Origin of the sequence: uncultured Microbulbifer sp., assembly GCF_947489355.1 — a bacterium.
GTDB lineage: Bacteria > Pseudomonadota > Gammaproteobacteria > Pseudomonadales > Cellvibrionaceae > Microbulbifer.
The window spans coordinates 1-57,671 of the sequence record NZ_CANLDD010000007.1; the positions used below are offsets into that span (position 1 = coordinate 1).

Genomic DNA, 57,671 nt, shown 5'->3' on the forward strand with positions numbered 1-57,671 from the left:
ATCTTTGCCGCTGAGGTCTTTGCCCTCACGCAGCGCCTTGACAGCAGCATCCATATCGAAAGTAGGTTTGGTCATAGGTCATCTCTTTTTTGCTAATGATAAAGAAATGACACAGAATTCTGAACACTACCCTAAAAATATGGATAGGGTCAGGTTATACAGATTGAACCTCTTATAAACTCTCATCGCCGCCTGCTTGGTATTACGAGTTTGCCTTTGCGCTCTTCCTTGTGTTGTAACTTGGCGGCTTTCTTGATCAGGTTCTGGAAATTGGGGCACTCCAGCTGATTTTCCTCGGGGCAGTTGGCCACATGCCGGAGACCGTCGCGCATGGCTTGCAGGCGGTGTATGGTCTTGTCCAATACGTCCGCCTTGCTCAGCAGTTGTTCCCGGTCGATATCGGGCTTGTCGCTATAGGTAAACATGGCTGCCAACTCGCCCAGTGAAAAACCGGCGTAGCGGCCCAGGGAGATCAGTGAGAGTTGCTCTACAACACTGGCCGGAAATACCCTCGTGATTCCACGCCTGCGGATGGACTTGATCAGGCCCTTTTCCTCATAATAACGCAGTGTTGAGGCGGGCAGTCCCGAGCGTTTCGATACCTCGCCGATATCCATTTCCTGTGGACCATCCATTGATATTGACCTCAAGTTGACTTGAAGTTGTATCCTAGTTTTCCCCACAGTCAATAGCAAGGTGAATCTACAACTGATGTTTGCTGTCAAGAAGTTGATCAAAACCTCCAGTGACCCCATATCCAGGGCGCCATCCGCCGGAGGCATTCTCACGGCACTGTGCCTGGCAACGCTGCTCAATGCCCTGGCAGTCAGCAGTGTCAACATTGCTCTGCCGGAGCTGGTAGCCAGTTTTGGGACGACTTATGGCCGGGCCCAATGGATTATTATTGCCTTTGTGATGTTGCTTACGGCAACCCTGGCCATTGCCGGACAGGCCAGTGACCGGATCGGGCGAAAGACAATCTTTGTCCATGGAATGGTAATATTTACCCTGTCCACGTTCCTCTGTGCGATATCGGCGCATATCTGGATGCTGGTATTCTTTCGGGCCCTGCAAGGCATTGGAGCGGCGATGTTTGTCGCCGTCTCCATGGCGATTGCCAGTGACACTTTTTCCAAGTCCCGGGTGGGGATGGCGGTAGGCCTGCTGGGCAGTGTATCGGCAGTTGGCACAGGCATGGGGCCTGTACTGGGTGGTTTTTTGCTGGAAATCGCCAACTGGCAGGCGGTGTTTCTGGTGAAGGTGCCGTTGGGGGTTGCCATTTATTGGCTGGCAAAAAGATATCTGCCCGATGATGCAGGCACCAAGCCTGGAAAAACCACTGTGGGCCCCTTCAATATCCTGTCGGTCATTAGTATTTTTTCTGCAATTTTTTTCTATACCCTGTCGATAAAACCCCTGAATGACAGCTACGGTGTAGTCAATATACTCGCGATAGCGATCTCCGTGCTTTCTCTGGTGGCTCTGTTATTCGCAAAGCGCCGACTATCCCGCAGAGCACCATCCCCTTCTCCCAGCTTGGGTGGTCACGAGCTTTACACCAATCTGGCCAGCAATGGGCTTGTTGGCGCCTCGGTCATGAGTTCTCTGGTTGTCGGTCCTTTTTATTTGACCCTGGCTCTGGGTCTGAGCTTTTCTCAGGCCGGTTTGGTGATGTCTGCGGGGTCATTTGCCGTGGCCATATGTTCGAATATTGCGGGGCGCCTGGTAGATCGATTCAAATCCCGTAGTGTGGTTCTTATGGGGCTCGGTTTTCTGGCACTGGGGGCATTGGGAATGGCACGCCTGGATGCCAGTGAGGGCGTGCTGGGCTATCTGGCCTGTTCAATCGCCATGGCAATCGGTTACGGCACTTACCTGTCTTCAAACAATACGTTCACAATGAACAGTGCCGCTGAAGAAGTACGCGGGAGTGTTTCCGGCCTGCTAAACCTGTCGAGAAACCTGGGTCTGCTCACCGGTGCCTCCCTGATGAGTGTGGTGTTTGCCGGAGCTTCACAACTGTCTTATATGCATACTGCCGATACAGATCTGGTCGTGGCCGGACTGCATAAAGTGTATGATCTGACACTGCTATTACTGGTGACTGCACTGATTGCACAGGCGGTGGTTATCCTTTTCGGGCGCAATAAAAAAAGGGTTGGTTGAGTCTGCCCGCAGTGGTGCCTGCCTCTCTTATAATAAGCGCCCGATCGCCAATCATTCCTTTCTGGGCCGCTATAGGTTCTGCCCGGGGCTGTTAATTCCCGCTGCACAAGCAGGCAAAAAAATCTGGACCGATTCTATTGACCTCAAGTGAACTTTAAGTTGTATCTTGTTATTCCTGAGGCGGTAGAAGCCTGGTAGCACCGGAGGGTGGTATCCGGGTTGTCGCGGGGCCAGGGGTTCTGGCTCCGACGCTATCGCCTGTTTGAATGTTGATAAAGCAGGAGAAAGACGATGTCAGAAAATGCCCTCGATAGTGGTATTGCAGGTCTGTGTAAATCCTGGACCGGTTTGAATTCGGATACCATTATCCAATGTCGAGCCGTACTCGCACGGCTGGCGGCCAGCTCACGTTCCGAATCCTGGCTGGCCGAGCTGCACGAGAGAAAGGCACCTACGGCGGAGCTGTACCGGGACCCGGAGCGGGGATTTATACTACTGGCCCATGTAGAGACGCAGGGCCTGTACCGCAACCCGCACAACCACGGTGATGGCTGGGTATTTTATGCCCTGCAACACGGTGCGGTGGAAATGTCTACCTACGGCCAATTTAAGGAGCAGGTCAACGGGGAGGGTCTTGTCAGCCGCGGGGCCTATACCATGAAAGCGGGAGACTGCAGTGCTTTTCTACCGGGCGATATTCACGATACACTTTGCCTATCCGAGTACTCATTAATGTTTCGCCTGACCAGCTGTGATTTCTCAGTGGAGAAGCGCGCTGGTCGGTTACAACAATTTAAGCCGGTTACAAGAGCACACGTTTAGAAATTTCCAATCATCACCCCGGCTACCCTACGGGTAGGCGGTTTGATACCGGTAGAAGTTTGTGCTTTTGAACAGGTGTTTTTTTGACCTGAATTAGGGGTGCCATTATGCAAAAACTGCTTCTTTTGATATTTTTTATGGCGCTTGGCTCACCGGTGTGGGCAGGCGAGGTTGAACGTTCTCCATTATCAATCGGGGAGGCACTGCGTTTCTCATCCAAAATATTGAATGAAGATCGCACTTTAAATATCTATCTGCCGCCCGGTTATCGCAAGGACCAGAGTAAACGGTATCCGGTGATCTATCTCCTGGATGGCTCCATGGAAGAGGATTTCATACATATAGCGGGTTTGGTACAGTTTGGTTCTTTTTCCTGGATCAATATGTTGCCGGAGAGTATCCTCGTCGGTGTTGGCAATGTGGACCGAAAACGAGATTTTACCTTCACCTCTAAGGTGCTCAGGGATAAAAAGGAGTTTCCATCCTCTGGTGGCTCAGGCAAGTTTATAGCGTCGCTGATGAAAGAGATGCAGCCCCTTGTAGAACGCAATTACAGGGTAAGTGGACAAACAACCCTGATTGGCCAGTCGCTCGGTGGCCTGTTGGCCACAGAGATCCTTGTCAAGCATACCAATCTGTTTGATCACTATATTATTGTCAGTCCCAGCCTGTGGTGGGATGGTGAATCCCTGCTTGAGCTGATTCCTGCGGGCTGTTGTGCTGCCAAATCCATTTATGTTGGTGTGGGCAAGGAGGGGGCGGTGATGGAGCGGCTAGCCAGAGAGTTGCACGATAAGTTAGACCCGGATAACAAAACAGAGACGGTGCACTTTGGCTATTTTAAGCAACTCGATCACGGAGATACATTGCACTTGGCGGTTTATGACGCATTTGGAAAAATATTTTCCAATCAAGCCCCTCAAGAGTAAAGCAGGCAGTTTTAGATTGTATCCTTAACGGCAAAGGCTGTGGTATCAAGCACCATCCATTGGGGTGCTGGCAGGGTTCTATTGATTTTTTTGGGGGGCTTTAATCAGGCCCTCCTTTATATCCTGCGCATCCAGTGCATGGTATTTCTTTATGATTGCTTTGATATCCACCTTGGGTTTCGGAAAACGCATGTTGAGCGATTCCATAGCTTCGGTAACGATAGCGGCCACGGCCAGGTTGCGAAACCATTTGTGATTGGCAGGAATAACAAACCAGGGCGCATAGGGTGTGCTGCATTTACTCAGTGCATCCTCAAAAGCCCGCGTGTAGCTATCCCAATAAGCGGCTTCGGTGTAGTCATTTTCACTGATTTTCCACTGCTTTGTGGGGTCATCGATACGCTGTTTAAATCGTTTCAACTGCTCATCGGCATCAATGTGCAGAAAGAATTTTAGAATCAGGGTCTGGTGGTCGGATAAAAGTTTCTCAAAATGGTTGATATGGCCGTATCGCTTTGACCAGATACTTTCCGGCACCATGTCGTGAACCCTCTGAATAAGCACATCCTCATAGTGGGAGCGGTTAAAAATGGCAATGTGTCCACGGGCTGGAACAACTTTGTGGCAGCGCCACAGAAAGTCATGGGCCAGTTCCTCCTGCGAGGGTTGCTTGAAACTGGTCACCGTACAACCCTGAGGATTCATGGCCCCCAGGACATGGTTGATGGTGCCATCCTTGCCAGCAGCGTCCCGCCCCTGAAGGCATATCAGCAGAGCGCGTTTGCCCTCTGCATACATGAGATACTGCAGGGAGCGAATTTTCTCATCCAGCCTTTGGATGACCGGCATGGCCTTTTCGCGGTCACTGTAGCAGTCTGTAAAACCGGGATCAATTTTATCCAACTTAATCCTGCTGCCGGGTTTTACCCGAAAGGATTCAAAGCAGTTCATAACGTTTCCCTTTTGATGAGCGGTATGGATAAGAGGCACGGGGCGGATGGCTAAATATCCCCGAGGTGCCGGTAAATCCCTTTTTTCACCAGATCCAAAACGAACATCCACACAATCATATAGAGCCATACCAGTCCGATCACTGCCCATGGGATTGCGGGTACCAGCCAGCCAAAGCCACACATCAGTACGGTGAGGGCCTGGGTACCCACAATGGCGACAAGCAATTTTACAGCGGGCAATGGTTTCGAAAAAAAGGCGGCACGGGAGCGAACAATGAATAGCAGCAGATGTCCACCGGCAACAATCTGCAGAAAAAGGATTGTCTGGATTTGCGCTTTGTTGAGCGGTATCCAGGACTGCCAGTGACTGTTCTGCAACCACTCCATACCGATCAATAACAGCCCCAGGGTTTGTGCGATGGAAAACAAGCCGATAATGGTTGCGCCAAGCAATAAATGGTGCATATTCCAGTGCACGGGGTTTTTGGGCAGCAGGGTGTTGTCGTAGGCAATGGTCATAATGGGAATATCATCCAGCAGGGCCACCAGCACGATCATTATCGGGGTCAGTGGGGGAAAGCCGAAGAGTATTGTGGCAAAAACCACAACCACCATAATATCCAGGGTCATGGATACACGAAAAAGCACATAGTTGATAATGCGTTCAAAAATTTTTCGGGCCTCGTCGATGGCATCGATCACTGTAGAGAGGCCTGGGGCGGTCAGGATAATGGCCGCGGCGGCACGGGCCGCATCCGTGGCACCACTGACGGCAATGCCGCAGTCGGCCTGTTTTAGGGCGGGCGCGTCATTGACGCCGTCTCCTGTCATGGCCACCTGGTGACCGCGCCCCTGTAGTGCTTTGACAATGGCGTATTTATGTTCGGGGAATACCCTGCCAAAACCATCCGCGTGTTCCACACAGTCGACCACTTGCTTCGGCAGGTGATCCATATTTTTTGTGTGGGCAAAAACGGCTCCGGCAGAAAAAATATTTTGACCAATCCCCACCTGCGCTGCGATTTCTTTGCCGATGGCAACATCGTCACCAGTGATCATTTTTACCTGAAGGCCGTGATCCCGGGCGCGGCTGATGGTTTGCTTCGAGTCCTCCCGGGGTGGGTCCTCCAAGGGTAGAATGCCCAGGAAAGACCAGTGTTCGCCATCGTCACTGCTTGCCACACCCAGCGTGCGCAGGCCGCGGGAGGCGAGCTTCTGGACACAGGCCGTGGCCTTTCCGGCCCTGTCGCCACTGAGCTTACACAGGGTTATTACGGCCTGGGGCGCGCCCTTGCAAAAGAACAGGCTGTTTCCGTTTTGATCAGTTACGCGGGCTTGAGCGTATTTGGTTACCGGGTCGAAGGGGGTGAATTCCTGCAACCGGTAGTTGCTGAGCGGGCGCTTGTCTACAAGACCGGCGACAATGGCCCGGTCTATCGGGTCGGTGGAACCGGCTTCAGAGGCAATGGCAGCCGCGAGAATCAGGGAGGCCTCGTCTTTTGCGGCAAATAACTGGGGGCTGTGCAGGCTCAGTTGGTTTTTTGTCAGGGTGCCGGTTTTATCAGAGCACAGTATGTCTACCCCGGCCAGTTCCTCAATGGATTCCAGGCGCGAGACGATGGCTTTCTTGCGCGACAGCGCCAGGGCGCCCAGGGCGTTGGTGACGGTAATCACCGAGGGCATGGCCACGGGAATGGAGGCGATCAATAGCACCAACACCGTGCGCAGGATATTGATAAGGTCAGACCAGTGCCAGCCCGCCGCCAACACAACATCCCGGTACAGCAGGGTACCCACCAGTAGCAGGGCCAGCAGCAGGCACAATACGATCAGGAAGTCGCCGATACGGGTGACGGCTTTTTGCGCATGGGAAACGCCCCGGCCGGCACTGGCGACCAGCTTGGCGGTGCGCCCAAAAAATGTACTTGCACCGGTGCCGATGGCAACCGCGGTCATTTCCCCACGCTTGGCAATACTGCTGGAATAGCCGATATCGCCCACTGTCTTGTCGACCGGCAAGGACTCTCCGGTGAGGGCGGCCTGATCAATACTGATGGACTTGCCGCCGATAAAACGCACATCGGCAGGTACGATCTGCCCCAGCTTGATACGCACAATATCGCCGGGCACCACGGCGGAAGCGGGCAGGGTTTTGTACTCTCCATCGCGCAAGATCTCCGCCTCTGGTGCCATGTTGGCTTTGAGGGCGGCGAGGGCGCTGGAGGCTTTATATTCCTGCCAAAAGCCCACCGCCGCATTGTAGAGCAGGAGCCCCACAATAATGGCGAAGTCCGGCCAGTGACCGATCAGGGCAGACAGCACAGCGGCGGCCTCAATCATCCAGGGGATGGGTCCCCAGAAAAAACGCAGTAGCTTTAAAAGGGCGCTTTTTTCTTTTTCCCGGATTGTATTGGGCCCGAATCGCTGGAGTCTCGCTTCTGCGTCAGGTTGCGTCAGTCCTTTGGGGGAGGTGTTGAGCGCGGTGAAAACGGCACTGGGTTCCGCAGTCTGCAAATCCACTTGGGCACCGCCAGATAGAGCGGCAGTGGTTTTGCTGTGGATGTGGGCGGAGCCCGGTTGAGGCACGTGTAGATTCCCGCTGGTGGTTAGGTCTATGGGTGGCTGGCAGCAATGACCGTCCTGTTGATCGTCGCCGCTTCAACGCTTAAATCTAGCAGTTTGCGCCAGACGGAATGTTGTAAACAATGCCGACAAATCTGTGCCTAAGCCCATCCGGATACCCGCAAGAGAAATTGTCTGGCCGTTGTGTGAAAGCACTGCGGGAATAAAAAAAGCCGGCCCAGGGCCGGCGAGAGGGCAGACGTCGAGAGGATAAGCTGACGTTGCAGAGACAGAGAAAAATAAACACGCAATACCAGGGAACCCCGGTATCGCTTGTATAGAGGTTGAAGATCGCCACTGTCTATTGCCTGCCGGGGCAAGACCTAGGGGCTTTCAGTGTCGGTTTCCCCGCGCAGAACACAGGCCCCGGCGGGCATCAGGGTCAGGACACCCGCACTGCGGGCACTGCTGAACAGGCTGGGGGTAATATCCTCGGCGCTGGCAAATGCCACTGGCAGCATAAAGGTCTCGGGGGTTGTGCCCAGGTTCAGGGCAACCAGGTACGCCGTGTGCGCCGTGCGCCGCACGAATACCAGCAGGTCGTTGTCCGTAGGCACCACTTCCTGCTCTGCCGTGGCCAGGGCTTGCGGCAACTGGCGGTGCCACTGGATCAGGGTGCGGAATTGGTTGAGCATGGCGTGCTGGTTGTCCTGCTGCTCACTGGTCGCGCGCAGGCGATGCTCGTCGGGGATTGGCAGCCAGGGCTTGCGGGTGGAAAAGCCGGCATATTGGTCGCCCCCATCTACCCAGGGCATTGGCGTGCGGCATCCGTCACGCCCCTTGAATTCCGGCCACAGGTTGATGCCGTAGGGGTCAACCAGGTCTTCAAAGGCGATATCCGCTTCGGGCAGGCCCAGCTCTTCGCCCTGGTACAGGCACACACTGCCGCGCAGTGTCAATTGCATCAGCAAGAACAGCGGGGCCCGCGCCTGGGCCAGTTCGCTGTCCAGGCCCCGGTTCCAGCGGGACATGGAGCGGGGTACATCGTGATTGCCAACAGACCAGCAGGGCCAGCCCTTTTCGATGACCTCGCGGTTTTTTTCCAGGGTGTCGCGCAGGAATTGGGCGCTGCAGTCCTCGGTCAGCAGATCGAAGGAATAGGCCATATTCAGGCGATTGTGCGTGGTGTATTCAGCCATGATCCTATGGGTGTTGTCATCGCCCACTTCGCCCATGGTCACGGTTCCGGGGTATTGATCCATCAACTGGCGTATGCGTTGCAGGAAGACCCGGTTCTCCGGTTGAGACTTGTCATTTATGTGCCATTGGTAATCGTAGTGATTAACCGGCGGCAGCCCCTGCTCGTCGAGTTTGAGCGGGCGCGCCGGGTTGTCGTCGAGGGCCTGTTGGTGGAAGATAAAATTCACCGCGTCGAGGCGGAATCCGTCCACACCACGATCCAGCCAGAATCGCATATCGGACAGCAGTTGCTCCTGTACTGCGCGGTTGTGCACGTTGAGATCAGGTTGCTCTTTGAGAAAATTGGCCAGGTAGTATTGGCGGCGGCGGGTGCACCAGTGCCAGGAACCACCGCCGAAAACCGAGACCCAGTTATTGGGCGGGTTGCCGTCTGGTTTCGGGTCCGCCCATACGTACCAGTCGGCCCTGGGGTTGTCGCGGCTGGAACAGCTCTCCTGGAACCAGGGGTGCTGGTCTGAGGTGTGGCTCAGGATCTGGTCGATAATGATTTTCAGGCCGCGCTGGTGCGCCGCATCGATCAGTTGGTCAAAATCCTCCAGACTGCCGAAGATCGGGTCCACATCGCGGTAGTTTGCCACATCATAGCCAAAATCCACCATGGGTGACTGAAAAAAGGGGGAGATCCAGATGGCATCCACGCCGAGAGATTTCACGTAATCCAGTTTTTGCGTGATACCCGGGATATCGCCGATACCATCCCCATTGGCATCGCAAAAACTGCGTGGATAGATCTGGTAAATAACACTGTTGCGCCACCATTCGGTGCTGTTGCCGGCCATCGATTACTGCCTTGTTTCATTATTCGAAGCGTGGGACAGGCCCACCCTGATAAGGATGGCATGAGTATGGGGGAGCGGGTGGTGGGCTTCCTCCTCCCCGTGGAGGGGGGAGAGGGGATGGCGGCGGACCCCTCGCTGTGCGGGGAACCGCTTCCTTGGCTAGAGGCGATCCTGTACCGAGCGCAGCATTCGCTCAGCCAGGGCGATGGCTTCCTGGCGGTCTTTTACATCCAGCTTCTGGTAGAGGCTGCGAATATGGGTCTTGATGGTGCTGGGGGCCACCTTGAAATGGCGTGCGATACGCTCATTGGACAGGCCCGAGTGAATGGCGTTGAGTACCTGCCACTCTCGCGGTGTCAGTGGCGAGTGGCGCAGAAAATCCGGCACCGCATCGCTGGCAAGAATCTCGCGAATAATGGTGTCGTCGAGCTCGATTCGAATCCCGCCATCCAGTTCCGGTTGTTGCTGGGCTAGACGAATCAACGCCTGGGCCTGGTCGGTTTCCGCTTCCTCCAGACCGCTTTCCAGAGCGGTTTTGAGGATCACGATCAAGGGTTTGCCGATCTGCAGGAAGCTCGCGCGGAAGTCCCGTCCTGCCGCCAGTTGCAGCGCTTCGGTGATCGCTGTCACGGCTTCCCCACGTTGCCCGCGCAGCCACAAGAGGTGCGATTCCAGTACCCGGTTGCGCAGGCGGTCAGTCGTTAGCCCGCATGCGCCTGCCACCTGTTGCAGGCGGCCCAGAAGCCGGCAGGCATCGGACCAGCAGTGCAGTTCGATCAGGGCGCGCACATGATTGCGTCCGTGGCACTGTTCAAAATGGTTGCAGGGTTTGTCCACTACCGGTGTCGCCTGCTCCAGCCAGGCGGCGATGGCCTGCTGGTTGCCGAGGGCGCGCCAGGTACGGATGCGGGTGGCATCGGCGTTGGCTATCCAGTCCCGGTGGTAGCGCTCATCTGAGAGCAGGCCCTCAATGCGGTCGAGCCACTCCAGGGATTCCTCTTTCTCCCCGCGCGCCTGGGCGATTTTCAGCAATAGGGTGTACTCCGGCAGCAGCCAGTGCTCACCCACTTTACGATTGATCTGCATACCGCGACGAGCGGACTGCTCGGCCCCTTCCAGGTCGCCGCGCTCCCACTGCAGCTGGCCGCGCAGGCGGCAGACAAACTCGGAGATGGGCAGGGTGGACAAGTGATTTTTCTGCACCAGGTGATGCACCTTCTTCTGCAGGGAAGCAGCCTTGTTCAACAGCCCCTGGGCGAAAGCGATCTCGGCTTGCTGACAGATGGCCCAAGCGGCACTGGGGATATCCCGCTCGGCGATGGCAAGGGCCTCGACTTCCTGCATATGGGTGTTGGCCTGATCCAGGGCGCCCAGGCAAAAGCTGGTTTCGCCGGTAACCAGCAATGCCGAGATGCGTTCACCGGATTGCTCACGATGCAGCAGCGCCAGGGCTGCCTCGGCGTACTCCTTGGCTTGCAGTGTCTGACCCCGGGCAATGGCAACCTGGGCGCGCATGGTGGCAAAAGCGCCTTCGTACTGGTGCCACTGCTGCGGGTCCTGACGCTGCAGCCGGCTCTCTGCGGCGGCCAGTTTCTTTTCGCACAAGTCGTATTCAAAGTTTTCCCACGCCATTTTCGCAGAGAGCAGGGTGAAGCGGGCGTTCTGTTCAAGCACCCCGGTCCCCAGCCATTCCAGGCACTCGCGCAGGAGCGGGGACTGGCCACTGCGCAGCAGCTGCTCACCTTGCGCGCCGAGTAGCTGGAGCAGCCGCTCCCGGTGCTCGCCGGCGAGGGCGTGGCGCAGGGCCTCCACCGGTTGGCCCAGCGCCTGCCAGGTGTCACAGGCGGTACTGTGCAGCTGCAGCAGCAGGTCGCGGTCGCTGAGCTGGCGCTGTAAAAAGCGCGCGAATACCGGATGAAAGCGAAACCATTGGCGGCTGGAATCCTGGGCCTGCAGGAATAGGCCGCGCTGTGCTGCCGCCTCCAGCAGTTGCTGGCCGTCAGCGCGGCCGCTCAGGCGCTCTGCCAAGCGGGCATTGACGCGGGTGAGAATCGAGGTGCGGGCGAGCAGGTCGCGCATCCGTGGCTCCAGGCGCTCCAGCACCTCCTCGGCGAGGTAGTCGAGGATATGGCTGTGGCCCCGTTCCAGCTCCCCCAGGTAGCGCTCCACTTCGGCGCGGTTGCGCACCGAAAGGGTGAACAGCTGTACCGCCGGTGGCCAGCCTTCGCTCAGTTGGTGCAATTGGGCAGCGCAGTCGGCCTCGAGCGTAAACGGCAGGCGCTGCTCCAGCAGGCGCGCAATCTCCTCAGTGTTGAGGGCCAGTTCATTGCTGCCCAACTCCAGTAACCGCCCCTGCACGCGCAGAGTGGCGAGACCCAGGGGCGGTTGGCTGCGACTGGCGAGCACTATGCCAACGCCGGCGGGAGCGTGGCGCAGTAAAAACCGGGTTGTGTCGTGTATCGCCTGGTTGTCGATCTGGTGATAGTCGTCCAGCACAATACGCAGCTCGCTGGGGAGGCCGCGCAGTTCCGCGAGCAGGTGACTGACAATGGCAGCCGGGTCCGGGCACTGGGGGGCCTGTAGTAGGCGGTGGGTCCGGGGTACGCCATTGCCGGTGGCGCGGTGCACACTCTCCACCAGGTAGCGGCAGAACTGGTTCGGTGCATTGTCGCTGGTATCCAGGGCGTACCAGGCTACCGGGTTGTCCTGGGTCGAGGCCCAGGCAGTGATCAGGGTGGTCTTGCCATAGCCTGCAGGCGCGGTTACCAGCAGCAGCTGGTCGCTGTGGCAGCCCTTGAGTAACGACAGCAGGCGCGGGCGGGCCAGGGTGTGCTCGGGGCAGTCCGGCAGGCTGTACTTGGAGGTTAATAACATCGCTGCAGGCAGGATTGTTGAGAATGTCTGATTTTTATACAGGGGTATTATGCACCAGTAGAGCGCTATTGTGACAGCGTTGAAATAAACGCAAGAATTCCATGGGATTGGCGAACTCAGTTCGAATAAGGGTGGCGTGGGCTTTGCTTTGGGCAGTATATTACCCGTGGGATCGGATCAGTCACACGGACCCCTGGCTCGCGGCTGCAGGAGGCACCGACCTCCGCCGCCACAGCCCTGCGAGTAAACGGACCCCATGGATTGCCTTTGGGCACTGCCGCTGATACACACGTAACAAAGCGTATGGGGCGGATCCCGATTGGATCGTGGGGTAAGGGCGCAAGGTGGTTTTGACACCACGTCAATAACAATAATAAAAAGAGGCAAAAATGGCCGAAATTGTTGTCCTGGCCGCCGCCGGTATGGGGGCTGTCCGCAGGGACTTTGCAAAGCCGCTTTTCTCCGCGCTCCAGAGTGCGCTCGGTGATGACTGGCTGCGCCTGCACTGCGACTCACTGCCTGGTGTGGAGGCGATTCACAACAATATCGAGCGGGTGTTCGAGAGTATGCAAAAGCGCGATTTGGACGGTCTGCGTGCACGCAAGTTTCTGCTCTATGGCATGGCCCAGAGCACGGCACAGCTGGAAGATATCCAGCAGCGCGATGGCATTTACGAGCGGGGCCAGAGCGCGATTTATGCCGCACTGCAGCGGGCTGCCGCCATCGCCGGAGACAGGGCCCCGGTGGTACTGTTGAGCCACTCGGTGGGATGTATCACCCTCTCCAACTACTTGTGGGATGCCCAACGGTCCAGTGTGAACCATGGTATCTGGCGCGATGGGGCCCCCAGCGGTGTGCGCAGAGGCTCTTCCCGCGAGCGCTTTTTACGCCTGAAGACACTCAGTCACTGGTACACCTTGGGGGCTACCAATCCCCTGTGGTGTTCGGGCAAAGCGCGCGAGCAGATTCAGGCAGTGACGTCAAATTCCCGCGGCTACCTTTTTCGCTGGAAAAATTTCTACCACCCGGACGACCTGTTTGGCTGGCCCCTGAAACCCCTTAGCCCCACCTACAAGCAGGCGGTGTACCGGGATTATGAGACGAACCCGCTCAGTGATCACCGTGCCAGCGGGGCGGGCCCCCAAGTACTGCCGCCAGAGGATTACTGGTGTAGCGAGCGGGTGCAGGAAGAGTTGATCGGGGATCTGCGCGCACTGCTCAAAAGTGGGAATCAGGGGGCTTCGGTACATACGGAGCGATCTCGCGAGGCACTCGCGGTATAATTCGGGACACCTGTAACAGCCCCCAAAAAGGTTGGGTTTTGTCTATGTCGCTGCAATTTCACTCGATTCCGGTTACCCCCTTCCAGCAGAACTGTACACTGCTCTGGTGTGAGAACAGCAAGCGCGCTGCGGTGGTGGACCCCGGTGGCGACCTCGACAAGATCCGCACCTTCGTGCACAAGCACGGTCTGAGCTTGGAGAAAATTCTCTTGACCCACGGTCACCTGGACCATGTGGGCGGCACAGCGGCCCTGTCCAGGCAACTTCAGCTTCCCATTGAGGGGCCGCACAGGGGGGACCAGTTCTGGATTGAGCAGCTACCGGTACAAGCGCAAATGTTCGGTTTTCCCCCGGTGGAGGTGTTCACCCCGGATCGCTGGCTGGCGCAGGGCGATACAGTGCAGGTCGGCGACCAGCAGTTGGAAGTGTTGCACTGCCCCGGCCACACTCCCGGCCATGTAGTATTTTTCCACCGCTCCAGTCAGCTGGCCCTGGTCGGTGATGTGTTGTTTGCCGGTTCCATTGGGCGCACCGATTTTCCTCAGGGTGACCACGACACCCTGATTCGCTCGATTACCGAGCGCCTCTGGCCCTTGGGGGACGAAGTGCGCTTTGTGCCCGGCCATGGCCCCATGTCCACCTTTGGGCAGGAGCGCCGGACCAACCCGTTTGTTGCCGACAAACGCTTCGGCTGATTGGCTGCAATGGGAGAACAATAATCACCGACGGAGGTCGGCGCCATGTCTGCAAAATTGCGTGTATCCCTGCTGTTTATCACCTGTGTCGTTAGTGGCTGTGCAGTGGTTTCCGAAGAGGCCTGCCACGCCGGGCTCTGGTATGAGCGCGGCTTACAGGACGGGGCCCGGGGGCGTACCCAGTCGCTGGTGTACGAGATCGCACGAGAATGCCAGAACTATGGGGTACACGCGGACAGCGAGGCCTGGTTGCGCGGGCACGAGGAGGGGGTGGAGCGGTTCTGTACTGCGGAGAACGGTTTTTATCAGGGGCGCCGGGGCCATCAGTATGCGGGTGTGTGTATCGGGCCCACCGCCGACCTGTTTCTGGACAATTACCAGCGCGGACTCGCTGAGTATCGTGTAGAGCAGCGGCATCGCAAGCTGCACTGGCGCCGAGATGCGCTGGTGCGGGAGCTGCACCTGGTACACCGTGCCCTGGATAGGGCGGACAGCGACAGGCAGCGGCGTGCCCTGTATTTTCAGCGCAGCCGGTTGTCATGGGCGTTGCGTTCACTGGATATGGAATTGCACCGCTACGGACTTTTCGGACCCGGTGATGTCACACCCGGTTTTTATCCCCCCGTTTTCTTTTCATCCGGACTTTTTTACTGGTAAATGCCGAGGGTAGACGGGGTGTCGAATCACGGCAGTGTCCAGCCGGGTTTTGTACGCGGTCAACAATTTTGGAGAGCGTTATTTCGATGGCAATTTGGCAGAGTAAACCCACACTGGAAGTGTTAAACCAGGGTATTGCATCCTGTATGCCCGGATACCTCGGCATACATGTCACAGAAATCGGTGATGACTATCTTGAGGGCAGGCTGCCGGTGGATCACCGTACGCGCCAGCCGTTTGGCATTTTGCACGGTGGCGCCAGTGTCGTGCTGGCAGAAACCCTGGGTTCCGTGGGGGCCAATCTGATTGTAGATACGGAGCAGTTTTACTGCGTCGGCCAGGAAATTAATGCCAACCATCTGCGCCCGGTGCCGGACGGGGAGGTGACCGGCCGTGCAAGCCCCGTGCATTTGGGGCGTACCAGCCAGGTCTGGGAAATCCTGATTCATGCGCCCAATGGCAAGCTAAGCTGTATTTCGCGTCTCACTATAGCCGTGGTAGCCCGTGGCGATCGCTAGACCCGGCGAAGTCCTGCAGGAGTGGCAGTGGTGACCGGGACAAAAGAATTTTTGTTTGAGGATATTCCCTACCGCCTGGTGCGTTCCCCGCGACGCAAACGACTGGGACTGGTGCTGGCGCAGTCCAGTATCGAGGTACGCATTCCTGAGCGCTGCGCCGCGCGCCATGGGCACCAGTTCCTGCAGGATAATATCCAGTGGGTGCGCGCCCAGTTGCTCGCCGCCAATCAGCGCGCGGCTCAGGTACCTGAATATACTTACGCTTTTGGCGGGTGCTTTCCCTGGCTGGGCAGGTCCTTGCCTCTCGAGCGGGCCGCGAATGCCCAAAATGCCGGTATCGGAGCGGAATCCATCCGCCTTTACACCCGCAAGCGTTTGCCAGACCCGGATCAACTTCAGGCTGCCCTGCAGCGCCTGTACCAGCGGGAGGCGCTGGCCCTGTTGACGGGCAAGTCCCGGTATCTGGCAGATCAATTAACATTACAGTTTTCCTCGGTGCGAGTGCGCCGCACCAGAAGCAAGTGGGGGCATTGCAGTACCCGCGGCGAACTGCAATACAACTGGCTGGTGTGCCTGGCACCGGAGCCAGTAGTGGACTATCTGGTGGCTCACGAAGTGTGTCACTTGCGCCACCACAACCACAGTCGCGCTTTCTGGCAACTGGTGCAGAGCGTGTGTCCGCGCTTCAAGGTGTTGCGCCGCTGGTTGCGCGACAATGGTCACCGTCTCACGGTATAGGCACCGCCATTGTTGGCAGTGGAAAATTCTACAGAACCACTGCCCGATCGCGCTTTGGCCCCCCGCAAAATTCACGTAGACTGCAGGCAGGTCCACGAAGCGAAGATGCTATGCAAAGCGAACCCTTAAGCGATAATTTTGACGATAACTGCGCGCGTTTTTTGCCTGAGGCCACCGATCAGGGCTGTGTCTGGGCACTGCAGGGGGGAGAGGGGTTTGCGCTCTGCGAGTCGATGAAACGCCCACAGACCGGAGTAATCCCCTTTTGGTCGCAGCGGGTTTTTGCCGAGGTGCACTGTGCGGACGACTGGGTCGACTATGAGGTAGTCGCCATTGACCTGGAGGAATTTATCGACGACTGGCTCACCGGAATGCATGAGGATGTGTTGTTGGTGGGCCTGAATTGGAACGCCGAACTGGAGGGGGTGGAGCTGGAACCACTCGACTTGCTTGAGCAGCTGGAGCAGGCGCTGCAGTAATGCAGTAAGTTGTGCCAGAGCGCCCCACCGCTGGATAAAAACCACTTGATAGGGGTCTCAGATGGGGCAGATTCTCGGCCTGCACACAGTGATCTATGGCGTTGCGGATATTGCCGAGGCCAGGGCCTGGTATTCGCAACTGTTGGGGCAGCAACCCGCTGTTGATAGCAATGGCTATGTGGGTTTTCGTGTGGGTGATTGTGAGTTGGGCCTGAACCCGGATGCGCGCAGCGCAATCAGTCGCGCGGATGGCGTTATCGCCTACTGGGCAGTTTTGGATATAGCTGCGCAGGTTGAGCTTCTCGGAGCCATGGGCGCGCGACAGCACAGCGATGTGGTGGATGTCGGTAAGGGCGTGCTGATGGCGAGTTTTCTCGATCCCTTCGGCAATATTTTTGGGTTGATTGAGCAGCCGCGGACACATCCGGAGGTGTCGGACCAGTAAATGGAGCAACCCCTTGAACAAACCGCCAGTATCCAGCTTTCGCACTTCCGACCAGTGTTTTGCCGCGGAGAGCCTCGCGCAAATCGGGCGCGGCTACGTGGTCCCGGACAGGGTCGCCCTGATTACCGGTTGCTCCAGTGGTATCGGACGCGAACTCGCCCTGGCGCTGCACCGCCGCGGCACAATTGTGATTGCCACTGCGCGGCGGCCGGAGAGTCTGCAGGAGCTTGCGGATATGGGCATCGCTACCGAGGCTTTGAATGTAAACTCCCAGGCGGATATCAACCGTGTGGTTTACGCGCTCAAGACGGCCTACGGACGCCTGGATATACTGATTAACAACGCCGGCTACGGCCAGATGGGCCCTTTGCTCGAACTGGATACCCGCGCCCTGGAAAATCAGTTTCGCACCAACGTCTTTGCACCGCTCGCGCTGGCGCGTGCCTGTGTGCCGCTGATGCGCACCGGGCGCGGTGGCATTGTGTGCAATATCGGCTCGGTTTCCGGGATTTTGGCAACCCCGTTTTCCGGTGCCTACTGTGCCTCAAAGGCAGCTCTGCACTCGCTCACAGAAGTGCTTCGCCTCGAGCTGAAACCCTTTGGTATCCACGTCATGACGGTGCAACCGGGGGCCATTGTCTCGGAGTTTGGCCGCCATGCTGAAGTATCACTGCGCGGCCTGCTGCTTCCGGATTCGCTGTATAAGCGCGAGGAGGAAACGGTGCGGGCCCGCGCCCAGGAATCACAACAGAACGCAACTTTGGCCAGCGCCCTAGCGCGCAGGCTGGTGCGTGAGCTGCTGCGCAAACGCCCGCGCGCACTGGTACGCATCGGTAACAGAAGCCGTCTGCTACCCTGGATGGCGCGCTGGCTGCCTAGCAGCTTGCGGGATCGGATATTACTGCGGCGCTTTAGGTTAAACCGGTTGTCACACAGAGCTTAAAGCCGTTCTTTTTTGGGAATATCCCTGCCAGTATACGCTTTTGAGCGGAGCAATCTGAAGCCTTATACGCGTAAAGAGGCCCCTGTATTTGCCAACCAGGCGTTCACTTCCGCGAGCGTGCCACGAAACAGAGGTGCGCTTTCGCGCTTTTTCATCAGGTAGTCGTATTGGCCGTCGTAGTACTCTTTTAGCAGTGCCATGACCAATGGAACATAGGCCGCGCTGCTACCGCTCTGTGCAAGCGCGCAGTTGGCCTCGGCCAGCTGCGCATCCAGTTGCTGATAACGAAGCCCGCCCAGGCGCTTGCGGATTTTGCCGAGACTGCTGCGCAATGCCTCTCCCAGGGCCGCGGCGGCAGAGGTCTCCATGTCACCAATGTGCGGCACTGCTTTTTGAACATAGTCACGCACAATCCGTTTAGCACGGTTTTCCAGCGGCTCCTCCACCAATACCCATGGCGCTGCTTTCATAGCGTTTTGTAACACCGGTGGCAGGGCGCAGCATCCGATCAGGCGGCTTTCGTCCTCTATAAATACCGCTCCGGGATTTTGTGCCAGTTTGAGCAAATCGATGCTGATCCGGTTTTCAAAATCGATCTGTGCCGGCTGTTTGTGTCCGGTGTGACCAAAGCTGGAACCGCGATGTCGGGCAATGCCTTCCAGGTCCAGAGCGCGGCCGGCACTTTGGATCAGCTCGGTCTTGCCACTGCCGGTGTGACCGGAGATAACGACAAAGGGCAGCCGCTTACTCTGTTTCTCAAGCTCAGCAAGCAGGTAGTTACGCATGGCCTTATAGCCGCCTTCTACCAATGGGTAGCGGATACCCTCTGCGCGCAACAGAGTCTGAGTGGTGCGCGAGCGCAGTCCACCGCGAAAACAGTACAGATAGCCCTGGGGGTGCCGCTGCACAAAATCGCTCCAGTTGGCCAGACGCGCCTGTACCACCTCCCTGGTGGCCAGTTGCCAGCCCAGGTTGATGGCGGCCTGCTGCCCGTTCAGGCTGTACTCGGTGCCGATCAGCTCGCGTTGGTGGTCGTTCAGCAGGGGGTGGTTTTCCGCGCAGGGGAAGGCACCGTGCGAGAATTCCACCGACGTGCGGACATCGAGTAATGGAACATCATTGAGGAAAAGGCATGCGTAGTGCGCGGTGTTTTGCCGCAAAAGGGTTCTCCCGATGAGTCTGCTGGGTGAACGAAACACAGACCCCCGCATCGGGGCCTGCTCGGAGCGCTATTATCAACCGGACAATCGAACAGGTCACGCAATATGGCTTTGCTTGCAGGGCCATCACCGGGGCTATTCGATGATTTCCCCCGCTTTTGTGGCCCGGTGCTGGAGAGCGCTTGTGACCGGTCACAAACTAGCAAGGCTGGAGGGAAGAATACCCCACTGCCAGGATCGTATGAGATATGGATGCCGATTACGAGCCTACAGGGATGTCTTCACAGTGCGTCCTGGGAGAGGGGTATTCTTTCCAACCGACCCGGTAGTAAGTGTCCTGCCCCGGGGATTAAAGAAGCGCTGAAGACCTTCTGGCCTCGGGCAGCGCCCTGAAGAGACCATTGCAAGTGCCGATAGCCTTTGAGGCGTGCTTACCGCAATACCAATTGTTCTGGCGTAAAACTGCTCTCCTTGGGTTTTTTTCCAGTGTACTCTGAAATGGTTACCGGGGGATATTATCCGGCTGCCGTTCGCAGGACATCCCAATCCATGACGCTTGACCAGTTGTTGATCCTCAGCATCCTCGCGGTGACCGTTGTACTGTTTATTCGTGGTCCCTGGCGGCACGATATGGTGGCACTGGCAGCGCTGTTGGCCTGTGTGTTTACCGGCCTGATTCCCCCGCAAAAAGCCTTCAGCGGTTTTGGCCACCCCGCTGTAGTCACCGTCGCCTGCGCACTGATTTTAAGCCGCGGCCTGCAAAATACCGGGGCCATGGATGCTCTGGCACAACGGGTGGTGCCAAGGAGTGGTAACACCACTGTGGCGATGGTATTGCTCACGAGTCTCGGCGCATTTCTGTCGGGATTTATGAGCAATGTGGGTGCATTGGCGCTGTTGATGCCCGTGGCCGCGGAAATGGCGGAAAAGCAAAAGCTGGCGCCGGGCAAAATATTGATGCCACTGTCATTTGCCACCATTTTGGGCGGGATGACCACATTGATCGGCACGCCACCCAATCTGATGGTAGCGGGTTTTCGCGCGAATGCCGGCGCTGGCAGCTACGGTATGTTTGATTTCACCCCGGTGGGACTGGTAGTGGCTCTGGTGGGTGTGGCATTTATCGGCCTGGTTGGTTGGCGTCTGGTGCCGGCGCGTGGCCAGACCGGTGCAGCCAGCTTTGATACCGGTACCTACCTGACCGAGGCACTGGTGGGAAAGAAGAGTGCCGCCGCCGGCAGGACCCTGGGTGAGATTGGCAGGATGCTCGGTGCCGAGGATGCCCAGGTAGTGGGCGTCGTACACAACGATGCGCGTATCTCGCCGGCAGCCCCCTGGCACCGGGTACTGAGCGGGGATATTTTGCTGATAGAGGCGGAACCCGGGTCTCTCGCCACCTGTTTGTCCAGCCTGGGTCTGAAAATGACGGGGGAGTCGGACAGTGAAAGGGAGAGCGGGGACAAACAACCGCTGCAAGAGGAGAGCCCACCTGCGGGCAATGTACGGGAAAAAGACGCGGGCAAGGGGAAATACGCCTATCACAATGAGGAGATGCAGCTGTGCGAGCTGGTTGTGATGCCCGACTCTCCCCTGGTGGGTCGCGCAATCCAGTTTTTACACCTTCCCGCCCGCTATCAGATGCACCTGTTGGCATTGTCACGCCGGGGGCGCCGCTCCGTGCGCAGGCTGCACTCCACGCCGCTGCTGGCGGGGGATGCACTGTTGATGATGGGAGCCGAAGACAACCTGATCAGCTTTGCCCGGGAGCAGAGCTGTGTCCCCCTGGCGCAGAGAGATATCAGCATCCCAAACAAGGAGAAAGCCGCCATTGCGCTGATTGCCATGGCACTGGCGGTGGCTGGTGCCGCTTTTGGACTGATCCCCGCGGCCATCTCGTTTGCCACCTGTGTGCTGGCCTTTATGGCGCTCAAGGTTGTGCCTCTGCGCAATATCTACGGAGCCCTGGACGGTTCGGTGATCGTTCTGTTGGGGACCCTGATCGCGGTGGCAGAAGTGATGGAGTCCACCGGTGCGGCAGACCTTATCGCTGAGGTGTTGCTGAATAATCTGGCCCAGGGCAGCGCGGTGCTGGCGCTGGCGCTGATTCTGATTATTACCATGACGTTGTCGGACTTTATGAACAATGTGGCTACTGCAGCGATGATGTGTTCCATAGCCCTCAGTACTGCAGAACAACTGTCGGTGAACCCGGACAGCTTTCTGATGGCGGTGGCCGTTGGCGCTTCCTGTGCTTTTCTCACCCCGGTGGGGCACCAGAACAACACCCTGATCCTGGGGCCGGGTGGTTTTGATTTCGGCGATTACTGGCGGATGGGATTGCCACTGGAGATACTGGTGGTGGCAATCGGTATTCCCATGCTGCTGTGGATCTGGCCCCTGTGAGGCGCCGGGTACTGTCAAGGGGATAGGCCCGGCGGCCAGGGGCTGGATTCAGGCAATGGAGTCGTCCACCGGCTGGGCAAGCTCCGCCAAATACTTGCTGCAGAAACGCAGCACATCCGTCACTGTGACAATGCCTACCAGCTCTCCCTCGCGCATCACCAGCACCGAACCGATACCCGTGTCGGCCATGGCCAGCAGGATCTTATCCAGGGGGTCGTGGATATCTGCAACAAAAGGTCTCCGTGCACAGAGGTCGTGGACGTAGAGCTGCTGTTCCTCCAGACGGTGTCCGGGGGCATGGGCTCTTTCGATATCCCCTTTGGAGATGACGGTTTCCAGTTCGCCCGAACGGGTTACCGGCAAGTGGCGCACTCCGTGTTCATCCATCATTGCCACGGCTTCCTCGACCGTGGCTTCCATATCGATATGGTAGGGAAAAGGGGTCATCAGTGCTGCCAGAGTGGGCATATGGTGGGAGTGGTGGGAACTGGACATGGCTAAGTGTGATTATCCAATTGTTTTTGGCAATAAGTGCTGGGTATGGCAAAGGTCAGGTTGATTATTTGCAATTGGTGACTGCTGCTACAATATAGCCAATTCAAGCACGGATGAATATCCCTTATCCAGGGAGATAAGCCCGCCTTTATTACTTTTCAGTCCCCATAGGGATGAAGATTGGTATTATATTCAGTTAGTGGGTGGTAAAGAGTTGATATTTGCCAGCGAAACATTATTATTCGCGGCCCCGACCGAAAACTATAGTAATCGTCAGCGATTCGGGCATGTTGACTGATTCGGTTGGTTTTTAATATTGATTCAACACAAACAGGTGTCGGCGGACGTTTTTGCAATACTGGTAATGCAGCCTGGTTGCACTGGTCTTTCAAGGATGGTTATTCAATGTTCGCCGGATGTCGGATATATCTAGCGCTGGGTTCCACCAGCGCTGCGGTATCTGCTTTTGGTTTGGGCCAATGCGCAAGTTGCCGAAAATAATACCGCTATATTGCCTCTAGCCTGGCAGCAGCAGTGTTGTTGAATGACTTTTATATTTCGGATACCCGGAACCCGATGTTGTGCCGTTTAACGACACAGAAATACCCTTGTTTTTAATAACCGTAGTTGAGGTTTATTGGATGTTTCAGCAATACGAACAGCTTGAACAACAAATCGCCGAACACCAGGCGAAAATTGAAGAACTGCAAGAGCAAATGGCTCAGGCAGAGCGCATAAAAGAGGGCGTTATTGCCTTTGATAAGGCGCTGGTTAACCTGGCCGCCGAATATCGGATGGAAGAAGAGGACTTTTTTGCAGCGCGTGGCGATTTGGTCGTTGAATGGCTGGTTTCCCAGTTGAATGACGAGGACGCACCGGACTATATTCAGACCTTGAAGTCCCGCGTCGCCCGTCACCTGAAGAGAGAGGGGGGCGCGCCCCGCCGCGGCCGCCGCGTGGCATCGGCAAGCAAAACTGCCGAGCCCAAACTGGAAACCGGCCACTACCGCAACCCCTACACCGGCGCCACTGTAGAAAAGAAAAAGCGCAATCCAAAAGCCCTGAATCAGTGGATTGATGAATACGAACTGGACACCGTAAGGGAATGGAAGATTTAATCCGGATGTGATTGCTGCCTCGGTACCGGTTGGCCGGTGCCGGGTATTTCTCGTCGCTTTTCTTTTTATGACATTTTTAAGTTTTGGGTAACTATTTTTGTTTTCCAAGGCGTAAAGGCTTATTTTCCCCATCATTTTCTGCAGAGCTATGTGTCGTTTTTTTGACAGGGCGTATTTTTCTGTATGTATTGCCGGGCGTACGGACTGTTAGCGCTGCTCGTTGGTGAACAGGGCGAACCGATCAGGGCGGCGAATGGGTGCGATCATCTCTGTATTGTTATCCGCGTTTGCGGGGAAAGTGATCACCCTGCTACAGTGTAACGGCGCCGAGAACGGTAGGGTGCTCGCTGATGAGCCGGAGAGCGATGCAGCGGGTAAGCAATCCTGATCGGGATCTAACCCAGCAGTTCGTGCACATAGGTGTCGACAACTTTTGATGCGGGCCCCTGGCGGTGCTCGGCAAAGGTGTCTCCCACATTGCTGCGCTCAAGATTGAGCTCCACGCTGTGCGCGCCCGCCTGGTTCGCGCATTCCACGAAACCGGCTGCGGGATAGACATTGCCGGAGGTGCCGATACTGATAAACAGGTCGCAGCGGCTCAGGGCGTCGTAGATGGTGTCCATTTGCAGGGGCATTTCCCCAAACCAGACGACGTGGGGACGCAGGGTGCCACTGCGGTTACAGCAGCGACACTTATCTGTTGTCTCCAGATCGCCGTTGATGGAAAACAGCGCGCCGCTGGTATTGCAGCGTGCTTTACGCAGCTCCCCGTGCATATGAATCAAGTGATGGCTGCCGGCCCGCTCGTGCAGGTCATCTATATTTTGCGTAACCAGTAAAAATTCACCCCCAAACGTCCTTTCCAGTTCTGCCAGTGCGTGGTGGGCGGCGTTGGGGGCAATGTGTGTGGACAGAAGCTGTTTGCGGCGCGCGTTGTAAAAGCGTTGCACTAGCTGTGGGTTGCGCGCGAATGCCTCGGGCGTTGCCACGTCCTCCAGACGGTGGTTTTCCCACAGGCCATCGGCCCCGCGAAAAGTGCGGATGCCCGACTCTGCTGAAATACCGGCCCCGGTCAATACCACAATACGTTGATACTGCATTTTGCGTTTCTCGCTGGCGCAGTCAGGAACTCCCGGAAATTTTACGGTGTTCGCGCCGAGCGGTACATCCCTGTAACTATGTCCTGTTGGATGGTCTGGGTTTAGCGCTGACTAGTGCAGTTTTAAGCGGGGGCTCACTGCCCGGTTCGCCTGGCCGACCAGGTAAAGTAACATGGCTTTGGGCCAGCCGTGTATTGCCGCCAAGTGCATTCGGTAGAGCGCGCGGTAGGCAAAGCCCGCAATGCGCCCCTCTACGGTGAGGCTGCCCTTCACCAGTGCCCCCATCAGGTTGCCCACTGCTGTGAACTTGCTCAGGGAAACCAGAGAACCGCGGTCGCGGTAGTAAAAGTGCTCCAGGGGTTTGTCTTCTGCCAGGGCGATGAGGTTGTCTGCGACCAGCGTCGCCATCTGCTGGGCAGCCTGCGCGCGGGGCGGCACTCGCTGTTCGTGGCCATCGATACAACTGGCACAGTCGCCCATCGCGAAGATATGCGCATCGCTTTGGGTTTGCAGTGTGGTTTTCACCTGTATCTGGTTGAGATGGTTGGTGGCAAGGCCATCCAGCCGGGTGAGAAACTCCGGTGCCTTGACTCCGGCGGCCCAGACGCGGATGGCTGCGGGAATTTCCTCGCCATCGCGGGTGGTCAGGCCGGTGGCATTGGCACGGGCAATACTACAGCCTGTCAGCACCCGAACACCCAGTTTGCCCAATTCGCGCTCGGCATTGTCGCCCAACCGCGGGGGCAGGGCGGGCAACAGGTGCGGCCCAGCTTCAATCACAGTGACCTCGATGGCATCCGCAGGAATGCGGCCGTAATGTCCCATCTGCCTGCCCGCATCCACCAGTTCTGCGGAGAGTTCCACGCCAGTGGCACCGCCACCGACAATGGCAATTTGTAGTTTTTCTTCCACATGGGTTTCCAGGCACAGGAAATGGTCCAGCAGTTGCTGGTGGAATTTTTGCGCCTGCTCGCTACTGTCGAGAAACACGCAGTGCTCGTACACGCCGGGGATATTGAAATCATTGCCCAGGCTGCCAATACAGAGCACCACGTAGTCGTATTCCAGTTTGCGCGCCGGTACCAGCGGATTGCCTCTGTTATCCAGTATTGCACTGAGCTCAAGGGTTCGGCGTTTGCGGTCCAGGGATTGCAAGCTGCCCAGTTGGAATTCGTAGCCATTGGCGCGGGCGTGGACCTGATAGTTGAGAGCAGCCATATTGGCGTCCAACGCGCCAGCCGCGATTTGGTGGAGGAGGGGTTTCCAGATATGGGTACGCTCTTTATCAACCAGAGTGACGCAAGCTAGGGGCGGCTTGCGCCGTCGCCACAACCGGGGGGCGGGGTTGAAATAGTGCCCGAGCCTTGTGGCCAGTTGCAGGCCACTGGCGCCGCCGCCGACAATCACAATGTTTTTCATGGTGGGTGGTCTTCCTGTCGATTGCTATGAAAGCCGACTCCCCCACGCTGTGAAGACCTTTTCGCTGTCACTTTAACTTGCCAGCGTTTATTTTTACGCCAGTATCTCCCGTCTCAATGCCGGTGGCAACTCAAACCTGACTTTGTTCCGCCTCGTTGTCCTGGGCGGTTAGCTGGCGCCAATCTCCATCCCTGTACAGGCGCACCCGGGATTGCGTCCGGCTTGAGTGGGAGATCGCACCGATAATCGATGCCTGGACGCAGCCACTTTGCAGCAGCGCATCGACACAGGTCTCCGCACTGCCCTCGGGTATCGCAGCGAGCAGGCCACCGCAAGTCTGTGGATCTGTGAGCAGCGCCCAGTGGGGCAGGGACTGCCACTCCTGTGGATTTTCCACAAAGGCATAGGCGCTGGCGTTTTGCGGTTGCAGACTGGAAAGCCAGCCCCGTTCAATACAGAACGCGGCTCCGGGAATCAGCGGCAGGCGCTCGGCAATCAGAGAGGCGCTGAGACCGTCTGCACTGAGCATCTCCAATAGGTGTCCGAGCAGTCCGAAGCCAGTGACATCGGTGAGGGCGTTGGCGCTGTTTTGCGCGAAAATCTCGGCGGCGCCGGCGTTGCTTTGCAGCATGCAGTCCAGCGCTTTTTGCAGCCAGCGCCCCTGGGCCTCCCCCATGCCCTCGGCGGCGAGAATGGTACCCACCCCCAAGGGTTTGCTCAAAATCAGGCAGTCCCCGGCGCGGGCGCCGCTTTTTTCCAATAACTGATCCCGCTCGGCCAGCCCGTTGACGGTGAACCCCAACTGCATTTCCGCCCCCTCGGCAGTATGTCCCCCGGACAGGGCGCAGTTGTGGCGGTTGAGCTCAAAAATGGCACCGGCCAGTAATTGCTGCAAGTCGCGCTGGGTAATTTCTGCCGCCGCCGTGGGCAGGGTCACCAGGGCCTGCGCACTCACTGGACGGGCGTGCATGGCAAAGAGGTCCGACAGTGCGTGTTGGGCTGCGATGCGTCCAAATAGCCAGGGATCCGCCACAGGTGCGCGCAGTTGGTCCGAGCTTTGCACCAGCAGTTGTGTTGCGGGCAGATCCAGGACTGCGGCATCGTCGCCCACGCCGCGCAGTAAATAGTCAGATTGTTGTACCGGTAGTTTTTCCAGGGCCCGGCGCAAGACTTCGGAACCCACTTTCGCCCCGCAGCCATTGCAGCGCATACCCGACAATGAAATTCCAGCGCGCTGCGTCAGCACTTCGCGCGGTTGCGCTTCCGACATTTCCTCCGCGGCCACCGACAGGTCGCTAAAGCGCCGCATAAAACTGCGGTCTATATGGTCTTTCCAGCGCCACAGGAGATCGCCGGCTGCAGCGATACTGTTGCGCACAGCGATAGCGCGCTTGCCACCACAGGAGAGCAGGCTGAGGAAGCGCTTCTGCGGGCGGTAGACCTTCAGTGGTTGCCCGGTAAGCGTGGCGCGCAAATTGTGGAACAGGATGGGGCCTTGACGCACAGCGTATACACCGGCCTTCGGCAGCGGTTGTGCGGAGAAGCTGGCCACATCGCCGCTGGCGAAGACCTCCTGGCGCCCCTGGGCGCGCAACTTGCAGTCCACCAGGACAAACCCCTTTTCATCCAGTGCCAGCCTGGAGTCTGCCAGCCAGGGGGGGGCGCAGGCGTTGGTGGAGAGCAGTACCCGATCCAGCTCTAGCAATTCCCCGCGGTCGTTGCGCACACCCAGCTCGGTAATTTCCGCCACCGGCCAGTGGCGGTGCAGATGCACTCCGAGTCTGTCTAACTCGCGCATGGTCAACTTGCGCGCAAGGGCCGGATAGTCCTGGGGTATTTTGTCCCCTGCGTGGATCAGGTGGATCTCCACCTGCCCGCAAAGCACTTGTTCCCCCAGCGCATGCGCCATGGCCATGACCAGTTCACAGCCCCCGGCGCCGCCGCCGACTACGCCGAGCTTGAGGGGGGCATGGGTTTTCTGCACCTGCTCCTGCAGCTTTTGCCAGAAACGGAAAAAGTGCCCGATGGGCTTGATGGGCATCGCGAGCTCGGAGCCGGGCAGTTCCCGCGCCGGGGTCGCACCGACATCCAGGGAGAGCAGGTCGTACTCCAGCGGCGGGCGTCCCAGCAATGAGACTTTGCGCGACACGGGGTCAATTTGGTGGGCACATGCCTGCACAAAACGTGCGCTGGCAGCGCGGCAGAGACGCGCCAGGTCAATATGGGTATCGTCCAGGGCGTAGTGGCCCGCCACCAAACCCGGCAACATGCCCGAGTAGGCAGTTTGGACCTGAGGGGAAACCAGTGTCAGGCGTGCGCCTGGCAGCGGATTCATCGCCCACATCTGTAACACAATGGCGTGGGCGTGGCCGCCGCCAACCAGAACGATATCCTGGTAATTCGGGTACTTCTGCATTTTCACTCGCTGACAACTTGATGGCATGGTGCTTGCCGTCAAACAATTACCCGCCAGCTAAAATTTCCCGCTGCGCGACGACATTTCTGGATAAATAGTAGACAGCACAGCGCCGAACGCGACCCATAGCGCGACGCAGCACACTATTATCGTGAATCGTAGCGCCAGGGTAAAACAATACACAGGTGCTGGTCTTTACTTTATGGGTTTGGCCCTCGTTGCCGCTTGCGCTTTATTGACTGAGGGGCGCTATTTTTCAATGCCACCAGAGCTGACTCAAAAAAACACCTTTTTTACCTGTCTCCTGTGGTGGCTGATTGGCGGATTATTGCTGGTGGAGGGCCTATCGATTGCGGCTTCGGGTCTTGTGCGGGATAAGACCAGTGCGTGGCTTGTGCAGCGGGGCCTGGACTTTCACGCCGATTATCTACGGGTATCCCCGCTGGATTTGCGCGTTATCGTTGTGGGTGCGCGCGCCTTCAACAGCGAAGGGCGGGGGTTCTCTGCGCGCGAAGTGATGTTGGATTACAGTTGGTGGCAACTGTTGCGAGGGCGTGTGCAACTGGCGCGCGCCTCGGTCAGCGGTGCCTCCCTGGATTTGCAATCCACCCAGGATGCATTACAACAGGTCTGGGAGGTGGGGGGCTGGAATCTGGGCCGGGGCAAATCCAGGGATCGCGATTTCCATCTGGCTATCGGCAGGGCAAAGGTACAAGACAGCAAAATCTGCTATCGGTACCGCCCGGCATGGACGGCGCCGACCTGTGCCCATATTGGCAATATGTACGCGCGGGATTTCCGCTTGGCGTTATGGCGCAAGGGAGAGGCGCCTCTCAAAGTGACGATTGACGCCGCGGAAATCCAACTGCACGAGTTGCTGGCAAAAATAAAAGGGGCACCGGAATACAATACCACGCTGGCGCACCTGTCTTTGGATGGCGGAAATTTTCGCTGGCCCAGTCTGCGCACAGCCGCCGAATCTTTCCAAGTGGCATTTTTTGCCAGCTGCCCGCCACAACAATGGGCCGATGCCCTGAGCGGCTTGCAGCGGCTGATCGGGCACTGTGCGGCTGCGCGCCATCTGTCCGCCGAGGGCGACCTGAAATTCGGCTTTGGCCTTACAGGGTTTGCGCATTGGCACCGTGCGCGCGGCGAGGAGATATTGCTACGGCGCAGTGATCAGCGCTGGCAGGACTGGCGAGCCGGGACCATCGCCATTAATGCCTTCGATTATGTTCGCTCGACCCAGCATCTGCGCTGGCGTCGGGCAGGCGCTACCGATTTTGACTGGTGCCCCCGGGATTTGCGCAACACAAATCATCATTTTTGTTTTCGCGCCAAGACCCTGCAATTGCCTGAAGCTACCACCTTTGACTGGCGCCACCGCCTCAAGGTAACCACCGGGCCCAGCCGTGTGCAGCAGATGCGCTATCTGGATATGGTTCGCCCACGCAATAACCCACTGACAGTACAGCAGGCCGTTTTCGGTCCGCTCGAATTTGATATTGTCAGTCGCATTCTGTCGGTAGCCAGTCTGCGGATTGACAGCGCCAACGGCTGTGTTGCCGGCGCACTGTGGCAAAGGCCTGACCAATGCGTGCGCCTGGCCGGTCTGCTCGGTGACGAAAGCGTGGCATTGCGGTTTGGCTCGATTGCAAAAAAGGTGCCTTGGGGGTTTGCCAGTGGCTTGCTCAGTCTCGCGCACTTCAGGCTGGAAGGTCTGGGGGAGGAACAGCTACAACTGCAAAAACTGAAGTGGCACAGTCTTGATACCCTGGCTGCCGGTACCCCCCTCTCCATTTCGGATTTCACCCTGCAGTCCCTCTCCGGCTGTCTTTCGAAAGGTTTACTGCCCAAGGGCTGGCAATCCCTATGTGCTGAGTTGAATAACCTCGACGGGCGCGGCAATTTCGCCTGGCAACACGGGGCAGATGCCTATGCCATTTTTGGTCAGTTACAGCTGCAGCGATTGAAGTTGAGTGATTCGGTCGAGGGCAACAAAGGGCTTTTACTGCAGAAGCTTGATATTGGCGAGGGGTATTACCGGCGCACAGCGGTAGCGAGCCCCTGGGCGGATGCGGGCCAGGGGTCGGGTACACCGGCGGCAGCCCAGGCAGATTACGGCAAGGAAAAAGGCCGTTTGGATGCCCAAGCCGAAGGCTTGGAGCCTGGGAGCGAAGAGACAGCCCCAGTTTCTATTGATGCGCCCAATTTCAGGTTGCAAAGGAATTTCCTGCAGCGGTTGGATGGTTGCCTGCCGGGCAGCTGGGCGAGGGTTATCTACCGGGCATCACCGGCGCCCGAGCGAATGCCGGTCTGTTTTGACCTGCGTGAGTTGCGCCAGGAACGCCCGCTGCTGATCGCCTGGCAGGACGGACTGGATATCGCCGCTGCAGGGTTGTCTGTTGAGCGCGCCCTGGCAAGCACGGCGCAGGGCGAGTCTCTTTTGCGTTTATCCAGCCTAACGCTGCCCAGCGCCAGAATACGCCATACCTTACCCCCTCTCGACAGCAGTTATATCGCTCTGCCGAATGTCTCCCTGGATGCCCTGAATGCCTGCCTGCCGACTACTGAGGGAATGTCCCCCCTTAATATCCACTGTGTGATTTTAAAAAAATTGCAACTGGGGGAAAAATTCAATGTGCAGGTGGGGCCTGCGCGGGTAGCTGCGAACCTGGATGGGTCCCAACTCGCGCAACTGCAGCTATTGGAGCCGGGTGATATAGCAAATTTGGATATTCAACAACTCTCGATACCGGTGCTTGCTTTATTCTGGTCCCGCAACGGAGCCGAAACCTCCAGTGTGAAAATGGAGAAATGGTCGGTGGAATCAGTTTTTGCCTGCCTGCCATACCCGGTCCGCTACCCGAAAAAACTGCCGCGCTGTCTGTTGAGTCGGAATCTCAATGCCGTTGGAAACAGTGGTGTTTCAGTGGGTGAAACGGAGTTAAAAACCGCGGCCCAGGCAGAGCCGCTCTGGCAATTTGAAAAATTGTCCATAGAGCGGATGGCGTTTTCCCCCGACACCCTCGACCTCTATAACTTGCAGGTTGACAATATTCTCTTTTGCGGCCTTAACACCCTGATGCGCCAAAGACAGGACGGGGTACCGCTGGCGGACTGCATTGAAACACTCCAACTGGAATTTCGTGGAGAACCGATTCGGATCGGACTCAAACCGGATGTGGCCCACGTGTCTCTGGGGCCAATGAAAAGCCGGCCAATCGCTTTCTGGCAGAAGGGGGGTGACTACTTGCAGGCCGGCTTGCAGCAACTGAGTTGGCAGCGCTTTATCTGGAAGAGAGATGTTCACTTCTCTGTGACGGATTTCCGGGTGTTAAATACCCGTGTATGCACACCTGAATCCGGCAAAACAGTCAGCATCGAACTGCTTGAGCGGGCCGGGCCGGGGGATACCCAACGCTGTTATGGGCTCGATCAGTTGACGATTGCCAGCGCGCAAACCCTTTCCCTGATCAAACCGTTTGCGATTGACGGTTCACTGGAGCTGGTGGGTCTTTCTTTGGCGCAGAGGGACAGAGAGCCTTTGCGGATAACCCGTTTTCAATTGGATAACCTCTCTGTGGGAGGGGCGTTCCTGCTTCAGGTGGGGGCTGCCAGCGGTTGCCTGCCAGCGGGATTGTTTCGAGACTCGCACCTCGCTCCCTGCTATCGGGTGGGTCCACTCAGCCTGGGTGGGGTTGAGCGGTCGGGCTTGCAGGAAGGGGGAGGTGCCGTGTTTTCGGATATTCGCGCCGATGACGTGCGGCTGAGTGCGGCGAATTTGCCGATGGATTTACCGGCAAAACTGTTACAGGTGGAAAAACTGTTGGTCGCTAAGCTGCGCTTTGGTTCTGGCCAGATTGCTGCGCAGCAGCTGCATATACAGCAACTATCCAGTTGTATAACCCAAAGTTATCTTAAAACGGGGAATCATTGTTTTGCATTGGGGACGCTGGAACTGGAAGGACAGTTTAGGGCTGGGGATGGACTGTCGATTACTGTGCTGAATGGTTATGAGATTCAATTGTTTTCCCGCAAGGGCAAACTTTTGGCGGAAGGAGAGAGTATTCACTTGTCCCGGTTTCTTGCCAATAAGAGGGAGTGGCGCTTTGATTGGCTTGAGGCAGTCCACTTTCATTTTTTTCCAAGGGAAAAAACCACACCGGACTATGATCGTCACAGCTGGAGCGGGGATTTCAGATCTTTGCAGGTCGGGGCCCTGCATTATGATCGCCACCGCGGACTGCTGAATATAGCTTCTGTCGATTTTTTACGTCCGCGACTGATCCTTGTGCGCAACCGTTTCGGCGAATTCCCCCTCGTACAGCAGATCTCCGAACTTCGAGGGCTGGATGAGGGCAATAAAATCCACCTTAGGAAGAATGCCGCTTCCCCTTTTCTCTATCATATTGGCGATATCTTCCTGAGGCATGGCACCTTTACCTGGGTGGATCGCCGGGGTGAATTCCGGGCGCGTTTACCGATCCGCGATATCAACATGAATGTCAGTGATATGAGCAACCTCGGTGAGCACCCTCCCTCAATAGTGGTGGCAAACGGCAGGCCCGGAGGATTTGGGGAAATACAACTGAGCGGTACTGTCGATTACCTGGGTGGGCGCAAATGGAATGCCGAGCTGACAAGCTATCTCGATAATATCAATCTGATACCGGCCACACCCTATATGGCCAGGCTGCTTGGGTACAAGATATTGCAGGGCCAAATGGATGCAGTGATGGATATCCGGATTCGTGACAACCAGATAAATGCCCTTGCAGAGATAAAACTGGAGAAAATCAAAATCCGGCGTGTACGCGAGGATGACCAGTTGCCAGTCAAATCCAGAATGATTCCCCTGAATGTGGCTCTGTGGCTTCTAAAGGATGGCCAGGGGAATGTGAAATTTAGTATGCCGGTAACCGGAGATATCCGCGATCCGAAATTTTCATTGAGCTATGTCTTCAGTGACGTGCTGCAAAAAGCCATTATGGATGCCCTGTTCAGTTATTTTACACCTTACGGGATTTACCTTCTGGCCAAGCTGGCCTGGGGTCGCTTTCGCGCCAAGTCTTTCGATTCTATAGAGTTTGCCCCCGGCAGTGCGCACTTGAGTAATCTGGCCCTAGCGCAGTTGCAGCAGATGGTGGTCAAATTACATAAGCACCCGGAGGCACGCCCGGGTATTTGTGGCATCGCCAATGCCAGGGACTGGAATGCCCTATACCCGAACTCTACACTGGGACTGAATGGCAATCGTAGAAGGCTTGCTGATTTCTACCGGTACCCGCCGATCATGTTACGGGAGGAGTTTGAGCGCTTGGCACAGGAGCGAAGCCGCCGGGTGGAACGATACCTGATTGACGCAGGTATCCCTGCAGCGGAGTTGATTCCCTGTGCACCGGATTATATGGGCCGGGACTTTGGGGACCCCAGAGTGGAGTTTTCAAATTAGTTGGTGGTGGTTTAAGGCTATTGGAAACCCGAGGTGGCTAGCCATCGCCACAGGGCGTTTGACCGCTTTGGATAGGCTTGGGAATTTGCTAATAAGTGAGTGCTCGCATACTTAAAAGATACCTTTTCAAGCCGGGGCCCTTTGTCCCTCCTCAAGGTTGCTATAGAATTTGGGCGGGTATCGACCTCACACTGAGGCGGTCAGATTTTGCGAGTAGTGTCGATTATGCGAATCTGGGCTCAGCAGGGGGATACCGTCTGCGGGGATGTCCGCGGTGATTGATACCGAATGACTCAGGGGGTAAATAGGGATGTCTGCAGGTCGTGACTGAAACTGAAATTGTAGAAATTTTTCTGGCCCATCAGTGGTGGTCCATCACTGCACTGGTGATAGGTGTGATCGGCGTTACCCTATGCTGGTTTGGCGGGCTGATGGCAGCGCTGACGGCGCTGGGCAATCGGCGCTGGGTTTGGGGGATAGTGACAATTTTTCTCGGACCGATTACCGGTATCCCCTATGCGCTGAAATACCAGGAGGCGGAGTACGCCCGTTCGCTGATGCTGCGGGGCGTTTGGGTGCTTCTTGTGGGTTTGGTGATTGCGGCGGTTATTCTGATGCTCGGCCGCTAAATTCCCCTGTGTGCGACGGTTTCAGGCTGGTTCGCTTCCAAAATGGCACCTTGCCTATTTCGTCTATATAGGGGCATGGGCCTCTTGTCTTGCGCTGCCCGGCCGCAGCCCCGCTTAAAATAGCACTCATCCCGGGGCCAATCTGAATTCAGCGATGGCGGCTTTCCATCAGGCGGTTCATACACAGCCGCTCGCGTGTGTCGAAGAGGTATCTCGCACAGAGGGCGACGGCGGCAAATGTACCAAAACCGGTGCCTGCGGCAATGGTGAACAGAATCAGTATCTGGTATTTCACTGCGATGGTGGGGGAGATGCCCGCAAGTATCTGCCCCGTCATCATCCCCGGTAGGAAAACAATACCCGCAGCGGCCATGGAGTTGATTGTTGGCATCATGCCCGCCCGCATGGCGTCGCGGCGAAACTCAATGCAAGCGCTGCGCCAGGGTTCTCCCAGCATCAGGCGGTTCTCGATAATCTCCCGGGAGCGCCACACGCTCTCTGTGAGACGATCCAGCCCGAGCGCGATGCCCGTCATGGTATTGCCGAGCAGTAAGCCAAGCAGGGGAATAGAGTACTGGGGCTGGTACCAGGGTTGTGGCCCGATCAGTACCACTAGGCTCAGTATGGTGACACTAAAGGCGGATACCAGCATAGACAGCGTGCCGATGGCAAAACTCCAGCCGCCATTCAGGCGATATTTCTGCCGTGACACTACCTGCTGACCGGCAAACAATAACATCGCCACACCCACCAGGCTTATCCACAGCAGGTTGCCCACGGCAAATAGGGCTTCCAAAACCACACCGACAAGCGCCAGCTGTATCGCCGTGCGCGCCGCCGCGATCAAAAGCGGCCTGCCGAGCTGCAATCGGGCAATGTGGGTACAGACTGCCAGAGCCACCACCAGCGCGGCCGCCAGAGCCAGCTGCCACCAGGCCAGGTCGATCACATTCATACGGGTATCTCCTGTTCCTTCAGGCCTGTGCCCTCAATAGTAAAATACCGGTCCGCAACGCGGCGTATCTGTGCCAGGCTGTGGGCGACCCAGATCACCGGGTACTGTTTTTCCCGGATCACTTCCAGCAAGTAGGCCTCGGTTTTCAAAGTGGAGTCTTCGTCAAGATTGGCCGTGGGTTCATCCAGCAGCAAGGCCCGCGGCTCGTAGGAGAGAGCCCGCACCAGTGCCAGGCGCTGTTTTTCCCCGGTGGAGAGTTTTGCCATCTGCCAGCTGTCTGCCTCTTTGGGAAAGCCCAGCGCAAGAAGTGCCTGGGGCATGGGTTTGGCCAGGTGTGCACCGGCTGTCTCGTACCACCAGGCGCTTTGCGCCGGTACCAGCATTACCTGTTTGCGCCAGCAGTGGCCCGGCATCGAGTCCTGTTCCCTATTATCGAGACTGGCACTGCCACTGTGCGGCTCAAGATCAGCGATGGCACGTAGTAAACGGCTTTTGCCGGAGCCCGAGGGGCCCGATAGACACAGGACTTCCCCCGCTTTGACAATAAGATCTACCTTGTCAAGATTGTCGATACCAAGTTTGGTTATGTTCAGTGCGCGCATGAGTTTAGTGGCCATAAATTGTTATCAACCAATCACTGTTGTTGAATACCGTAACAAGGATTTTTTTAACCTGCTATGCCAACCAGTCCTGAAAAACCTGTTTATTTCGCCTGAAATATTGGGGAATTATACGGGGGTTAACGCTAATCTATAAGGTCGCTTCGAATCTGGCCGACAACAATTCCTCCCTACGCTGCCCTACATCGTCAGCGGTATTCATTTCATAGCATAGTAAATCATCGCTTGGTGCCAGTGCTTGCGAACAGGTCGAAATATCCCCGAAATCTACGTATCTGATTCGAGGCTTCATTTCTAGAATGGATGTTTGTGAAGTGCTGATTTCCCAGGGCAGTACCCCAGATATCGATAGGAGTCGAGGCTGATAGAAAATCGACATATTTTTGATTCAGTTACTCAACCTTACTACCGGATCTACTCCATGAGAAATTTGACTAATGCGTGCCTATAGAAGCGTACTAGAACCATGTGTCACATCAGACAGGTAACCTTTTGTGTTCTGGGGTTGTGTGATGGCGTGTTATTGATTTAAAGGGAAATTCTGTGCTATAAAAGTTGATGTAAGATCGTGCCAAAATAAATTTTGGTTTGATCGGGATACTTAAAATTAATTGAATAAAGATATTGTTGTGGATGGGTCAGTATGAATCCGAGGCGCTGGTATTTACACGAATTTACTCCGCCACGTTGCCACAACATCCATACAAAACTGCATAGTGGATTCCACGGTTTTTCCGACAATAAAAAATGCTCAAAGCGGGTGTGAAAGTTATTTTTTTCTGAGGCAGTGGGTAGGCCACTGTTGCGTCAATCGGGATATTTTGCAAGATATGACTGATATGTAGCTTAAGATTCCGCGATTGCGATAGTAAATTTCTAATATCGTTTGAGGTGCTGGATTTATAGGCGTATCCCGGACACCATAAACCCTTAAAATCTAAAGGGGTAGAATATAATCACAGTCACTGAAACAGCTTTTTACCTAAATACTTCTTTCTGGGAAGTATCCGGTATGTGGGAAAGTGATTATTTCAAGCCTGCTTGATCTACGATTGCTTCTCCCAGACTCGATAAACAGTAAAAGCAAATGGATGAGAGAAAAATATGAATGGAAATTTAAAAAATAGCTATTTCTGGGTTGCGGCCTGTTTCTTGTTGCTAGTGGGGCTGCCAGCTAGTACTTTGGCCAATTGTGATGAGTGTAAATCAGAGACTTTGCCCGGGGAACGTGCAAAGGAAATCAATCTGGCGAGAGTTTCGGATTTAATCAGCTCTGATATCCTGGGTTCGGAATCCGACCTGGCAGAGCAAATTCGCAAGCAGCTTTATTACAATGAGGCTGACCAGGTTCCAGCGCATGAGGAAAACCCGGATCTGGGTATTTATTCCCGTGATAAGGCGGCGTTTCGCTATCTGGATTTGATGTATGTTGTTGACGTCGACACTGATAGGGTAATAAACCATTTTTCCAGCGGTGTTGCACCCGATCATTTCTCCACCCTGTTTGATGTTGCTGAGCGCAATCGTGCCCGGGATGTGGAAGAGTTAATTTTTGAACAGCTAACAGACAGCCCGAATGATGAGAGTCTGCAACGTTCTGTGCTGGATGTCTATTATGATCGTGCTGTGGCGGAGATAATCCTGGCCAATGAAGCTTTGGACAAAGCCAGCATCAGCCGGTTGCGTAGCGAAGTGGTGGATATGCAAGTGGGGTACGTAGAAACCGCCTACAATTTACTCAATGAGGCTCTGGAGCAATATGACACGCTATTGGAATCTGCTCCAGGCTTATTGGTGGAATGGAGCCCATCCCGGGATCAAATAAGTCCACGGTACACTGATCCAGTGGATCTGTCGCAAAAAAATGTAGCCTCGGCAGAATTGCTTTTCAAAGGATACAAGGATATCACCCTACTCTATAAGCTGATGAGCAAGGCAGCTTCTACCAAGGTGCAGCAGGCGCGATTGGCAATAGCATCAGAGCAGACCGATACCATCCTTTTGGCGCTGACTGAAGAAATCAATTCGCTGCACAGCGCCCTGTTGACAAGAGAGCAAGCATTGCGTGCGCTCTTCCCGGAAACGGACTTTACCCAGATTCCGGGCGTTTCTGATCTGCCTGAGGCCATAGATGAATGGCAGACGCAGGTTGCCGGGTTGAAAAATACCTTGAGCTGGCTTAGGGGTGATACGAACCCCCTGGGATTGTCCCAAACTACCGTTGCAGTTGGTCTTAACGGTAATGCTGAGTTCCACACGTATAATTCACTGAGCAGCATTCTACTCGGGGATGAATCGGGCGGTATTCTCTCCAGGACGCAATACAGTTTTGCCACTGCGAAAGCTGGCTATGAAAATTACCAGCACAGTGCCGAGCAGTTAGCTGTAGAGTATACCAAACGTCATCAATATCTCGGTGGGCAATTGAATAGCCTGTTGGGAGTGGACTTTCCGTATGGCTGCTTTGAAGAGAGCTGCGCTACCAATAAGGCACGTGGGCGCAGTCAGATCGCAGCATGGTCTAGAAATATTCGCAATACGCAACTTGCCCTGCATACAAATCTGCAACGCCTGGAAGAGCAAATCAGTGCGATCGAAAATGAAATCGAGAGACGTGCAGAGGATGCAGGTATCGATGATGGACTCTCGAAAATCATTTTGAATTACGGTTCGCTGGAAGCTTCGCTTGCACAGCAGATCAGCAGCATTCGCCAGGAAGAGGAGGCCTTTGGTTCGCGTGCAATTTTATTGGAGTCACTGTCCAGCGCATTGGATGATTACATGAATGGCAGTTGGTCTGATGTAAATGTGTTGTCAAATCGTGTGATTGATATCAACAGGTCTATCAGCATTCTGGAAAACCCGGATCAACTGGAAACTACAAATATTCGTTTGGCTGCTGAGCACAGAGCGGAGCTACTAGATAGCACCAACCAGATCCTGGATACAGGAAATCGTTTCAGGCTGCAAGGCCAGTGGTTAGAGGCCAACTCCATTGCCCTTGATATCGCCCAAACAGAAACGATTCTCATACAGGAAGCCAAACGACTGCCATTACTTTTGAATCAGATACAGGGATTGATTGTCCAGCTTAAAACTGAAAATCCCAACCTGGTTCAGCGTTATTTTGCCGATCCCATACACAGCCGTCGGGCGTTTGAGGCAGCACTGCAGTCGGAATACGATTTTAAACAAGCACAAAAGTGGTTGTTCTACGCTGCCAGCGCTTTGGAGTACAAGTGGCAGCAACCTTTTACGGACCCCGATAGGCTGGTAACCAAGGAGACCATTTTCCTCTTGCGTAACGCTGATGGATTGTTGGATTTCCATAATAAAATGATGTCTTTTGATCAGATTCGTGGTTTGGGGGGGATGAAGCAAGCTACAGATACCTTCTCAATTAAGGAAGATTTCTTTGGTTATGTGGACAGTATCAATGGTGTCGAGCAAACCTATCCCCATCCAGATCCGGCGCAGCAGTCCGGTCAGCGGTTAAGCGCGCAGGAAGCTTTTCAAGAAAAGCTGCGTTTGTTATCAGAGACTTACAGCGATGGAGTTTGGGTGACCATTAACTTCAGTACTGTTAAAGAAGTGCCCGGTAGTCTACTTTTTGTAGGGCCTATAGTGACAGGTTCAGGGGATTCCGCCTGTGTTGCTGCAGGTGGTAATTACTTGGACAAGATTGAGACCGTAGGGCTCAATATTCCTGTCATTTATGATAGTAGTGGTGAATCCAAAACGAGCGCGTATTTGACATATGGTGGTGCCAGTGTTTTACGGGATAAGACTCCGGGCAGGCAAGTGGTTACCGAAGATGGAGCGGTGGGGATCAAGGGCGAATGGCATTCTTATGGCGCACCTTATTGGGATTTTGCCGGAGGCTCAGAGCTCGTAGTGCTTGAAAATAGTCATCAGGTGTCAATGGTTGCAGACTTACAGTTATTTGGTAACAATTCTGGCTCCACGAGTTTTGTCACCTCCCTTTTTAAAGAACGCAGTGTCGCTGCCACTGGTTGGAGTGTTACTTTTTTAGTGGAGGATTATCTAGGCCCAATCGTTGATATTGATGCAATCGCGGATGTCGAGCTGGTTATCAATCATCGCTATAAATCAAGAAATTATTCGGATTGCACCGGAGGAGAGGGACCCGGACCGCTATAACGAAGTCATTTCACGGTGCAATAAAAGCCCTGCCAGCTCGGAGCAGGGCTTGGTCAATAGGCGGTGGCGACAGTAGTCGTCACCGCTTTTTACCTGCACACCCATCTGGGCTCCACCGCGCTGACGTTGGATGCCGATGCCGGGCTGGTCAACGCCTTTACCTATAAAGCCTATGGCGAACTGGACAGTGTTCTCGGTGACAGCGCGGCGGCCCCCTACGGCTATACGGGCAAAGAGCGGGATACAACCACCGGCCTGGGGTATTTTGAGCGGCGCTACTTGCAATCGGCTTTCGGCACCTTTATCAGTCCGGACCCGGTGCTTAACCATCCGGGACGTTTTACCGATCCGCAGCGCTGGACCCCCTACCGCTATGGGCGCAATAATCCGATTAACTATATGGATCCCAAGGGGGAATCGGTCCTGATGGCAATGGGCTCTCTAATGAGTTCTGTTGGGGAGAGTGCGGCTTCTTTAGCAAAGGGAGAGTTTCCTATTGCACATAAGAGACCGACTTATGAAAGTATGTTGGACGGCTATTCGGATGAGGCTGGCGATCCGTTATCGGGCTTTGACATAACTGCGGAAAAAGGTGGTCAGCTTAGTGTATTTGAGAGTGGCCACGCCATATACGGAAATACATGTGGTATAAGGTTCTCGAATGCAGCGAATGAGGCAGGAGTGCCAATAACAAACGGTAATTTTACAGACGCTAGTGGTAATCAATATATTAGTTCTGCGCATCAGGTTAAGGACGAATTAATAGCACGGTATGGTGAGCCAGATGTACGGATGTACCGCTCAAATTTTTCTACGGATAAATTATCTGGAGATTCTAATAGAGGGATTTTATTTATAGATTTAGGGAGCGGTACGGGTCATGTGGATTTAAATACCGGGAGCATTATGTTTAGCAATGAGGTTCCTCTTGACTATTATCATGACTCTGGCCGACAAACAGTCATTATGTTATGGCGCTTACCCGCTGAAAGCAAATAACGTGGATTTGACTTATGAATTGTAGGATATTGGTATTGTTGTTGATAACGGTATTTTGCAGTCAGATTGGTTATGCCTATGATATATCTGAAAGCGAATATAAAAAGAAAATTGCTGAGTATTCGAGTGGCTGTAAATTCGAAATTTCAATTCCAAAATATAAATATAAAACTGCCTATTTGAAGATATGGTCAGACTGTGGTCTGAGTGAACCCGAAGTGGCAGAAAAGTTTAAAAGAATTATAAATGAAACACAAAATGAAAGGATGTTGGTAAATGTAACCTCAATCAGGTATCAGGGCTATATTGGATATAGTCCACACTGGCAAAACTGGTTTTTGTATCAGGATAAATCCCAGAAGCAAGGATTAAGTGACTTTCATGAGTACTTCAAAGCAAGTTATTTTTCCAGAGCTTTGGTTGATTACGGTTTATGTATTAAGGAAATATCTAATGAACAACCATATTTAATTGGTTCGAATACTATCGATGGCTCAAAAGAAAATGTAAATTATTTCAACCCGGGGGTCTATTTGATGATAAAGGTGGGTCAGTGTGATCAGGCAATAAAATAGCCCTTTACACAAAATGGGCCAAGTTTTGCACGCAATAGAAGTTTCCAAAGCTTAAAACTTTAGAGCGTGTATCCCAGGGGCGAGCATGGTCAAAATTCCCTATCGAGTAGTAATTTTAATGCCGTGATTTTCAGTAATCTAGACAGGTTATTGAAAAATCTCGATTTTATTTTTTACGCTCTATTAGACGTGCAGACACGAGATTCGATAACTATCGAAAGCGAGGGTGTTCAAAACTCTATGTCAGCTTAGTAGTTTGATAGGCAGAAATATTTCTCCAGGCGATCAGGGAAGTGGATCGTCAGTTGTTGGTGCCGCTTGTGTAGTGTCAAGTGGACCCCAGCGAGCTGCAGGAAGTATGCACCGGCGGCCAGGAATCGAGGCTGCATCTTGTGGGGTTGGTGCTGCATTGTTCGCAACGGATGCACAGCTGCATACAACCAAAGTCCCTGGTCAATCGTTACCCACCAGGGAAATCGAACTCGGTGTCGCCTAAAGCTTCAGCTTGATTGTATTTCCTGTAAAAAGGGATTACGGTAGGGGCTGCTGCCCTACCGCCAACCGGTAATTCGGCCTAAGCGAACAAAAAAAACAGAGAATAAAGCCGAAAAAACGCTTAACAATCATTGTGATTCCGCTCGCAAGGCGCCCTGCAACCGGGGCGCTTGCGGGCAATCCACAGTCACAACAAATCTTCAACCAATAAAGCAGGACCGCATCATGACCGCGTAAATGATAGAAAAACGCCACCCCCCGGTGCTGGTAACACCGAGAGATGGCTAACCCCAATAGATAAGTTGACTATCTAGCGAGGCTGTCTTGAATGATACGCCATACACTCGTTCGTCTTCAATAAAGGTCTTTTTGAAGGCATGTATTCCGGGTCACTCCTGCCCCCGGCGGCGGAGTGTGCTGTGGCGTTGCGTGATGATTGGTGTGGTGTTTTACTTCAGCCGCGCACCGCCTCTCTGGCTGCGCACCCTGCAAGTTTCCCTTTTCTTTTTCCTACAAGGACCGCGCCTCGGGCGAGAAAAACGGTGCTATGCACTCGCTTTTCCGTCACAGGCGATTCAAGGAGCTTATAAAGATGGCTATATTACCCTGTCGATTGTTTCAGCCACTGCACCTGGGGGATTATTTTATTATCACGCCGGTTGCTATCAAAGATAACACTGTGGATCTGCACATTGCCCCCGGCAAGGATAACCGGCTGGTACGGGCCGTGCGTTTACTGCAACTGCTGGACGAAGCCTGGGCGCTAGAGGAAGAGCCAGACACCATCAGGCCATTCAAGCGGCGCCCCAAAGAAAAGACGTAGCGCAGAGAGGAAGAGCGGGCACCTGGAAAGTCTGTGCAGCTGCGAACAGCACCGCGCACGCTTACCTCCTGTGCTGTTACTACGGAGCAGTAAGCGCGTCAGCCACCACGGCCCTTTCGCCTTCGTACTCCCAGCGTAAAGAATCAGGCGTTTGATGGCGCTGCTATTGCGATTACGAAATAAACTGGGCTGTTTCGCCTCCCGGTCGGGCCGTTCTGAAACTGGCGTTGCAGTAAGCTGTATCGGCAGCAGTATCGCGCTACCAGGTCCGGCAGGGGGCGATCAAAACAGGCGCTCTCCTGTGACAAGGTCTTACCGCGGGAGGGATAATATGGCACTGTGTTAAGCGCTTTGCAGTGTCTTGGATAAAATATAAAGAAGCTATTGGCGCGGCTGGAGCCGATTGGTCGGTCAATGGCTTCAGGTGATCCCGAAATGTATAAGGAAGCAATCAAGAAAAAAGCAGGGTGGGAGGTATAGTAAACTTATTTTACAAGAAAATTCGCTTGAGAAAACGGCAGAAGCTAGCAGGGGGCAGTTGACTTTTTAAAGGCATTGACCATCATTTTCGCTTCCTTAAGACTCAGTAAATAGCCTTTGAGGGAATTGATTCCCGCACGCACACCGAATGCGATCAAGTGCAGCTCAAGTGTGAAGGCCAGTTCCGACTTCAATTGGGGCGTAAATGCGAGAAAGGCTTTAAAAATGGAGTGGTGTATTCTGTTGAGCAGGTTTTGTATTTCTGTATTACTGGTGGATATATTTTTAGCCTTGTTCTCGAAGGCCTTCAGTTCATCCAGGTACACAGAAAATCGTCTGAAATTGAAGATAACCGTTCTGTGCTCGCTGTAGCTCGCAATAATGGTACTAAGGGCATCGTTTATCTTTCTGAGGGCGATATAGTCTGTTCTGGAGAGGTCTTCGTAAGCGTTGGAGAGGTAGTGGATGGCATCCCTGCGCAACTGGCAAAGCTCAAATAAATGCTGGTCATGTTTTTTCATCTCTACAAGCCGATATAACTGAACTGCAATGCCCAACAGGGCCATTGCCAGCAGTATATAAAGCATTATCCGGACTCCTTTTCATTGACCGGCTTTCTAGGCGCCGCTTTTCTGGTTGGCGGGGAATAAGAGAAGGCGCTGTCCATCAACTTCAGAAACCTATCCCGATATTCCCGATTATCCGCTGCCAGCCGATCGATTTCAAGCTGGCGATCTTTCAGGCGGCCACGGTACATCCAGAATAGTAAATAGTGTGCAAAGATGAAAAAAATGACAAAGAGACCGTCCTTGAGGCCCACCTCCTGCACAAAGGAGAGTATATCTTTGAGCGTATCGGTCATGCAGTCCCTTAAAGCCGACTTATTATAGGATTCTGCGTATTTTTAACTATTGGGACTATTGAGGCAACTTGATTCCACCCTGCCTGCCTGGGCAAAGCCCACCTTTGTCTAGCTGTTCCTAATCTGCGTATGGGGCCCAGAACCTGTCAATATGTCTCACCATTCGTTACAGAATTTTCAGTCTGTCCTGTCAGTAGCCGCAGAGACCGCTGGAGCTGCCGGGGCCCACTGTCAAAAGAGCATTGATTGGTATTGACCTCAACCTAAGTTGTGCTGCTAGTCTGCCCCGTATTGAAAGTGAGCCCGGAGGATAAGCGGCCAATGACAGCGGACACACAAGGCGTTGATTTGGACAGTTACTTTGCACGTATTGGCTACCGCGGCAGGCCGGCTGCAAATCTGCAAACCCTCAAAGCACTGATTGCGCACCATGTCGGCAGTATCCCTTTTGAGAATATCACGCCCTTTCTTGGTGATGCGGTCAAGATTGAACTGGCAGCCATTGAGGACAAACTGGTGCATCACCGGCGCGGGGGTTATTGTTTTGAGCAGAATGGGCTCCTGCGCGCGGTATTGCAGCAGAGCGGTTTTCAGGTGACGGGGCTCGCTGCCCGTGTCCTGTGGCAGATGCCCCCGGAGCATGAATCCGCACAGTCCCATATGCTACTGCGGGTTGTGTTGGGTGGGGTTCCCTATTTGCTGGATGCGGGGTTTGGCAGCAATACACCCTCAGCCCCCTTGCGGATGGATTCTGTGGCCCGGCAGAACACGCCCCACGGCGTCTATCGCCTGACATTGACCGGTGAGGAATACCTGATTTAACCTCAATAATATCAATAAGTTAAATCAATTTTTAGGGGTAATTACTGTATGTATGACCAGTATTTTACCCCCTGTAGCCTCTACAGGTGGTCACAGTTACCCCCTGCCAAAACTGTATATATAATCAGTAGTTTTATTTAGAGGTTAAAGAAGAATGCATGTGAACAATTCCCCCTAGAATTGGTCTAAAAAAAGGGCCATAATTAGCCCAGATTTGACATGAGAAAGCAGTGAGGTTTGTCATGCTCCAGAAAGTAATGTGTGACTACACAACGCCAATTAGTCAATTTAAATCTAATCCTAATGCGGCCATGCAAGAGGCTAAAGGGGAGCCTGTGGCAGTTGCAGCGCACAACCGGGTACAATTTTACGCCGTACCAGCCGACCTGTTCGAGCAGATGGTTGAGTTCTGCGAATATGCCCAGCGTGGTACATCCGAGCTGAAGCATGGTATAGCTCGCTTTACCGGTTCGACAGAAAAAAGCATTGAGGAATCAGCCGCATCCATGACAAAGCGTTTGGCGGATATAAGTGATTCTGATTTAGGAGACTTCAAGGAGGAGAAATAATGGAGGCGCTAGGCATGGATGTCATTCCGACATATGCAGGTACGTCAGCCGGTGAGGATTTTGTTGAGGAAACTGCGCCCCCTGCGGGCCACCATTTCATGGCTGACGAAAGTAGGTTAGAGCAGGGGGTAAGAAGAACAGAGCAGCGTTTGCATTCTGAATCCTCCACAAATGAACGCAAGGATAGGAAGTTGTGGTAAGGGTTTTCTTGCATAAGCTACTCCGCGAAGAATATACGCCGAAGGAAACCAAGGCGCTGTCTGACGACTTTAAGCAGTACAAGGAGCATGGCGTCTTGCCGCCGACCTTTGGCCGGGATGTGCCTTACAGCCATACCCACAACCGACGCTCCCTGGAATTAATGCACCTGCATTATAAGGGAAGGGGATTCAAGCTCAGTTTGCTGCAATTCTATCGCACTAGTGGTTATGTACTGGTTTACTGCCCAGGTTTTACCGATTCAAATACCTACTTGCTGATAACAATTATCAAGCACTTCAACCCAAAGCAGCCCGATATAGTTACCGGCACGGACAGAGATGACAACCTGATGGCCAAACTTGAAGCAATTGCTGAAGGCTTCCGAGAGAAATTTTAACCGCTAAGTAGGGCCTCTATACCGTGCGCTATTGGGATAGCTGGTAGTCAACTCAGCCTTATACACCCCGAACTCGTTTTCCAGAACAAGCCGATATTCAGCACCCTGCCCAAGATACATGGCGGGCAGCTGGCCAAATCTATCTACCTTCAATGGCTGTGCATGGATTAACTGGAAGTTGGAATCTGCATATACATCGACGGGAAGATCAGTTCCGGCGGCATAGACACGTATTCGCCATCCTGGCTGGATGATGGCGTCGAGGTTTAACCCATCCAGCGAGGGGAGGGCGAATTGCTCCTGAGAGCCAATAGCCGGAGCTATCTGTAGTGCTTGGTCCTCACCCTGGGCAGTATCCACAAATAGCAGTGGCAGGGCCTCTGCGAATTCCTGAGCGGTCCCTATGGTTACAGTCAGCATCACACGGACCTGAAGAAGCCGGCGGCGTTGATCTGGGCGAGCAAGTCTGAGCCGTCTGTGTTGATTGGGAAGTCGTGATAGGTCAGGGGGACAACCTGATCGTCTGTACCATTCACGCTGTCTGGTGTGTAGCAGACAAGCAGCTTCACCAAAGTGTTGTTCTGGGCTCCCCCGGCTGCGGTCCATACCTGATCCGGTATATCTGCTGATTGTACGCCGCTTGTGTGGTCCGTTGTGGGCGGCTCCACATCGCTCAAGACCTTGCGTTCGTAGTTGGTAAAGTCCGCCTCTACATTGGACGCCGAAAGCACTTCAGAAAGCCGCTCAGAGGCTGCAAGGTTGGCATCCTCCTGTGCTACCTGCAGCAGCACGACAACCAGGGCGGAGCTTTCCAGGTCGTCCCCTGCCACGCTCTCTGTGTAAGCGTTGACGCGCCCCTTTGCTATGTTGAATACACCGTTGACCATATTTCTTTACTCCTCAAGAACCAAAATCATAAACCACAAAATTAACCTCGCGATCCGCCTTGCCTCGTGTGCCGCCTCCGGTTATGTACCATGTCTCTATCGTGAAAGATGCTGCGCGCTTCGTCTTGACCAAGCATTCAAGCGGGAAGCTCTGAGAAGAGGAGCCAGCAGTTGCGATCACTATGTAGTTTGCGCTGCTTCTGGGCGTTGAGAACGTGATTACATAGGTGCCCGTCCCGGTCCTATTTACTGAGCTTGTAACGCCGTGGCGCTGCTTGTACGCCGGGGAAGAGCCCCCGGTAAAATACCCAGCCGCGACTGGGCCCTCGGGTATAGAAACCTCCCCCAGGCTGTCCAGTATTTCTTGGTGCTCTTGTAGCTTCTCGTCCTGCTCGGTATTGGTTTCCCGTAGTGCGCCTATGTCATCCTCTACAAAAATTATTCTTCCCTGCAGGTCTTCGACGTGGTATTCCATTTCGTAGACTGTGTTTTTAAGCTCGCTTAGGTCCTCAAGTGGGTACTCGTCAACAGCCCATTTTTGGACCCCATCAGCGCCCTTTAATACCACCTTAGGAGCTTCCTCCGACGTATCCAGATAGAGGGGCGGAAATCGCCCGGCACCATCGGCAATAATTGGATGCGAGGCTGGGTCAAATGGCCCCGGATATAGGTAGGCTGTGGCAGGCTCGGTTGAATACTGGCGGTAAAAGTAGAGCCGGTCCCCCGGCTCGACTTTCGTGCCAAATACGGGATTGTGGAATAGAACATCGGACATAAGAGTGTTTCCTTGAACAAAAAAATCCGCTCAAGGCGGACGTGGGGAGTGGTTTAAGGTCTGGATTGGATGTTTTTCGTACTAATCCTTGCACTTTCAATTGCGTCGGTATATATTCCGACTCACTAGAACTTATCAGCGGTCATCCGCACCCGTCAGTATTGCGGTTTTTTTGTGCCCGCTATTTGGAAAACCTGCCAGTTATGGCCGGGTCGAGAGGCGTAATACAAGACCCGAAAGGGGAATATGCCCGGAGCTTCTGATAAGGCTCTAGTTGAGACCCGGCTTCCACGAGCCGAAGACTATAACTTATCAGGAGACCACCATGGCCACTCCCGCTCTTATCCCAACCGATGCCATCGTTCTGCACAATAACCAAGTGCGCACTAATTCAATTAAGGTCGCTGAGGCTTTCGGAAAGCACCATCGGGATGTGCTACGAAAGCTTAAAAATTTAGATTGCTCTCTTGATTTCACTGAGCGCAATTTTGCGCTCAGTGAATACACAGACTCCACAGGCAGAAGTCTACCTGTATACGAAATGACCAAGGATGGCTTTATATTCGTGGTTATGGGCTTTGCCGGTAAGAGAGCTGCTCAGATCAAAGAAGCCTATATCGAGACCTTCAATCGCATGAATCGGGAACTGTACGGAGAGCCTAGCGCCAAGAAGACCTATCCGGTGGTCAACATGGTAAACCGCAATATCCTTTTTGGTCTTGTCCAGCACATGAGTGCCATCTATAAAATCTACTTTGAGATGGAATCAGCGCTTCGACACCTGAAGTCACCCTTTGCCACGCGTCTCCATGATCGCGTAGTGGATGGAAATATACATGCTAGTTCTATCCTGTCTGCTCATAAGGAAGACATGGACGCAGAAAAAGAATGGCAAGCTGATTTCCACCAACGACACTATCAGTTTGACCAGTTGAACTGATTTACTCCATGCAGTCACGGGGGCCATAATAGGAGGCCCCTATGTATTGCACGGAGTGCGCATGACAATCAAAAAGAAAGGCTCCCCCAAAACACTCAATGAAAAGCTCTTTGGTAGAGTTGTATCAGCCCAAAGTGCCGGGGAAACCCGATCAGAACTTGAGGATGGTCTGATCCCAGTGGGACTTCAGGTAGTCTTTACTTTGTTAGTAATACTCGGCTTAATCTGTGTAACTATCTACTGCATTTTTTCAGAGATTATTTTGCCGATCCTCAAATCCTTTGGCGTGCAAATCAACTAAAAGTGCGTTAACCGCTGTCGCCTCATCAAGCGTCATGCCTTTAGTCAAAGCGGCCAGTTTAAGCATATGCTCAGGTCTCGCTGACAGTGGAATCTCTGCACTTTCTGCAAGCCATTGAACGAGCCTTTTGTTAGTCATTAAACGTGCGCCAAGGTTATTTGCTACAACACTCCCAAGTAACCCCGCTAAAACGCCTTGTTGGCCGGATGCAGCCGCTATTGGTATGCCAGCCATAGTGCCGATATTAGCTGCGAACTGGCCTGTTCCGCTTGGGTTTGCCGCCTCCCTTTGAGAAAACTTCATTTTCTCGACCTGTCGAGCGATTTTGTCAAGGTTCTGACCGTAACGATTCAGAGCCTCTGTACCGCTAAATAACGCTCTTTTGGCAGGACCAAGCCGGTTCCAGTCGGTCAGGAACTTATTGACCGAAAATATCTCCCCCTCCCAGCCCTGCTGTCCATCGTTTGCTTTACCCATCTGGCGAACCACATTGGAGACAACAACATTCCACTCCTCTTTAGTTAAGCTGCGTTTAAATGAGTTTATTGTTGCTGCCCCCTCGCCACCTTTCGTTACTGCGCTGAATATTTCCTCAACTTTGGCCTTTTTGACTATCCTTTCCACGAAGCCGTCAAGGCGCGCATGGCCCGATCTGGTGAAATTGTTTGCTCTGTTGAAGTTGGCTAGACCTTGAGGACCTGCGGCACCAGCAGCCGCTTTAATATCCTCCGTTATAGCCCCGTAGAGCTGCTTCAATTCTGCCCTTGGAATATCTGAAATCAGGTCATTACTACTTATCCGGCGCCCAATGGTTGATCGAAGCTCCTTTAAGGTCTGGTAATCCACTATATCGGCATCTTCCAGAATTCGCCTGATCTTTGTAAGCTGGGAATTGTTCAGCACTTCCCCGAACTCATCATCTCGTACCAGCCGACTCAATACCGATTTGGTGTTGTCCAGTTCAACCGCTGTGTCGCGGCCAATCTGATCGTCAACCCTTGACCAAAGCTTGGCAGACTTGGCCTGAAAACGGTCTGTAAAGCCCCCAGGGGCCGTTATACCGCGCTGGATAACACCGCCTGCCTGGTCCGCCCCAGCTTTCGTGCTTACATCATCGGCGATTTGCTGAAGCCGTTTCTGAATATTTCTCTCGGCTTGCTCATGAGCGCGACGAATACGACCACCTCCCAGGAACTGAGAAGAGAGATTTTCTGCAGCCTGCAGGCTTGGGCGGTTTGTTGCCTGCGCTACAGTTGGACTTGATCCGGTTTCTTTGAAATCTTCAATAGTCGACTTTATAGAAGCCTTGGGTGTGCCGCCCACTAAAACCTTTCTGGCCGCTTCAGGGAGGGCAGCCTTTGCGATACCAGAAGCCGCAGGCGCAAGCATTGACCCTGCTACTTCACCCACCTGGCGGCCCGCTTCACCGCCAACAGCCTCGCCAACTTCCCCTCCAAGCTCTGTACCAGCACCGGCAGTCGCCGCCATCTTCAAATCCTGGCTCCCCGTAGTTGCGCCCAGTTGCCGGAGAACACCATGGCCCGCAGATTCTGAAGCCTGCGTGAACTTCGGCAATTGGTTTGCGGCAGATCGCAAAGCACCACCACCAGCCACGCCACCTGCGGCAACTTCCCCGGCACTGCGCACGGCATCCCTGGCAAGGCCCGGCTGCATAAAATTGCCCTGCGTGCCGGGTGAGGTCATTTCGGTAATAGACGGCACGCGGAATTCGGAGCCCAAAATATCGGCGACTGCGTTAATCTGATCAGTGGTCAGGAAATCAGCGAGCTTTGTAGCTCCCCGATTGAATGCCGCCATAAACTCAAGAGGCGCATTGAGCGTACCGTGGTCTTTCCTGCTCTCCTGTTGCTCTTTTGGGGCTTGAGCCTCAAACGGGTTGCCCTCAACGGGCGTTAATTTATATTTCGGTTTCTGCTCGAAGGGATTTCCCTCAACTGGTGTAAAAGTGGGCATTATTTTGTCACCCGATAAAATACGCCATCTTTCTCCACATACCAGAGACCATCCGGGGCGCGCCGTGCTCCTGGCGCGGGTGGCTGCCCTGAAGCGCTTGCGCCATCTTGTGCGGAATTGCCTGCAGAGATTCCCATTGCTTCCTCCGCTACGCCCCTGGCGCGCGCCTTCTGATCAATCACAGCTTGGCTATCTCCAGGCATCGGGAAGTAATTTCTATACTCGCGGTCCCGCTCCTCCTCGCCAATCACTGCGCCAGACTCTTTGCGCAGCTTTGCCCGTATCCAATCGTCAGCTGCTTGCTTGTATCTCTGATAGGAGGGGCTTGCCGAATGGTTGCTCAGTCCCCGAAACGCCTCCCAAGAAGAAGACGGGGAGAATTCTCTATCTTCATCAAGTAGGGTTTTTAGTTCTGTGTCGGCCCGCTTCATGCGCATAAGAAACCCGGCGGAAGTCCTTTCTCCTTCCGTGGATGCCTTGCCGGCATTGTCCCCCGCAGGGGCGCCTCTATCCGGTTGCTGTGCGTCGGGAAATACACGCTCGCCTGTATCGGTGTAATACTTGAAGCCATCTGCAGCCGTTTGTATTCTGCGTTCAGGCTCCGGCCTTTCCTGCTCAACGCCAGGGAACACAGGCTCCCCTGTGTCGGTGTAGCGCTCGCGTCCGTTTACATCCTTGGCTCTTTCGCGCTTGGGCTGGGCCTTGCTTTGAACGCCGAATTGACCTTGGAGCGTAGGCAAAAACCGCTCGTCCCATTGATCGGTCTCGCCGTCCATATCCCACCCACGATCCCTGGCGTACTGCATACCGCCTTGCCAGATACCGGCGCGCTGCTCCTGAGGGGCACTCATAAGCGTCCCCGTGAGCTGCCGCATGTGGTCCTCTTGGGCCTCTCGATCCTGCACGGCTGCGCGCTGCTCTTGCTGTGCCTGTGCGTCCTGGCGGTCTTGGTCGGCCCTGCGCTCCTGATTCTGCATTCTCTTGGCTTGGAGTCCGTAACCTATGCCGGCGCCAGGATTTGAGGGGCGCGCCCTGCCAAATGCGGCTATGTAATTTTCAATACTCATCTATCTGCCCTATAAAATTTTAAGCCATGCCCATAGTTGCCCAAGCCTCGCCAATTTTCTGGCCAGATTCGTGTATCGAACTTGCGAGGTAATTTTTAATATTGCCTTTAGCCATGTACCCGGATGCCCTGGCACCGGCGGCACCGGTTTGTGCCTGCGCCACGCGATCACCGACTCCCATGTCAATTTCTGCCTGACTGTTGGCAATGCCGATTCCCTCGCTCCTCAGCCCTGCGAGTCGTCCATACCAGTTTCCATACTCCGTTGAGGCCACGTCCTGGGTGTAGTTGTTGAGGTCCTTTAGGGCAGCGCCAGACAGTAGGCCGCCCCTCGCTGCGGCGCTGCGGTTTATGGCCTTTTCCCCCTCCTTAAGCCGGAATTGATAATCAGGGGACTGGTAGAAACTGGAATAATCGCCATCGAGGGCAGCATCAAGCATACCGTTGGCTTTCATGCTGGTATTGGCGTAAGGCCCATATCTTGCCAGGGCATGTGCCCCCGCCTCTCGGTGGGTACTCTCCGCGTCCTTGTAGCCTTTCTCCTGCTCGTCTGCGGCTTGCTTTGCTTCTTTCTCGCCGAACAAATTGCCTATAAAACCCATAATTTTTCCCCTTAAGGTATGTATAGCTTCCCGCCAATCGGTTGCGCGCTTAGCGCTTCCGGCTCGTCTGCGTGTGCCTGAATACTTCCCTCATTGGCCAGCCGTTCAACAGGCAGCAATAGATAATCATTTGGCGGTACGGACATATTAAGAGCCACCGCATTATGCGGTGCGGGCTCACTGGATGCCGGCACGGCATAGACCGAAACCGAGCGGGTAGCTGAGGTGGTGTTGGTTATTTTTACCTGCAGGTTCTGTAGTATCGTTCCGCTAGGGGAACGGGGAACCCTGTATAAAATAGAAACCGTGTCTTCTAGCATGGCGCTATTAAAAAACACCGGGTATGTATTGGTACTCACTGCTGATCCTCCAGCTGTGTTAGGCGGCGATCAAGCCACTTAATCTGCGCGCGCAGTGCGCCTGCGTCCTCGCCCTCGGAATCATCGACAGCAGCGGACGCTGTGGCCCTGACTTGGTGCGAGCTGACCCCGTGAACGTTTGTTGATCGGTCTACCTGTGTGACCTCTTCGACTACTTGAGTTAGGTTGATATCAGGCGAGGGGGCGCCCCCGGATCGGCTCCAAAGGCCCTCAAGAAAGCGCACAGCCTGTTCATTTTTTAAGAATTTGCGCCAGAAAGCGCCGTTAAAAAAAAGGGCTTTTTCGGTCACGATCCTTGCACCTCGATTTCGGCATAAGCCGCGAATACAGCGCGCTTAACCCCGTCAGAAATGGATATTTTTGGGGTGAATGATCGGTGCTGCCCGAGCCTCCGCCAGATCACGCGCTTGTCGTACTCGCCAGCCCCTCCGAAGCTGCGCCAAGCCTGTGACTGATCGAAGGTGCGGGTATTGCCGCTCACGTCTAGCATCACCTGGGGGACTCTCGCGGGCTCCTCTTCTTCCTCGTCATCCCGGCGGCCTCGCCGGCTACTGAGTGCTGCAGGAGCGCCAAAAGATTTGACGTGCCCGTCACCGTCTCGGACTGCATCACCACCACGGAGAGCTGCAGGGGCCCTAAAAGACTCAACGGGACCACCGCCGCCGTTGCCACCACCGCCGCCACCTCTGTCGAATTGCTCAGACACGGTTGCCACCTCCATGTCTAGCTGCAGGCTATGCACAATGAAGCGCTTGCCGTCGCTCTGAACTTGTGGAAATTGAATCTCAGAGATAATCGGCTTATTTGCGTCTCGGTAGTAAGACAGGCTCATTTCGTATACCCGGCCGGAGTCGATAGCAGCAACGACATGCTTGCCGAATGCTTTTGCATAGAACCCGGCGCGCCAGTAGCCCTTGGCGTAGGTGCTGCGCTCATGCCAGAGTTGCGTGGCGGCGTCGTAAACGTGCGTACTTGGTATCCCTGGCTCTTCACGCTCATACCCCGAAAACTTGCGAACTCGGCCGGGTGGAACTGTGAGCACATAGAACTGGTGCCCCTCTTCGGTATATGACCAAGCTACAGCTTTGCTCCAGTCGCCTTTTGAGATTGCATACTCCACGGCATGAGTCGATATACGGACGGGAGTGGTGCCTTGAAGCATCCGGACGCTGCCCTCGTTGTCGAGCCACGCCACCGTCTCGTCTAGCTTGGCAACCGTCCAGGTTGCACCGAGGCCCTGCTCTATCACTGAGCCCTGCGCGCGAGTGAAGGGGAAGCTGGCGTTTCCAGAGTTGAACCATATCTCTATGGTTTCAGACCCAAATAGCAGCAGCTGAGAGTGATCCGCAAAAACTCTCATAAGGTCATCTGGGTAGGACTCGGCGGTAGCAAAGTCTGTAGCGTCGTACACCTCGCCATCCAGTACGGAAGAGATAAAAAACTGCCCGCGTTGTCCTGAGTTTGGGTTGCTGAAAATGAAATAGCCGTCCAATGCGGTTACTGTGCTCGCACCAGGAAACGACTCGTCTTCTATCTCCTTTAGGCCGTCCGCCTCCGTGTAGATGTAGCCCGACTTTCCGGCGGCAATACATAGCTGCTGCCCATTGTCAGCCATGCCGACGCGCCCGGACCCACCAATGGTCCCCAAGCTATCCGTGCTGAAATGCTCGGTAATGCGGTACAGTCCTCGGTCAATAACCACGTACAGCTCACCGCTTGACGGTCGGGTGAACAGACCTCGGACCAACTTTCCTATACCGATAAGCTCTTCAAGCCCTGGGCATCCGTGTAGAACTGCGGGGGACTTCGAGCCAACCGGCGCCTCCTCGGCATACATATTGACGATACGTTCCGCGGTAAGGGGCACGGAGCGCCCCCGACCTGTCTTTGATGCGATTGGTATTCTCATTAGAAATCACACACGGGTATTTCAGTTTCTGGAAGGTAAGATGCGGCTATTGCGATCAAGCGCCGGCGCGCTTCATCGGCCCGCATAAGTACGCCCGCATCTTTGATGCCGAAGAGGTTTGCGCAGCGGCCCGCCACATACTTTATCCACGCGTCCTGGCTGCTGATTGGTGGATCATCTATTGGCCATATAATGAGATAGTTATCCCACAGCTCGGCATAAAGGCTGCGCGCCATATCTCGAACATCCACGTATTCGCCGTATGATGGCTGCTCGCCAGACTGCAGCACCCCAAGCTCAAGCAGGATGCGCCGTACTGTCTCGTTATCATCCGCCGCCACTTGCCGCCTCCAGGTGCGCCGCGTTCACCTGCTCGATAAGGCTGCCGAGCCCCTTGCGCTTATCCAGGTCCAGGCCAAGATGCTCTTGCGCCCAATCCTGCAGGGCGTCTTTGCTATCGGTGGGGAAAGGGTAGAGCGGGTCCTCGGTTGCGCTCTCTTCGCCTTTTTCATCTGCCGGAGGATTGGGCGGCCGCACCGGCTTAAGCTCTCTTTCCTCAACCTTGAAAAATCGGTTATTTTTCATTCGATCAATCTGATCTTGTGCTATTTGATCGACAAGCCTTAAGGGCTCGCCTTTCGCAAATCTACAGCCGAACACGGAAACATGACTCATCGCGCCAACATAAGTGACCATAATTTTTTTCACGGAATAGCTCTCCTGTCTGGCGGGACGCCCTCTAGGGCGCCGCGTCAGGTTTAGATGGGTGCCCGCAGGCAGTGGGGGATTACTGGTCGGCTTCACCGGCAACAAACAGGCTGAGGACTGCCCAATCAAGAGCAAATTCCGTGCCCTGGCCATACTGAATCTTTGATACCTCGCGTAGCTCCTGAAACCCTACGCCGTAGAAAAATTCGTAGTCATCCTCTTTTCTTACGGTGGTCTTTGTGCGCTTCGCCCATACAGCGGCCAGGGCCTGTGAGCCGCACAGGTAGCAGGGGGCAACGTCTGCCGGGGTTTCTCCTCCGCCGACGCCTTGTAGTATCTCTATCTCTGGAATCTCTCGGACTACCACGCCGTCCCACTCGATAGAGGTTGGGCCAGAGAACAGCGGGTTTGACTTGCCGCGCTCGCGCGCCTCTTGCCAGTAGCCGTTCTTAATCAAGTCTTCCCGCAGGTCACGAAAGGCGAAGGAAGGAACGAACATTACAAACGACTCCATATCCTCGCCGTGCTTGTACGGTCGGATACCATCGCCGTTTCCGGCCTGGGTAGTCTGAGCCATGCGCTTTGCCAGGGAGACCACAGAATGCGTCAGCTTGCCGTTGGTGGCATCGACGTTTGCCAGGGATGCGGCGTGGTCATCCCTCACGAAATTAGAGCGGGCAGCGCCATATAGCACTCGATCCCTGTTGTTTTTGTGCCATTTGGTGCGCTGCTCTTCGGTTGCGTCGTGGTAGCCCACCCCATTAACAGAGCCCAATGCCAGGATTATGTCGTTTCGCAGATAGCGCATCTGCAAATCCTTTAGAGCGGACTTGCTGGCGTTTCTTATTTTGATTGCGGAGGCTTGCTCCTCTTCCACGTTTACCACGGTTGCGTCACGGACCACGCGTACCTTGATGCTGTGGCCGTCATTGGGGAGCGCTTTCTCGTTGCCAACCAATGGCGTCTTGCCATCATTGGGTCCAGAGCTGGCATCCAGGGCTCCAAGAAGAGGAATTGTAATGGCGTCTCCTTTCTTCTTGGTGAGGTCTTCCTTCACTTGAATAATGGCGTTTTGGCTCGCCTTCATGTAGCGCTTGAATCGGTTCGAGCGCACATACTCTGCGTGTGCCTTGTCGTCCCACTGCTTGACGCGAAGAGCGTCAGAAGTGACTGTATCTGTCATGGTAAAAACTCCAATAATTGCTTAAAAAATATATGGTTACTTCAAAATATCTTCTAGGGAGGTCGGCCCCGACCAGTCCCCGGAATTGAGCCCGCCCTTTGCGGCAGTGGATGACACGGACGGCAAAATGGCCTGCTTTCTCTCCTCTTGGCCTTTGATTTCCGCCTCTCTCTTGGCTTTAAACTCCGCCTCAACCTTCTGCCGTACCTCAGCCTCAATGCTCGCCTTGTAGGCGTCCACGTCCTGCAGCTTCTCCAGCTCAAGGGCCTTCTTGGCCGTTTCGTAGGCAAACTTGGCGGGGTTTGGGGCCTGGCTTAGGCCGTTGGTAATCTGCGGGTTTGCTTCCGCCATCTGCCAGAACCGAGTCTCCACCTCGTCAAAGTCGTCGTGCAGAGAGCGCATTAACTCCTGGCCCATAATGGCCCGCTGCTCGAACATCTTGCGGTCCACTTCATGCCGTTGGGCCTCGGCTGCGGCCTTCGGGTCATCGAACCAGCTAGGCGTCTCTGCCGGCGGCTTGTCGGCCTGCTGTCCATTGCCGGCGATCTGGCTTTCCAGCTCTTGGACGCGAGTTTCTGCGGCCTGGCGCTTGGAGCGCTCGTCCTTGACGGCTTGATAGGTCCAGGGCTCCCCCTCTTTGGGCGGCTCCTCAGCCGGTTTCGCTTCACTGGTGTCTGACCCCGGCGTCG

The 57,671-nt window shown here is 54.7% G+C and carries 51 protein-coding genes (1 of these 51 running past the window's edge); 24 read left to right on the forward strand and 27 right to left on the reverse strand.

Features of this window, described 5'->3' with window-relative positions:
- Positions 1-182: 182 nt before the first annotated feature.
- Complete coding sequence (locus tag Q1A48_RS04950) at positions 183-635, reverse strand: helix-turn-helix domain-containing protein (RefSeq protein ID WP_366523377.1); 453 nt, start codon at positions 633-635, stop codon at positions 183-185.
- A 76-nt stretch (positions 636-711) separates the two neighbouring features.
- Between Q1A48_RS04950 and Q1A48_RS04955 the strand changes: the two genes are divergently transcribed.
- The 3 genes from Q1A48_RS04955 (at position 712) to Q1A48_RS04965 (ending at position 3,917) form a co-directional block, all read left to right on the forward strand.
- The gene (locus Q1A48_RS04955; RefSeq protein WP_299942035.1) at positions 712-2,166 is read left to right on the forward strand and encodes an MFS transporter; all 1,455 of its coding nucleotides are present in this window, start codon (positions 712-714) and stop codon (positions 2,164-2,166) included.
- Positions 2,167-2,457: 291 nt separating this feature from the next.
- Positions 2,458-2,988 (forward strand): hypothetical protein, encoded by a 531-nt coding sequence (locus tag Q1A48_RS04960; protein WP_299942037.1) that lies wholly within the window; start codon positions 2,458-2,460, stop codon positions 2,986-2,988.
- 107 nt (positions 2,989-3,095) lie between these two features.
- Positions 3,096-3,917, forward strand: a complete 822-nt coding sequence (locus Q1A48_RS04965) for an alpha/beta hydrolase-fold protein (RefSeq protein ID WP_299942039.1) — start codon at positions 3,096-3,098, stop codon at positions 3,915-3,917.
- A 78-nt stretch (positions 3,918-3,995) separates the two neighbouring features.
- Here the strand turns inward: Q1A48_RS04965 and Q1A48_RS04970 are convergent, their stop codons facing one another.
- The 4 genes from Q1A48_RS04970 to malT form a co-directional block, all read right to left on the reverse strand.
- Complete coding sequence (locus Q1A48_RS04970; protein WP_299942041.1) at positions 3,996-4,868, reverse strand: polyphosphate kinase 2 family protein; 873 nt, start codon at positions 4,866-4,868, stop codon at positions 3,996-3,998.
- 50 nt (positions 4,869-4,918) lie between these two features.
- On the reverse strand, positions 4,919-7,456 hold the full coding sequence (locus tag Q1A48_RS04975) for a plasma-membrane proton-efflux P-type ATPase (RefSeq protein ID WP_299942043.1): 2,538 nt from the start codon (positions 7,454-7,456) through the stop codon (positions 4,919-4,921).
- A 359-nt stretch (positions 7,457-7,815) separates the two neighbouring features.
- A complete protein-coding gene (locus Q1A48_RS04980; protein ID WP_299942045.1) occupies positions 7,816-9,471 on the reverse strand; it encodes an alpha-amylase family glycosyl hydrolase in 1,656 nt (551 codons plus the stop codon).
- A gap of 159 nt (positions 9,472-9,630) precedes the next feature.
- Complete coding sequence (gene malT / locus Q1A48_RS04985) at positions 9,631-12,345, reverse strand: HTH-type transcriptional regulator MalT (RefSeq protein WP_299942048.1); 2,715 nt, start codon at positions 12,343-12,345, stop codon at positions 9,631-9,633.
- Positions 12,346-12,734: 389 nt separating this feature from the next.
- Here malT and Q1A48_RS04990 point away from each other — a divergent pair, with 389 nt between their 5' ends.
- The 8 genes from Q1A48_RS04990 to Q1A48_RS05025 all read left to right on the forward strand — a co-directional run bounded on the left by Q1A48_RS04990 (position 12,735) and on the right by Q1A48_RS05025 (position 18,103).
- Complete coding sequence (locus Q1A48_RS04990) at positions 12,735-13,628, forward strand: hypothetical protein (RefSeq protein ID WP_299942050.1); 894 nt, start codon at positions 12,735-12,737, stop codon at positions 13,626-13,628.
- Positions 13,629-13,672: 44 nt separating this feature from the next.
- On the forward strand, positions 13,673-14,323 hold the full coding sequence (locus Q1A48_RS04995) for an MBL fold metallo-hydrolase (RefSeq protein WP_299942052.1): 651 nt from the start codon (positions 13,673-13,675) through the stop codon (positions 14,321-14,323).
- Positions 14,324-14,368: 45 nt separating this feature from the next.
- Positions 14,369-14,980, forward strand: a complete 612-nt coding sequence (locus Q1A48_RS05000) for a DUF2799 domain-containing protein (RefSeq protein WP_299942054.1) — start codon at positions 14,369-14,371, stop codon at positions 14,978-14,980.
- 86 nt (positions 14,981-15,066) lie between these two features.
- Positions 15,067-15,498, forward strand: a complete 432-nt coding sequence (locus Q1A48_RS05005) for a hotdog fold thioesterase (protein ID WP_299942056.1) — start codon at positions 15,067-15,069, stop codon at positions 15,496-15,498.
- A 30-nt stretch (positions 15,499-15,528) separates the two neighbouring features.
- Positions 15,529-16,236, forward strand: coding sequence for a SprT family zinc-dependent metalloprotease (locus tag Q1A48_RS05010; RefSeq protein ID WP_299942058.1), 708 nt, complete (start codon positions 15,529-15,531; stop codon positions 16,234-16,236).
- Between the two features lie 110 nt (positions 16,237-16,346).
- Entirely contained in the window at positions 16,347-16,715 is a 369-nt protein-coding gene (locus Q1A48_RS05015; protein WP_299942060.1) for a DUF2750 domain-containing protein, read from the forward strand.
- A gap of 61 nt (positions 16,716-16,776) precedes the next feature.
- Positions 16,777-17,160 (forward strand): VOC family protein, encoded by a 384-nt coding sequence (locus Q1A48_RS05020; protein WP_299942062.1) that lies wholly within the window; start codon positions 16,777-16,779, stop codon positions 17,158-17,160.
- 13 nt (positions 17,161-17,173) lie between these two features.
- Positions 17,174-18,103 (forward strand): SDR family oxidoreductase, encoded by a 930-nt coding sequence (locus Q1A48_RS05025; RefSeq protein WP_299942064.1) that lies wholly within the window; start codon positions 17,174-17,176, stop codon positions 18,101-18,103.
- A gap of 62 nt (positions 18,104-18,165) precedes the next feature.
- On the opposite strand, the gene mnmH is transcribed toward Q1A48_RS05025, so the two are convergent.
- Positions 18,166-19,263, reverse strand: a complete 1,098-nt coding sequence (mnmH, locus tag Q1A48_RS05030; RefSeq protein ID WP_299942066.1) for a tRNA 2-selenouridine(34) synthase MnmH — start codon at positions 19,261-19,263, stop codon at positions 18,166-18,168.
- Positions 19,264-19,812: 549 nt separating this feature from the next.
- Here mnmH and Q1A48_RS05035 point away from each other — a divergent pair.
- Entirely contained in the window at positions 19,813-21,666 is a 1,854-nt protein-coding gene (locus tag Q1A48_RS05035) for an SLC13 family permease (RefSeq protein WP_299942068.1), read from the forward strand.
- 48 nt (positions 21,667-21,714) lie between these two features.
- Here the strand turns inward: Q1A48_RS05035 and Q1A48_RS05040 are convergent, their stop codons facing one another.
- The gene (locus Q1A48_RS05040; RefSeq protein WP_299942070.1) at positions 21,715-22,161 is read right to left on the reverse strand and encodes a CBS domain-containing protein; all 447 of its coding nucleotides are present in this window, start codon (positions 22,159-22,161) and stop codon (positions 21,715-21,717) included.
- Between the two features lie 641 nt (positions 22,162-22,802).
- Between Q1A48_RS05040 and Q1A48_RS05045 the strand changes: the two genes are divergently transcribed.
- Both Q1A48_RS05045 and Q1A48_RS05050 read left to right on the forward strand, forming a co-directional pair.
- Positions 22,803-23,279, forward strand: a complete 477-nt coding sequence (locus Q1A48_RS05045; RefSeq protein ID WP_299942072.1) for a hypothetical protein — start codon at positions 22,803-22,805, stop codon at positions 23,277-23,279.
- A 253-nt stretch (positions 23,280-23,532) separates the two neighbouring features.
- Positions 23,533-23,667 (forward strand): hypothetical protein, encoded by a 135-nt coding sequence (locus tag Q1A48_RS05050; RefSeq protein WP_299942074.1) that lies wholly within the window; start codon positions 23,533-23,535, stop codon positions 23,665-23,667.
- Between the two features lie 7 nt (positions 23,668-23,674).
- Here the strand turns inward: Q1A48_RS05050 and cobB are convergent, their stop codons facing one another.
- The 3 genes from cobB to selD all read right to left on the reverse strand — a co-directional run bounded on the left by cobB (position 23,675) and on the right by selD (position 28,214).
- Positions 23,675-24,379, reverse strand: a complete 705-nt coding sequence (gene cobB / locus Q1A48_RS05055; protein WP_299942075.1) for a Sir2 family NAD+-dependent deacetylase — start codon at positions 24,377-24,379, stop codon at positions 23,675-23,677.
- Positions 24,380-24,490: 111 nt separating this feature from the next.
- Positions 24,491-25,798, reverse strand: a complete 1,308-nt coding sequence (locus Q1A48_RS05060; protein WP_299942076.1) for an NAD(P)/FAD-dependent oxidoreductase — start codon at positions 25,796-25,798, stop codon at positions 24,491-24,493.
- Between the two features lie 130 nt (positions 25,799-25,928).
- Entirely contained in the window at positions 25,929-28,214 is a 2,286-nt protein-coding gene (selD, locus tag Q1A48_RS05065; RefSeq protein WP_299942077.1) for a selenide, water dikinase SelD, read from the reverse strand.
- 259 nt (positions 28,215-28,473) lie between these two features.
- On the opposite strand from selD, the gene Q1A48_RS05070 reads away from it, so the two are divergent.
- On the forward strand, positions 28,474-33,669 hold the full coding sequence (locus Q1A48_RS05070) for a DUF748 domain-containing protein (protein ID WP_299942078.1): 5,196 nt from the start codon (positions 28,474-28,476) through the stop codon (positions 33,667-33,669).
- Between the two features lie 323 nt (positions 33,670-33,992).
- Positions 33,993-34,298, forward strand: a complete 306-nt coding sequence (locus tag Q1A48_RS05075) for a hypothetical protein (protein ID WP_299942080.1) — start codon at positions 33,993-33,995, stop codon at positions 34,296-34,298.
- 148 nt (positions 34,299-34,446) lie between these two features.
- Here the strand turns inward: Q1A48_RS05075 and fetB are convergent, their stop codons facing one another.
- Positions 34,447-35,253, reverse strand: coding sequence for an iron export ABC transporter permease subunit FetB (gene fetB / locus Q1A48_RS05080; RefSeq protein ID WP_299942082.1), 807 nt, complete (start codon positions 35,251-35,253; stop codon positions 34,447-34,449).
- Positions 35,250-35,870 (reverse strand): ATP-binding cassette domain-containing protein, encoded by a 621-nt coding sequence (locus Q1A48_RS05085; protein ID WP_299942084.1) that lies wholly within the window; start codon positions 35,868-35,870, stop codon positions 35,250-35,252. Before Q1A48_RS05085 ends, fetB begins: the two co-directional genes overlap by 4 nt.
- A gap of 1,107 nt (positions 35,871-36,977) precedes the next feature.
- Between Q1A48_RS05085 and Q1A48_RS05090 the strand changes: the two genes are divergently transcribed.
- From Q1A48_RS05090 to Q1A48_RS05105, 4 genes are all read left to right on the forward strand, one after another.
- Entirely contained in the window at positions 36,978-40,034 is a 3,057-nt protein-coding gene (locus tag Q1A48_RS05090; RefSeq protein ID WP_299942086.1) for a hypothetical protein, read from the forward strand.
- Positions 40,035-40,097: 63 nt separating this feature from the next.
- On the forward strand, positions 40,098-41,033 hold the full coding sequence (locus tag Q1A48_RS05095; RefSeq protein WP_299942088.1) for a T6SS effector amidase Tae4 family protein: 936 nt from the start codon (positions 40,098-40,100) through the stop codon (positions 41,031-41,033).
- Positions 41,034-41,068: 35 nt separating this feature from the next.
- Complete coding sequence (locus Q1A48_RS05100) at positions 41,069-41,608, forward strand: hypothetical protein (protein WP_299942089.1); 540 nt, start codon at positions 41,069-41,071, stop codon at positions 41,606-41,608.
- A 1,087-nt stretch (positions 41,609-42,695) separates the two neighbouring features.
- Positions 42,696-42,926, forward strand: coding sequence for a hypothetical protein (locus Q1A48_RS05105; protein WP_299942091.1), 231 nt, complete (start codon positions 42,696-42,698; stop codon positions 42,924-42,926).
- Between the two features lie 524 nt (positions 42,927-43,450).
- On the opposite strand, the gene Q1A48_RS05110 is transcribed toward Q1A48_RS05105, so the two are convergent.
- Together Q1A48_RS05110 and Q1A48_RS05115 are read right to left on the reverse strand one after the other, a co-directional pair.
- The gene (locus tag Q1A48_RS05110) at positions 43,451-43,993 is read right to left on the reverse strand and encodes a hypothetical protein (RefSeq protein ID WP_299942093.1); all 543 of its coding nucleotides are present in this window, start codon (positions 43,991-43,993) and stop codon (positions 43,451-43,453) included.
- A complete protein-coding gene (locus tag Q1A48_RS05115; RefSeq protein WP_299942095.1) occupies positions 43,993-44,268 on the reverse strand; it encodes a hypothetical protein in 276 nt (91 codons plus the stop codon). The genes Q1A48_RS05110 and Q1A48_RS05115 overlap by 1 nt, the downstream gene beginning before the upstream one ends.
- Before the next feature lie 321 nt (positions 44,269-44,589).
- Between Q1A48_RS05115 and Q1A48_RS05120 the strand changes: the two genes are divergently transcribed.
- The 3 genes from Q1A48_RS05120 to Q1A48_RS05130 all read left to right on the forward strand — a co-directional run bounded on the left by Q1A48_RS05120 (position 44,590) and on the right by Q1A48_RS05130 (position 46,257).
- Positions 44,590-45,090, forward strand: a complete 501-nt coding sequence (locus Q1A48_RS05120; protein WP_299942097.1) for an arylamine N-acetyltransferase — start codon at positions 44,590-44,592, stop codon at positions 45,088-45,090.
- 242 nt (positions 45,091-45,332) lie between these two features.
- On the forward strand, positions 45,333-45,659 hold the full coding sequence (locus Q1A48_RS05125; RefSeq protein WP_299942099.1) for a hypothetical protein: 327 nt from the start codon (positions 45,333-45,335) through the stop codon (positions 45,657-45,659).
- A gap of 193 nt (positions 45,660-45,852) precedes the next feature.
- A complete protein-coding gene (locus tag Q1A48_RS05130; protein WP_299942101.1) occupies positions 45,853-46,257 on the forward strand; it encodes a type II toxin-antitoxin system YafO family toxin in 405 nt (134 codons plus the stop codon).
- A 3-nt stretch (positions 46,258-46,260) separates the two neighbouring features.
- On the opposite strand, the gene Q1A48_RS05135 is transcribed toward Q1A48_RS05130, so the two are convergent.
- Genes Q1A48_RS05135 through Q1A48_RS05145 form a run of 3 tightly spaced genes read right to left on the reverse strand, consistent with a single transcriptional unit; the run spans position 46,261 to position 47,919 of the window.
- The gene (locus tag Q1A48_RS05135) at positions 46,261-46,677 is read right to left on the reverse strand and encodes a hypothetical protein (protein WP_299942103.1); all 417 of its coding nucleotides are present in this window, start codon (positions 46,675-46,677) and stop codon (positions 46,261-46,263) included.
- A complete protein-coding gene (locus tag Q1A48_RS05140; RefSeq protein WP_299942105.1) occupies positions 46,677-47,144 on the reverse strand; it encodes a hypothetical protein in 468 nt (155 codons plus the stop codon). The genes Q1A48_RS05135 and Q1A48_RS05140 overlap by 1 nt, the downstream gene beginning before the upstream one ends.
- A 13-nt stretch (positions 47,145-47,157) precedes the next feature.
- The gene (locus Q1A48_RS05145) at positions 47,158-47,919 is read right to left on the reverse strand and encodes a hypothetical protein (RefSeq protein WP_299942107.1); all 762 of its coding nucleotides are present in this window, start codon (positions 47,917-47,919) and stop codon (positions 47,158-47,160) included.
- A 325-nt stretch (positions 47,920-48,244) separates the two neighbouring features.
- On the opposite strand from Q1A48_RS05145, the gene Q1A48_RS05150 reads away from it, so the two are divergent.
- Positions 48,245-48,859, forward strand: a complete 615-nt coding sequence (locus Q1A48_RS05150) for a Rha family transcriptional regulator (protein ID WP_299942109.1) — start codon at positions 48,245-48,247, stop codon at positions 48,857-48,859.
- A 250-nt stretch (positions 48,860-49,109) separates the two neighbouring features.
- Here Q1A48_RS05150 and Q1A48_RS05155 read toward each other — a convergent pair whose 3' ends face one another.
- The 10 genes from Q1A48_RS05155 to Q1A48_RS05200 form a co-directional block, all read right to left on the reverse strand.
- The gene (locus Q1A48_RS05155; protein WP_299942111.1) at positions 49,110-51,134 is read right to left on the reverse strand and encodes a hypothetical protein; all 2,025 of its coding nucleotides are present in this window, start codon (positions 51,132-51,134) and stop codon (positions 49,110-49,112) included.
- Positions 51,134-52,201: a hypothetical protein gene (locus tag Q1A48_RS05160; protein WP_299942113.1), complete on the reverse strand. Its 1,068-nt coding sequence runs from the start codon at positions 52,199-52,201 to the stop codon at positions 51,134-51,136. Before Q1A48_RS05160 ends, Q1A48_RS05155 begins: the two co-directional genes overlap by 1 nt.
- Positions 52,202-52,220: 19 nt before the next feature.
- On the reverse strand, positions 52,221-52,802 hold the full coding sequence (locus Q1A48_RS05165; protein WP_299942115.1) for a hypothetical protein: 582 nt from the start codon (positions 52,800-52,802) through the stop codon (positions 52,221-52,223).
- 11 nt (positions 52,803-52,813) lie between these two features.
- Complete coding sequence (locus Q1A48_RS05170) at positions 52,814-53,161, reverse strand: hypothetical protein (RefSeq protein WP_299942117.1); 348 nt, start codon at positions 53,159-53,161, stop codon at positions 52,814-52,816.
- Positions 53,158-53,472: a hypothetical protein gene (locus Q1A48_RS05175; protein ID WP_299942119.1), complete on the reverse strand. Its 315-nt coding sequence runs from the start codon at positions 53,470-53,472 to the stop codon at positions 53,158-53,160. Before Q1A48_RS05175 ends, Q1A48_RS05170 begins: the two co-directional genes overlap by 4 nt.
- Entirely contained in the window at positions 53,469-55,091 is a 1,623-nt protein-coding gene (locus Q1A48_RS05180; RefSeq protein WP_366523378.1) for a packaged DNA stabilization protein, read from the reverse strand. Before Q1A48_RS05180 ends, Q1A48_RS05175 begins: the two co-directional genes overlap by 4 nt.
- A complete protein-coding gene (locus tag Q1A48_RS05185) occupies positions 55,091-55,432 on the reverse strand; it encodes a hypothetical protein (RefSeq protein WP_299942121.1) in 342 nt (113 codons plus the stop codon). Before Q1A48_RS05185 ends, Q1A48_RS05180 begins: the two co-directional genes overlap by 1 nt.
- Positions 55,419-55,799, reverse strand: a complete 381-nt coding sequence (locus Q1A48_RS05190) for a hypothetical protein (protein WP_299942123.1) — start codon at positions 55,797-55,799, stop codon at positions 55,419-55,421. The genes Q1A48_RS05185 and Q1A48_RS05190 overlap by 14 nt, the downstream gene beginning before the upstream one ends.
- Before the next feature lie 79 nt (positions 55,800-55,878).
- Complete coding sequence (locus Q1A48_RS05195; protein WP_299942125.1) at positions 55,879-56,982, reverse strand: DUF4043 family protein; 1,104 nt, start codon at positions 56,980-56,982, stop codon at positions 55,879-55,881.
- 36 nt (positions 56,983-57,018) lie between these two features.
- Positions 57,019-57,671: the 3' portion of a hypothetical protein gene (locus tag Q1A48_RS05200; RefSeq protein ID WP_299942127.1), read on the reverse strand. It continues 160 nt past the right edge of the window; only the last 653 of its 813 coding nucleotides appear in the window; its start codon lies beyond the right edge, outside the window; its stop codon occupies positions 57,019-57,021.

Excerpts from the sequence above, each read along its gene's own strand:
- Q1A48_RS04950 (WP_366523377.1), bottom strand. The coding sequence starts at position 635 with ATGGATGGTCCACAGGAAATGGATATCGGCGAGGTATCGAAACGCTCG.
- Q1A48_RS04955 (WP_299942035.1), top strand. The coding sequence starts at position 712 with ATGTTTGCTGTCAAGAAGTTGATCAAAACCTCCAGTGACCCCATATCC.
- Q1A48_RS04960 (WP_299942037.1), top strand. The coding sequence starts at position 2,458 with ATGTCAGAAAATGCCCTCGATAGTGGTATTGCAGGTCTGTGTAAATCC.
- Q1A48_RS04965 (WP_299942039.1), top strand. The coding sequence starts at position 3,096 with ATGCAAAAACTGCTTCTTTTGATATTTTTTATGGCGCTTGGCTCACCG.
- Q1A48_RS04970 (WP_299942041.1), bottom strand. The coding sequence starts at position 4,868 with ATGAACTGCTTTGAATCCTTTCGGGTAAAACCCGGCAGCAGGATTAAG.
- Q1A48_RS04980 (WP_299942045.1), bottom strand. The coding sequence starts at position 9,471 with ATGGCCGGCAACAGCACCGAATGGTGGCGCAACAGTGTTATTTACCAG.
- malT (WP_299942048.1), bottom strand. The coding sequence starts at position 12,345 with ATGTTATTAACCTCCAAGTACAGCCTGCCGGACTGCCCCGAGCACACC.
- Q1A48_RS04990 (WP_299942050.1), top strand. The coding sequence starts at position 12,735 with ATGGCCGAAATTGTTGTCCTGGCCGCCGCCGGTATGGGGGCTGTCCGC.
- Q1A48_RS04995 (WP_299942052.1), top strand. The coding sequence starts at position 13,673 with ATGTCGCTGCAATTTCACTCGATTCCGGTTACCCCCTTCCAGCAGAAC.
- Q1A48_RS05000 (WP_299942054.1), top strand. The coding sequence starts at position 14,369 with ATGTCTGCAAAATTGCGTGTATCCCTGCTGTTTATCACCTGTGTCGTT.
- Q1A48_RS05005 (WP_299942056.1), top strand. The coding sequence starts at position 15,067 with ATGGCAATTTGGCAGAGTAAACCCACACTGGAAGTGTTAAACCAGGGT.
- Q1A48_RS05015 (WP_299942060.1), top strand. The coding sequence starts at position 16,347 with ATGCAAAGCGAACCCTTAAGCGATAATTTTGACGATAACTGCGCGCGT.
- Q1A48_RS05020 (WP_299942062.1), top strand. The coding sequence starts at position 16,777 with ATGGGGCAGATTCTCGGCCTGCACACAGTGATCTATGGCGTTGCGGAT.
- Q1A48_RS05035 (WP_299942068.1), top strand. The coding sequence starts at position 19,813 with ATGACGCTTGACCAGTTGTTGATCCTCAGCATCCTCGCGGTGACCGTT.
- Q1A48_RS05040 (WP_299942070.1), bottom strand. The coding sequence starts at position 22,161 with ATGTCCAGTTCCCACCACTCCCACCATATGCCCACTCTGGCAGCACTG.
- Q1A48_RS05045 (WP_299942072.1), top strand. The coding sequence starts at position 22,803 with ATGTTTCAGCAATACGAACAGCTTGAACAACAAATCGCCGAACACCAG.
- Q1A48_RS05050 (WP_299942074.1), top strand. The coding sequence starts at position 23,533 with ATGGGTGCGATCATCTCTGTATTGTTATCCGCGTTTGCGGGGAAAGTG.
- cobB (WP_299942075.1), bottom strand. The coding sequence starts at position 24,379 with ATGCAGTATCAACGTATTGTGGTATTGACCGGGGCCGGTATTTCAGCA.
- Q1A48_RS05060 (WP_299942076.1), bottom strand. The coding sequence starts at position 25,798 with ATGAAAAACATTGTGATTGTCGGCGGCGGCGCCAGTGGCCTGCAACTG.
- selD (WP_299942077.1), bottom strand. The coding sequence starts at position 28,214 with ATGCAGAAGTACCCGAATTACCAGGATATCGTTCTGGTTGGCGGCGGC.
- Q1A48_RS05070 (WP_299942078.1), top strand. The coding sequence starts at position 28,474 with ATGCCACCAGAGCTGACTCAAAAAAACACCTTTTTTACCTGTCTCCTG.
- fetB (WP_299942082.1), bottom strand. The coding sequence starts at position 35,253 with ATGAATGTGATCGACCTGGCCTGGTGGCAGCTGGCTCTGGCGGCCGCG.
- Q1A48_RS05085 (WP_299942084.1), bottom strand. The coding sequence starts at position 35,870 with ATGGCCACTAAACTCATGCGCGCACTGAACATAACCAAACTTGGTATC.
- Q1A48_RS05090 (WP_299942086.1), top strand. The coding sequence starts at position 36,978 with ATGAATGGAAATTTAAAAAATAGCTATTTCTGGGTTGCGGCCTGTTTC.
- Q1A48_RS05105 (WP_299942091.1), top strand. The coding sequence starts at position 42,696 with ATGGCTATATTACCCTGTCGATTGTTTCAGCCACTGCACCTGGGGGAT.
- Q1A48_RS05110 (WP_299942093.1), bottom strand. The coding sequence starts at position 43,993 with ATGCTTTATATACTGCTGGCAATGGCCCTGTTGGGCATTGCAGTTCAG.
- Q1A48_RS05115 (WP_299942095.1), bottom strand. The coding sequence starts at position 44,268 with ATGACCGATACGCTCAAAGATATACTCTCCTTTGTGCAGGAGGTGGGC.
- Q1A48_RS05120 (WP_299942097.1), top strand. The coding sequence starts at position 44,590 with ATGACAGCGGACACACAAGGCGTTGATTTGGACAGTTACTTTGCACGT.
- Q1A48_RS05125 (WP_299942099.1), top strand. The coding sequence starts at position 45,333 with ATGCTCCAGAAAGTAATGTGTGACTACACAACGCCAATTAGTCAATTT.
- Q1A48_RS05135 (WP_299942103.1), bottom strand. The coding sequence starts at position 46,677 with ATGCTGACTGTAACCATAGGGACCGCTCAGGAATTCGCAGAGGCCCTG.
- Q1A48_RS05140 (WP_299942105.1), bottom strand. The coding sequence starts at position 47,144 with ATGGTCAACGGTGTATTCAACATAGCAAAGGGGCGCGTCAACGCTTAC.
- Q1A48_RS05145 (WP_299942107.1), bottom strand. The coding sequence starts at position 47,919 with ATGTCCGATGTTCTATTCCACAATCCCGTATTTGGCACGAAAGTCGAG.
- Q1A48_RS05150 (WP_299942109.1), top strand. The coding sequence starts at position 48,245 with ATGGCCACTCCCGCTCTTATCCCAACCGATGCCATCGTTCTGCACAAT.
- Q1A48_RS05155 (WP_299942111.1), bottom strand. The coding sequence starts at position 51,134 with ATGCCCACTTTTACACCAGTTGAGGGAAATCCCTTCGAGCAGAAACCG.
- Q1A48_RS05160 (WP_299942113.1), bottom strand. The coding sequence starts at position 52,201 with ATGAGTATTGAAAATTACATAGCCGCATTTGGCAGGGCGCGCCCCTCA.
- Q1A48_RS05165 (WP_299942115.1), bottom strand. The coding sequence starts at position 52,802 with ATGGGTTTTATAGGCAATTTGTTCGGCGAGAAAGAAGCAAAGCAAGCC.
- Q1A48_RS05180 (WP_366523378.1), bottom strand. The coding sequence starts at position 55,091 with ATGAGAATACCAATCGCATCAAAGACAGGTCGGGGGCGCTCCGTGCCC.
- Q1A48_RS05195 (WP_299942125.1), bottom strand. The coding sequence starts at position 56,982 with ATGACAGATACAGTCACTTCTGACGCTCTTCGCGTCAAGCAGTGGGAC.